A 57002-nucleotide genomic window follows, 5' to 3' on the forward strand; every position below is an offset into this window, starting at 1 on the left:
CTTATGTGTGGAATTGTGAAGAGAAGTACGGATTCAGGAAGTTCTCATGTCTCAGCAAGATGGGGTTTTGCCCGATCAGATGAATAGCCGTGTCGCTGAACGTGTGCGTGAGGAGATTGCGCGGCGCAGAATTTCCCGTCAGCATCTGGCGGATGAGGCGCGCATCAGCCTGTCGACGCTTGAAAAAGCATTGTCAGGACATAGGCCTTTCACGCTTGCCACCATCATCCGGCTTGAACAGGCCATGGGGTTTGAACTGCGCGATCAGCTGGAAACGGAGAAGCCAAAGCCAGCCGCGCCGCATGGACATGCTGCAGAAGAACTGGGTGCCTATTCGCGTGCCGGTGTCTCCTGGCTTGAAGGGACCTTTCTCACGCTTCGCCCGTCCTTTGGCAATCAATCCGATATTTTCGCTTATTGTACAGATATCAGCTGGGATGCCGAAAATACCCATCTGAAGTTTGAAGAGCGCGAGCGCACCGATACGTCTTTTTCGCAGCATGGACGTGTTTCTGTTCCGCACCTCTCAGGCCATGTTTATCTTGTAACCAACACGTCTGGCCAATATCGGATGGCGGTTCTGTCGCGCCCAAGCATCGCAGGTGAAATGTACGGCATTCTCACGACATTGCGGGCAGGGCAGGGCGCGCAACTGACACCTGTATCAGTGCCTTTGGCGCTTATACCGATGAAGGTTTTTGAAACGCCAGTCTTTGGGCGCGTGACACGAGAACATGCAGCCTATGACCACTACTCCCGCTTTATCAGCAAGACGCTGGGCGAGGGTTATGCAAGCTTCATATCATCAGAATAGCCGAAACGCGGGTAGATGAGAGATTTATAGCGGGAGGGCTATATGAGCGCATCGCAGGGCTTTGCCTCAGATCCGCGGTCCGGTTAGAGATTGCAAATGTCATTGCGTCACGCGCGCCGATCTTAACCCGTCGTTAGCTTATTATTCAGCAACAAAAGGGCGGAAATTCCGCCCTTTCTATTTAGTTTATTAATGCGTACCGACTGCTTTGCCGTAAACCCGGATGACATTTCTGACGGCTTCGACCATCAGGGCATGCGGTGTGGCTTCAACCTTGCCGGCTGCAACAGCCGGATAAAGCGTGCCAAGATACTGGCTGATCAGCGTTTCAGGAATTTTGCGACCTTCAAGGCGCTTGAGTAGGTCATTGACGGCAGCTGTGGCTTCCGGATGTGGCCAGTAATAACGAATGCGGTCGCTATAGGAGAAATGGCGCTGAAGACGCAGTTCTTCCGCATCGCCATGATAATATTTCTCCCAGTTCTTCGGCTCGTTGAGAAGCAGCTTCTCAAGCTTGCCGCGAACCGTCTCTTCTTCTGGCAGTTTGTCGAGGAAAGCTGCAATCTGATCAAGACCATAGAGTGCTTCACGCAGCGCAAACGTCAGACCCGGTCCAACTTTCAGAATGGCAAAGCCATCATGAACCAGAGCTGATAGTGCCTCAACCGGCTGATAGTCGGTCGAATGGGCTTCAAAGACAAATTGCGGCACTTCGTTGAGAACGCCGCTTAAAGCACTCGCCTTGTTGCTGTCGTAATAGACAACGTTTTCATTGCCGAATTCCACGCCCGGCTGCACGACAACGCCGATGGCGCGCGAGAACGCATCCTCTAAGCCAAGAGCTGCAAAAGCCTTGCGGTGAATGGCGATGGTTTCAAGCGCTGCATCTGGCTTGGTCAGTTCCAGATCTTCGATCTCTTCCATTGCGCCGCCCGGGATCGGAACTTCCGTGCCGACAATATAAACAGGCAGATCAAAGCCGGATTCAGCGGCTGCTTTTTCTGCAACCTTGGCAAGACGCGCTGCACGTTCAGCAGTCACAGCATCAGGCAGTGCAACAGGTTCGCCAGCGCAACCCATCGACGTGTCGAGGTGGATTTTGGTAAAGCCTGCACGCACAAATCCATCCATCATCACTTCGGATTTGGCCATGGCTTCTTCAGCCGACAAATGCTTCCACGGATTGGGGCCGAGGTGATCACCACCCAGAATAAGGTGCTTGGTATCAAAGCCGAGACGCGCTGCGATGTCTTCGACAAAACGGCGGAAATCAGCCGGTGTCATGCCGGTATAGCCACCATCCTGATTGACCTGATTGCAGGTGGCTTCGATCAGAACGTCAGTCTTGGTTGCAATGCCTTCAAGAAGGGCTGCTTCGATAACCAGAGGATGAGCCGAGCAGATCGAGGTGATGCCTCCGCGTTCGCCGCCAGTATAACGGGCGGGAAGGTGGCGTAAGCGCTGAGTGCTGCTCATGACGGGACTCCATATATAATGTAAATTTCAGAGAGAAATGCGCTGAAGATTGTTATCCAGAGCAAGAACTTCTGGCAGTGGCGTTCCGGCACCAAGGTTCGGGCTAGTTACGCCCATCACATCGGCAGGCACAACACAGGCCGCGCGAACGGCTTCTTCAAGCGACACGCCGACATGCTGAACGAGATTGGCAAGGCAGCCGACCATATCGATATGGGCGCCTGCAAGCGAACCGGCTGCATTGACCAGTGCGCCATCGCGTACTTCAATACGCTCGCCATACAGTTCGAAATGGTCTGGCCCGCCAATGGTGGACATGGCATCTGACACGAGGAACATGCGGTCGCGCTTAGGGCGTGCACGCCATGCGATGCCGACCATTTCCCATGTCACATGATGTCCATCAACAATGATGCCAACAAACGCATTGCTGCCAATCGCAGTGCCGACCACACCCGGCTCACGCGATGTCATTGGCGGCATGGCGTTGTAAAGATGGGTGAAGCAGCGGATCCCGGCTTCAAGCCCGGCGCGGGCCTGTTCCGTCGTGCCGTTGGTGTGACCGGCGGAAACTACGACACCCATATCAGCGATCTCGCGGATCGTGTCGCCCGGCACCATTTCCGGCGCCAGCGTCAGCATGACAGGCACATCCGCCTTGCGCAGAATTTTCAGCGCTTCAAGCGTGGATGCATCTATCGGGCGGATGAATTCAACGCGATGCGTGCCCTTGCGGACAGGATTGAGATGCGGGCCTTCAATGTGCAGACCGAAGAAGCCATCCATGCCCTTGCATTCAACGGCAGCATGGGCTGCCTGAATGATGCGCTCCGGCTCGCAGGTAATGAGCGTTGGCAGAACCCAGGCAGTGCCGAGTTTGCGCAATGTCGAGATGATGTGCGCGATGCCCTTTGCACTGGTTTCCGAATTGAGCATGACGCCGCCCGCACCATTGACCTGCAGGTCGATGCAGGCTGGCATCAGCACATGCGGCGTGAGGTCCGGCGTTTCATCCGACTTTCGCGGGCGAAGACGGATGATGCCATGCTGGCCGATCTCGGCCACGAGACCAGTCTGAAGTCGCCCATTTAGAAACACATAATCGGGGGCAACAAGACGGGTCATTGGCTTTCTCCAGAATGATTAAGCGCATAGAGCGCAACGCCGCGTGCACCCGAACTATCACCAAAACGTGCCGTTCTGATGGCGGGTATGCGTGTGGGTCCGAGCTTGCGCTTTTCAAATGCCTTTGAGACGCGTTCGGCAACCCCGTCCATATTGGAAAGACCGCCGCCAAGAACGAAGCAATCCGGATCGACGACAAGCTGCATGGTCAGAAGCGATTCCGCCATCAGATCAGCCCAGTCATCGAGAATCTTTTCTGCGTTCGCATCGCCATTGGACGCGCGCAATGTCAGTTCCTGATTGGAGATGGTCTCATTGAGCTTGATCTTGGAAATATCGGCAAGGCCCGTGCCGGAAACATAGCGTTCCATGCAACCTGTCTTGCCGCAGCCGCAAGGAATCAATGGCAGGTTCTGCTCGCTCAGAACGCGTGCAGGCATACCCGTGTGACCGATTTCCAGTGCAAGACCGTTATAACGTGGTGGAATTTCGCCATTGATGACCACACCAGCGCCCATGCCGGTGCCGACGATCAGGCCAATCATTGCTTCGCTGCCTTCGGCTGCACCGCCATGCGCTTCCGAATAAGCAAAAGCCATACAGTCGTTCATCAGCGGAAAGCTGCGCCCGAAACGTTTGACCAGTGCTGTGCCCACATCGCGACCGGTGATGGGAATATTGGATGCGAAGCCGTGTCCGGTGGCTGGATCAATCCATCCCGGTAGGCTGATGCCGACGGGCAGATTTGGATTGCCCGCCGTCTCGGTCAGCCATTCAATCTGTGCCGAAAGCCCATCGATAAAGGCCTCAAAGTCGCTGACGGGCGTTGGAATACGCCGTGTCAGAACTGTTTCCATATTTGCGTCGAACAGGCGGCCCTCAATTTTGGTGCCGCCCAGATCAATGGCGCCGCAGATCATGCTGACCTCGTGTTTCATGCTGCAAAGGGGTAAATCTTAACCCCGGAAACAACGCGTGTCAGGTTGCCCTGATCAATGAATGGATTGTCGATGTTGAGATCGAGTTCTGCCGACCAGCGGGCGGACCAGATTTGCGCCAAAAGCACGTAGAGTACGGCATCCCAGCGGCTGTCGCCGGTAAGATCAAGCGCAATATCACAGCCTTCGCCACCAACAGTCGTAACAGTTGCTGTCGGGAACTGCTGAGCAATTTCAACTGCGATGTCGCGATCATAACGCGCGGTATGCTGATCCGGGTGAATGAAGACCACAACGCGGGTGCTGCCGACAACCGAAGCTTTTGGACCATGACGGAAGCCGAGCGTGCTATCCCAATTTGTCATGACTTGACCTGCGGTCAGCTCCAGAACTTTGAGTGCGCTTTCGCGCGAAACGCCGGTCAGTGCGCCGGAGCCCAGAAAGATTGCGCGGTCTGGATGCGGGGCAGGCGTTGCGTCGAGCTGTGCAAGTGCCTTAGTACCCGCAGCCGAGAGCTTGTTAAGTTTGTCGGCGACATCAACATTGCTATCAATGCAGGCGAGCGCCGACAAAAGCATTGTCGTGTAGCTCGACGTCATTGCAAAAGCCTGATCGTGCGTTGCTGCTGGCAGAACGATCACGCGCTGTTCGCCAGGGCCTTTCGCTGCCCGAACGGCCAGTGTACTTTCGCCATTGCAGGTGATGTTGAGGCGGTGTGCCTTCGGAAAATGCTCATCCAGCAGGTCGAGTGTTGCGATGGTTTCCGAGCTGTTGCCGCTGCGGCCAAACTGCACGACGAGCAGTTCGCCATCATCAGACAGCGTTTCAGACGGATTGGAAACAATGTCGGTGGTCGGAATGGCGTTAAGCGAAATCGGGCCAGCCTTGACCGATGCAAGAGCCTGACCGATGAAAGCCGAGGTGCCTGCGCCGCTGAAAACGATACGCTTGATACCCTTGGCGGCGATCCATTCGCGGATTTCAGCCGACTGGGTGGCAAGAGGTGCTGCCCAAGCCTGCCAGATGCCCGGCTGTGCATGAATTTCCTGCCAGGTGTGGCTCGTTTCCAGTTTAGTCATTAACGCCGTCCTCTTGAGTACTGATGACACGCACACCGCGTTCGCGGATGCGGTTGGCTATTTCGTGATTGGGTTCAAGATCGGTTATGATCGCCGTAATCCGATCCATTGCGCAGATACGATGCAGTCGTGGTTTGCTGAATTTGGTCTTGTCGGCCAGAACGATGACACGGCCAGAAGCCTCGATCATCGCGCGGTTTTCATGGGCCTCGTCTTCCAGAAAAGTGCTGACGCCCGTCTCTGGCTCAATGCTGTCTGCCCCCATCACGAAAGTATCGAAACGCATCTGGGAAAGAGCCGTATCGACCAGTCGTCCGGAGACGGACATGGTTTCACGGCGAATGCTACCACCAGTCAGCATCACCTGATGCTGTTTATGGCGAAGCACGGTCTGGGCAACGTCGAGACTGCGGGTCATCACGATAAGCGGTGCAAGATTGCCCAGATGCGCTGCGAAGCGCTCTATGCTGGAGCCGTTATCGAACAGCACAGCTGTATCGCCTTCAAGGAGACTGACCGCCTTGCGTCCGATTGCATCCTTGGCGTCATAATTGACGGCGCGACGATCAACCGGATTGGCTTCCACGCCAGTGGGGACGAGGCCGGGACGCTGGGCAAGCGACAAAGCAAGATCGATGCGAAAATCCGCAAGACCTGCATAGCCAAAGCGCTGGCAGAAGCGGATGAGCGTTGGTTCTGAAGTACCAAGCTGGTTGCACAATTCGCGTGCTGTTGAGCGAATGAAGCCTACCGGATCGTTTTCGATCAACAGGCATATGCCACGCAGCTTCGGAGTGAGCTCCGGCACTGCTGCTTGCACAGTCTGATAGAGGTCTTCTGTCGGTTGCAACTCCGGCCCTTTCCTTGTGTTGTAATTTTCTATTGAAAAGAGAATTTTACTTCAACACAAATTTCTAATGTCAGTTGTTTATTTTAACACAAATTTTGTTTTGCTCCGTTTGCATGTCAGCCATTCCTGAGCACGGATGGCTGTTTAAATCAGGAAGGCGGCTGCCTGCCATCGGCAATTGCCTTGAGGGCTTCACGCAGTTCGGCAACTTTGGCTGCCGTAGTTCTTGTTGCACCCGGTACGGCGAAGCCGAAATTCAGCAAAATCTCATCCGCATCGATTGGCGCACTGCAGGATGCATGAATTTCAGTTAGACCAGGCAATGCCGCAGCGATCTCGGCAAGTGTTCCCATATTCACGCCCGAACCCGGCATGATGGTGATTTTGTTTTTGGCAGCACTCTGCATTTCCGCAAGGCGTTTGAGACCGGATACGGCTTTCAAGGCACCGCCTGAACTCAAAATCCGGTTGATACCAAGCTCGATAGCTATTTGTACGGCTTCTGCCGCGTCAGGGGTAAGATCGATTGAGCGATGCAGTGCGATCTCAAGACCATCGGCTGCATTGACCAGTCGCTCCAATGCAGGTCTATCAAGCCTGCCGTCGGGCAGATTGGCGCCAATCACAACGCCCGCGAGGCCGAGAGCTCGTGTGGCTGCAATTTCGGCTTCCATGATCTGCAATTCATCTTCGGTCCAGACAAAGCTGCCTGCGCGCGGCCGTATCATTACCATGATCGGAATTGGTGCTTTGGCTGAAAGCTGCATGAGACCAATGGAAGGCGTCAGCCCGCCGATTGCGAGGGCCGAGCATAGCTCGATCCGATCTGCACCGCCTTTGATTGCGGTGTCCAACCCTTCTGCATCATCGACGCAGACTTCCAGTAATATCCGGCTCAAAGCAATCCCCTCAGTTTTTGTTGTATTCTACCTTTGCCAGTATCGCGACACCGGCCAATCCTGCGATAGCTCCCATGATGGTGACAGTTCCATAGCCAGCAATGCTTGTGCCGATTGCAAAAAGCGCTGTTCCTAGGCCGCCGCCGACAAACATGTTGATTGCGATAAGCGAAGCCGACAGGCCGGGCCGATCGTGAATGATGCCAAGCAGATAGCTTATTGGCTGGCTCACGATTGCTGCTGCACCAATCCCCCCAATCGCTGATGCGGCGTAAATCTCCCATCGTGTGGTGAGGAATGCAAGCCAGATCAAATAGATTGCGTAAAGCAATGATGCGACAAAGAAGATGCCGATCTGACTTCGGCGGCGACCAATACGGGCCCAGACCAGCATAAGCACTGCTTCAAGCCCTGCCACCAAGCCCATGACCATGCCGACATCTTCGACCGATCCACCACCGCGCCCTGTAATGATGAGCGGAAGTGCAATAGCATTCACATGCAAAACCGAGGTTATGAGCGCGGTTCCAATCAACCGGATGAAAACGCCGGGTGAAATCAGGCGCTGAAGATCGGCAAGGCTTGATGGCTTTGTGCTATGCGCGTTTGTGTCCGGCTTATGATCATGGGGCATCAGCGTCATGATCGACAGAAAGCAACCCAGTGAAAGCAGCGTTGCAAAGGAATAGGCGGTCAGAGGCGAGCCGGTTCCGGCCAGCACAGCACCGACAAGTCCGGGCACAAGAATCCACGCGATTGAAATCGCCATCCGAACAATTGTGATCGAATCGCTGAGTTCAATCGGTGTCATTCCAGCCGAGTGATTGCGGATATTGGCAAAAAGCAATGTGCTGATGACGTTGAAAAGTGCAATCGGGCCGATGGTTGCCAGCGCAAAGACCCATGGCGATGGAAACAGCCAGATCAGGCCGAAACCTACAATACCAAGGGCTGTAACGATAACCATCGGCGCGCGATAACGCCCGATGCGGTCAGAAACCAGTCCGATAGCAATGCTGGCCGCGAGATTGGCGACAACGGCGCAGAAGGCCACAACCGAATAGGTGAAGTCGCTTAAGCCGATGACGCGGATGCCCACGATCGGCTGATATGGCGTTGTGGCCGCCCCTGCGAAGCCAAAAAACAGGATCGCGATCGTGCTGGCTCGCACGATCAGATATTGCCGGACAAGATCGAGGCTCGAGGTCGACATTCAGTGCGCCACTATTTTCACAATAGGCCTTGTCCTGCACGGCTATAACCGTGCAGGACATGAGGATCAAAATAGCGGATGACGGCGTGCCTGCACAGCAAAGCGCAGCCAATCCTTTTCCGATGCTGGGGTCCACGCAGCTTCCGCCACCGCCAAAAGACGCGGGAAGGTGAGGTCGTTAAAATAAGCGTGCGTGGTGAAATGTTCACACCAGATACATGCCTGAACACCCTTGAGATGCTGTGCCAGTTCCGGCGGGAAATCACCAGCAGCTTCGTAGGCATAGCTTTCTTCTGGCGTGGAAGCGCCCGCCCAGCCAGCGCCCGGTTCCCACCAGTTATGCGACTGCGCCATATCAAGATAATAGGCCTGACCCGGCGTCATGACGACGTCGTAACCCTGCTTTGCTAGCTCAATGCCGATTTCTGGTGCCTGCCATGCCATCAGCAAAGTGCCTTCCGGCTGCACGCCACCACCATGCGCGACTTCGTTCCAGCCAGCGAGAACACGGCCGCGCTGTTCCAGCATGATCTTGAGCCTGCGCATGAACCACGATTGCAGTTCAAAGGTGCCTTCAAGCCCTTCGCGTTCCATCAATTCGCGTGCAAGCGGTGAGCCAATCCACGAATTGTCGGCCACTTCGTCGCCGCCGATATGGATATAGCGCCCCGGGAAGAGAGCGACGATATTGTCAAGGATTGTCTTCACAAATTCCCATGTCGCTGGCATGGCTGGGTTGAGCGCATTATTCGTGAAGCCCTGAACGGTTTTGTAAGACTCATTGGCTTCATTGCGATCCTGAAGATACGGCAGAGCGGTCAGTACTGCCTTGCAATGGCCGGGCATGTCGACTTCCGGCACCACTTCGATGCCAAGTGATTGCGCATGTGCGACCACTAAGCGGATTTGTTCCTGGGTATAAAGGCCGTGCGACGGTTCAGTCGTATCGCCAAGCTGCGGCAGCATCGCACTGTTCGGAGCGCGGGTTGCGCCAATCCCTGTCAGTTCCGGCAGTTCCGGAATTTCAATGCGCCATGCTTCATCGTCGGTCAGATGCCAATGGAAGGTGTTGAGGCGATACCAGGCCATGATGTCGAGGAAGCGCTTAACTTCATCATGTGTCCAGAAATGACGCGAAACGTCCAGAAGGCAGCCGCGCCAATCATGGCGTGGCGCATCTTCAATGCGGCCAGAAACGGGAAATTTGAAGCGTTCTGCCTCCTGCTTTGCACCATCAAGAATTTGTGCCAGAGCGATAAGACCATGGCGCGTGCCATCGGCATCAGAGGCAGTAACCGTGATTAGCTCAGCCGTGAAATCGATGCTGAAGCCGCTTTTCTTGATGCCCGTGTCGGTTCTGATCGCAACAGCGCGGCCGCCTTCAACTGCTTTCAGCGAAAAGACCTGACGTGCCTGCGGGAACAGTCGTGCATGAAGCTCCTCAACCAGCGAAAGCGCACGCAGACCTGAAAGGTCGGTGCCTTCTGCGGGATGCAGAGCAATTGGTGTGCTGCCTGCCTCAGCCTCGAACTTCACGGGCCATGGTAGTAGGGCAAACGGAAGCGTAAGACGGCCTTCTGGCAGACGCGGGCCGGGCAGAGGGAGGTTCTGACCCGAAAGTGCAAGTTCGCCGGTCTCAATGTGGATTAAACGGCCATCGGCACATTTGAGATAAGCCGTCTTCGCTCCGTCATTAACATGAAATGGTGAGCGATTAAGTGGTGCGACGCTCACCGTCCATGTTTCGCCCGGCTTCAATGTGAAGCCTTTGGGCGCAGCTATTTCGTTGAAGCTGCCATCATGCAGGACAAAATGTCCGTTCGTGATCTGTGGCTCTCCAACAATGCGGGTGATGCTGGTGTAGCAAAGTGAGAAATTGGTCAGTGTTTCATCCGACAGGTTAAACACTTCGATTGTCATGGTTCCGGCTGGTGCGGGATTTGCGTTCCACGAATTTTCAAGTCGGAATAGGCTAGGCATGCAATTCTCCACCAGCAGATTTGTGCGCATTCCGAAAGATAAACCTGTTTTCGGTGAGCGCGTTTTAGATAAGTGAGATCCCGCTGAGTCTTTGTCGGCTTGGCCACAAATCATGCGGGATAGAGGCCTTGGCCTTGTTAGCAACTATATCATCGTCTTCAATGGATTTTGTCCATCCTAAAATTTAGCCGTTTGTAATTTAATGTTTATTAAATTCCTTTGTTGCGAATTCTGCATGACGTCATGCGCTTCGTGCAGCCAGAATTTATAACAAAAGTACATCATTTCTTGTCAGTCCGATCTGCTTATTGCGAAATCGTAAATCCATTAAATTCCTGTTTTTATTCATTAAAATTGCAATCTTAATGCGGAATGATTGCAATTTGTACATATTGAACAGATTTCGAGCAATTTGATTTCTTTTAAGGCAGATGGCCGGAATGCTATTTCTGGACCTCATCAAGTCTGTGTGAAAAGTTTTTGTTTTGCTAAATTCCTTGTGTTTTATCTTGACATTTTGTGGTGATAATTTTCATCTTACTAAAAAATCGATTGGGAGTTTATCGTGAAAGTCGGCATTGTAGGACTGGGATATCGTCTGGGTTATTTGGGTTTTGTCTTCAATGCACTTGATCCCGAGTTCGAGATTGTCGGCTATGTAGACCCTGCGCCTGCGGGCATGGCAGAGCTGGATGAGCATGGCATTTCGGCTGGCAAGCAATATGCGACGCCGGAAGAGCTGATCGCTAATGAAACGTTCGATCTTCTGATGATCGGCTCACCAAACCATATGCATCTTGATCATATTCGTGTGGGTCTTGAAGCTGGTCTTACCGTTTTCACCGAAAAGCCGATTGTATCATCAATTGAGCAGACCTATGCGCTGGCTGAGCTTCTTGCCAAACACGGTCAGGAGCGTTTGCTGGTTGGTCTCGTGTTGCGCTATGCGCCGATGTATCGCGATCTGATGCAGGCCAAGACCGATGGTTTGCTGGGCAATATCGTTTCGGTTGAAGCCGCAGAGCACATCTATCCATATCACGGCGCATTCTTCATGCGCGACTGGCGCCGCTATTCGAAGTGGTCGGGCAGCTTCCTTCTTGAGAAGTGCTGCCACGATCTCGATCTTTACAATAGCGTGATCGGATCGCGCCCTGAGCGGGTTGCAAGCTTTGGTGGCCGCAAGACCTTCATTCCGGAAAATGATCCACGCCGTGAAGGCATCAACGACATGTCACTGTTCCATCGCAAGCCGACCGGCTGGGAAGGTTCCGACAAAGTTTTCGATTCCGATGGTGACATCATCGATTATCAGGTTGCGATCATTGAATATGCCAATGGTGTCGGCATGAACTTCCACACCAATCTGAATGCGCCGGACCAGTTCCGTCGTTTTGCGATTTTCGGAACGCGCGGTCAGGCTGAGGGCGACTTCATTCGCGGTTATTTCGATGTGCATGAAGTGCTGAACGAAAAGCGCACTATTCACAAGGAATATGCGACACGCACCGAGCTTTCGCAGCATTACGGTGCGGATGAGAAAATGGCGGAAGAAGTGATCGCCCATGTCATGCATGGCGGACCACTGCCTGTTTCGCCGCTTGATGCGATGGAAGCGGGCATTCTTGCCATGGCAATGGATGAAGCGCGTGAAAAGCGCACGGTCATCGATCTGCGTCCCGTCTGGGATCGCTTCGACACAGCACTTCAGAAAGTTTGACCTGATACATGGGAATGCAACGCTCCAAAGTCATCTTTGCTTGGGTCATGCTTGCACCGGCACTTATCTATGTGCTGGCAATCGTCGCCTATCCGCTGATCGACACTTTCATCCTGTCCTTCACCGACGCATCGCTGCGTCGCACGACCAATTGGGTCGGCTGGGCTAACTACGACAAGATCGCCAATGCGCAGTTTATGGCTGTTATTGGCCGGACATTCGTCTGGACGTTCTTTTCGGTGTTGATGAAGATCACGATTGGCATGTTTGGAGCGGTGCTTCTCAATATGGCTTTGCCGGGGCGTGCATTGTTCCGCCTGATGATTATGCCACCGTGGATCGTGCCAATGGCTATCGGCATTTTCATGTGGAGCTGGATGTATAATGGCCAGTTCGGCATGATTTCGGGCATGCTTCAGCGCTTTGGGCTGGTCGATGGACCGGTTGCATTCCTCGCTTATGGCAACACGGCTTTCTGGGCAACGATTGTCACGGACGTCTGGATCGGTGTGCCGATGGTGACGCTCTATTTCTTGGCGGCCCTTCAGGCGATCCCGAAAGATCTCTATGAAGCCGCTTGGACTGATGGCGCAGGTCGCATGTATCGCTTCCGCCGGGTGACGCTGCCGCTGATGCTGCCAGCCATCATCACCATGTCGATGCTCTCGACCATTGCGACATTCAACTCGTTCGACATCATCTGGATTTTGACGCAGGGCGGCCCGAACGGTTCGACCACCACGATGATTATCGACACCTATCAGACGGCTATTGGCTCGAAGCGTTATGGCGAAGGTGCGGCGCGTGCCGTCACCATCTGCATATTCCTGTCGCTGTTCTGCCTTGCCTATTTCCGTGTCACGCGGCGCATCAGCCCCGAAAAACTTGCGTAAGGGGAAACATAATGAGCCAACCGCAAAATACACCGCTTATCGACCGCTATACGTGGATTGAAAAAATTGGTGCTTATGTAGGCATTGCGATCTTTATGATCTTCCTGCTCGCACCATTCTTTGAAGGGTTTCTGGTTTCATTGAAGCCATTAAACCAGCTGTTCTCTTCGCCCTATCGGTTCTGGCCGGAAAATGGCAGTTTTGATGCCTATTTTTCGATGTGGAAGAGCGTTCCGCAATTCGGACGCTACATCTTCAACTCGTTCTTTATCTCGTCAGTGGTCACAATCATTGTGCTCATTCTGGTGGTGCCTGCGGCTTACGCCTTCTCACGTTTTGAGTTTCGTGGGGCAGGGCTGATCCTTGGCGGTTTTCTGGCAATCAATATGTTTTCAGGCGCGGTTCTGCTGATCCCGCTGTTCCGCCTGATGCGCAGTTTTCAGCTTCTCAACACCTATGCCGCGATGATCGTGCCGGGCGTTGCCTTCCTTATTCCGGCGGCGATCTGGCTGCTGCGCACTTATATGATGCGTATTCCGCGTGAGTTGAATGAAGCTGCCTATATGGATGGCGCAAGTCACTTCTACACATTGCGCCGGGTTATCCTGCCGATCGCCATGCCGGGTATCATCGTTGTGGCGATCACCACCTTCATCGGGGCCTATGCGCAGCAGTTTATCTTCGCGCTGACGTTCAATTCCAAGGCGGAATACATGCCGCTGCCGGTAGGCCTCTTTGCCTTCTTCGGCAAGCAGGAAGTCGTCTGGAATGAGCTGATGGCGGCGTCTTTTGTGGGCATCGCACCAGCGATGATCATCATCTTCTTACTACAGCGCTATCTGGTCGGAGGACTGACCGCAGGTGCTGTGAAGCAATAACAATCCGTCTAAAGATCTATCATCATAAGGGAGTTTTCAGAGGTGACGACGATATTTAAAATGGGAGCTGCGGCGCTCGTTCTCGCAGGCAGCACGATGCTTGGCACGCTCGGTGCATCGGCAGCACAGCAGGAGATATCGTGGATCTATTGCGGCGACAAGCTCGACAAGACACACGACAAATACATCAAGGCCTGGGAAGAAAAGAACCCGGATTGGAAGATCGCTGTTGAAGTTGTCGGCTGGGCACAGTGCCAGGACAAGGCAACGACGCTTGCAGCCGCAGGCACGCCGCCAGCAATCGCTTATGTCGGCTCGCGCACGCTCAAGGAATTTGCTGACAACGACATGATCGTGTCTGTTCCGATGACGGACGAAGAAAAAAGCGCTTATTTCCCACATGTGGTTGAAACCGTTACCTATGACGGCACCCAGTGGGGCGTACCAATCGCGCTTTCGACCAAGGTTCTTTACTGGAACAAGGACCTGTTCAAGCAGGCTGGTCTTGATCCAGAACGGCCACCACGCACATGGGCTGAAGAAATCGAATTCGCCAAGGTCATCAAAGAAAAGACCGGCATTCCGGGCTATGGCCTGTCTGCTAAGACCTTCGACAACACCGTTCACCAGTTCCTGCATTGGGTTTACACCAATGACGGCAAGATCGTGAACGATAAGGGCGAAGTCGTCATCGACAACCCGCAGGTTCTTGCAGCACTCAATGCTTATAATGACATCAAGTCCTATTCGCAGGAAGGTCCAACCGCCTACGAACAGAACGAAGTGCGCGCGATCTTCCTCGACGGCAAAGTTGGTATGATTCAGGGCGGTTCGGGTGCTGCTGTTCGTTTGCAGGATTCCAAGTTCAATTGGGGCATTGCAACACTCCCCGTTGGTCCTGATTCAAAAGGTCCGGGCACGCTCGTCATCACCGACAGCCTAGCCGTGTTCAAGGATTCAGGGGTGGAAGAAAAGGCAGCCGAGTTTGCCAAATACATCACGTCACCTGCAATTCAGGAAGAGTATGAACTGGCAACCGATGAAGGTCTGACGCCAATGCGTCCGTCACCAGCGGTTGATAAGGTTATGGTTGATATTCCTTACTGGCGTCCGCTGATTGAAGGCATTCAGTATGGTGGTGCAGAGCCGCTCTTCACTGATTGGCGCGGTTTCCAGAACGTCATGATCGCTATGGTTCAGTCTGTTGTCACAGGCGATGCAAAGCCTGAAGACGCGCTGAAGAAGGCTGATCAAGAGCTGAAGAACCTTAAATAAAACTGAGACTGAACCGCCCTGCAAGATCATTTTGCAGGGCGGTACTAAAACGAGTTTTCGGCCGCAGGAGAGCAGCGTGGGAAAATTATCCCTCAAGAATATTGTCAAGAGCTTCGGCCAGTTTGACGTCGTCAAGAACGTATCCCTTGAAGTGAACGAAGGCGAGTTCATGGTCTTTGTCGGACCATCGGGCTGCGGCAAGTCCACGCTTCTGCGCATGATCGCAGGCCTTGAGGATACGACGTCTGGCGATATTGTCATCGATGAGAAGCGCGTCAACGACCTGCCTCCGGTCAAGCGCGGCATCGCGATGGTGTTCCAGAGCTATGCGCTCTATCCGCATATGAGTGTTTTTGAGAATATCGCATTTCCGTTGCGCGTCGAAGGTGCTGATAACGCGACCATCAAGCGCAAAGTAGAACATGCGGCCTCAATCCTGCATCTCGATCAGCGCCTTGAACAAAAGCCCGGCATGCTATCCGGTGGCCAGCGTCAGCGCGTAGCGATTGGCCGTGCGATTGTGCGTGAACCGAAGATTTTCCTGTTCGATGAGCCGCTTTCCAATCTTGATGCAGCGCTTCGTGCCGACATGCGTATCGAGCTGACCAAGCTGCACAAGCAGCTTGGCGCAACAATGATTTATGTGACGCATGATCAGGTTGAAGCCATGACAATGGCTGATCGCATTGTGGTGCTTGAAGGTGGCAACATCTCGCAGGTTGGTACGCCGCTCGAGCTTTACAACAAGCCGCGTAACAGCTTCGTTGCAGGCTTTATCGGTAACCCGCGTATGAATATGCTGCCGGTCACCTTTGCTGGTTTTGAGAGCAACGGCTATGCGCGTGTTAAGCTCGGAAACAACGAATTGGTTCTGCCGGTTCTTTGCGAAGAAGCCGCGCGTCCAGACGTCGGCCAGACGCTTACACTGGGCATTCGTCCTGAGCATGTCGAAATCGGTGACGGTGAAGTTGCAATCACGGTGCAGCCATCTGTTGTTGAGCGCCTTGGTCAGCAGACAATCGTTTACAGCACTCCGGAAGGCATGAGCGAGACGTTCTGCATCATTACGCCGGGCACAGCGCCGATCTCTGGTGATGCTTCGATCAAGGCAAGTTTTGATGCACAATCATGCCATTTGTTCGATCAGAATGGCATTGCCTTTACAAGACAGGGCGACTTCTCGAATTAAACTTCGAGTACCATTTGACGATAATAAAAAAGGGCGGAAATTCCGCCCTTTCTATTTAGTTTATTAATGCGTACCGACTGCTTTGCCGTAAACCCGGATGACATTTCTGACGGCTTCGACCATCAGGGCATGCGGTGTGGCTTCAACCTTGCCGGCTGCAACAGCCGGATAAAGCGTGCCAAGATACTGGCTGATCAGCGTTTCAGGAATTTTGCGACCTTCAAGGCGCTTGAGTAGGTCATTGACGGCAGCTGTGGCTTCCGGATGTGGCCAGTAATAACGAATGCGGTCGCTATAGGAGAAATGGCGCTGAAGACGCAGTTCTTCCGCATCGCCATGATAATATTTCTCCCAGTTCTTGGGTTCGTTGAGAAGCAGCTTCTCAAGCTTGCCGCGAACCGTCTCTTCTTCTGGCAGTTTGTCGAGGAAAGCTGCAATCTGATCAAGACCATAGAGTGCTTCACGCAGCGCAAACGTCAGACCCGGTCCAACTTTCAGAATGGCAAAGCCATCATGAACCAGAGCTGATAGTGCCTCAACCGGCTGATAGTCGGTCGAATGGGCTTCAAAGACAAATTGCGGCACTTCGTTGAGAACGCCGCTTAAAGCACTCGCCTTGTTGCTGTCGTAATAGACAACGTTTTCATTGCCGAATTCCACGCCCGGCTGCACGACAACGCCGATGGCGCGCGAGAACGCATCCTCTAAGCCAAGAGCTGCAAAAGCCTTGCGGTGAATGGCGATGGTTTCAAGCGCTGCATCTGGCTTGGTCAGTTCCAGATCTTCGATCTCTTCCATTGCGCCGCCCGGGATCGGAACTTCCGTGCCGACAATATAAACAGGCAGATCAAAGCCGGATTCAGCGGCTGCTTTTTCTGCAACCTTGGCAAGACGCGCTGCACGTTCAGCAGTCACAGCATCAGGCAGTGCAACAGGTTCGCCAGCGCAACCCATCGACGTGTCGAGGTGGATTTTGGTAAAGCCTGCACGCACAAATCCATCCATCATCACTTCGGATTTGGCCATGGCTTCTTCAGCCGACAAATGCTTCCACGGATTGGGGCCGAGGTGATCACCACCCAGAATAAGGTGCTTGGTATCAAAGCCGAGACGCGCTGCGATGTCTTCGACAAAACGGCGGAAATCTGCCGGTGTCATGCCGGTATAGCCGCCATCTTGGTTGACCTGATTGCAGGTGGCCTCGATCAGAACGTCGGTGTTGGTGGCAATGCCTTCAAGAAGGGCTGCTTCGATAACCAGAGGATGAGCCGAGCAGATTGAGGTGATGCCTCCCCGCGCACCGCTTGCATAACGCGTGGGAAGTTTGCTCAAGGTCTGAGTGCTGCTCATGACGGGACTCCGTTTTTGGCGATGAATGCGTTGATTTCATCCATCGTTGATGTGCCTTCCATTGGGCCTTTGACACCAACGGCGCGCGCGCCTGTCGCGTTGGCTATGGTCAATGCTTCTTTTGGTGCGAGACCGCGCAACCAGCAGGTGACGAAGGCCGCGCCAAAGCTGTCACCTGCGCCTGTTGGATCGATCTCATTGACTTTGAATGCGGGGGCTGTGACTTCGCCAGACTGGTCGAAGTAGCTTGCACCTTCAGCGCCACGCTTAATCACAATTGCCTTGATGCCACGAGCGAGCAATTCTTCAATGGCGGCTTTTTCTTCCGTCGCCTTGGTGAATAGGAAGATTTCAGGCCCACTTGGCATGAACAAATCGGTATGTTCAAGCGCATGGACGAGTGCCTCGCGCATACCCGGCAGATCAAGCATTTCCTTGCGGATATTCGGATCAAATGAGACCGTGCCGCCTTTAGCTTTGATGCGCAGCGTTGCTTCGTGGATAGCGTCAACAATGCCATCAGAAAAGAGTGCTGAACCCATAATATGCAAATGGTCGGCAGTCTCGATTAGCTTTTGCGCTTCAGGTGTCAGCCCAATTGCGCTGCATGCACTGTGCTTGATGTTGAAGATGAAATCGCGATTACCATCTGGACGATAACGCACGAACGCGCTGCCTGTGGCGGCTGTTGGATGCACACTGATTGCTGACACATCCACGCCGTCTTTTTGCAAACGTTCGATGTTGAGAGTGCCAAAGTCGTCATTGCCTACCGCACTGACCATACCGCAAGGCTGGCCCATCTTGGCTGCCTGATCAATGAAGATTGCCGGTGCGCCGGAAGCAAAAGGGCCAATCAATGGAATGGCGCTTTTGAAGCCGTTGCCGGTTTCGATAGCCATGATCTCAACGACGATTTCGCCGATTGTGATGATCTTTTTCATGCGATGCACCAGTTATGTTCTGACTGATTTCGAGCGGACATCGAGCCAAACAGCGACGAGAATGACGACGCCCTTGACGATGAGCTGATAGAAATACGGCACCGACAGCATGTTCATGCCATTGTTGATGACGCCGATAATCAATGCGCCAAGGATTGTACCGACCATCGTGCCGACACCACCGGCGAGCGATGTGCCACCCAGAACAACGGCTGCAATGGCGTCGAGTTCGTACCCCATGCCTGCATTGGTTTGTGCCGAGGACAGGCGCGATGAGAGCAAAATGCCACTGATTGCAGCCATAACGCCGGAAAGCATGAAGACGATGATCTTAATACGATCGACACGAATACCGGAATAAACGGCCGCCTCCTTGTTGCCACCTGCGAGATAAATGCGGCGGCCAAAAACTGTTTTGGACAACAGAACATAATTGACGAGAAACAGAACACCGACGATCCAGATGATGATTGGTAAGCCGAGCCAGCTTTCTGAACCGATTGCCAGCCAGGTTTCATTCTCGATAATTTCGGGCGCGCCATTGGTCGGTAGGCTGACCATGCCGCGATAAATGCCCATTGTGGCAACTGTCACAATGAAGGACGGAAGCATAAGTTTCGCTGAGAGCACACCATTCAGCCCGCCCATAATCGCACCGGCAGCCAGTGTGAAGATGACGGTCGGCGCAAAGCCGAAGCCCATGGAAAACGCTTGCGCCGCCACCATGCCAGCAACTGCAATGATTGAACCGATGGAAAGATCAATTTCACCCAGCAGGATCACATAGGTCATGCCGTAGGCCGCAACCGCAATCACGGCCACCTGCTGCATGATGTTCATGAAGTTGTTGAATGCAAGAAAGCGCGGGTTCAAAACTGCAAAAACAATGCAGAGAACGGCCAGCGAAATGACAATGCCGCCATATTGACGGATCATCGGAGAGGAGAAAAGCGAACGACGAACTTCTGCGTCTGCGGCTTTTGTCTGAATGTCTTGTGCGTTGCTCATTGATGCATTCCTGCTGCGTAGCTCATGACGGTTTCTGGGGTGAGGCCATCTGCTTCGAGTGTTGCGGCGACATGCTTGGAATGCATGACGACAACGCGATCACTCAGACCCAGAACTTCTGGCAACTCGGACGAAACCATCAGGATCGCCGCGCCATGGGCGGCAAGTTCACGGATGATGCGATAGATTTCAAATTTTGCGCCTACATCGACGCCGCGGGTTGGCTCATCGAGGATGAGCACTTTTGGCTTCATCTGAAGCCACTTTGCTAAAACGATTTTCTGCTGATTACCGCCGCTGAGAGAGCCGGCAATCGTGTCAAGCGATGCGGTCTTGATTGCCAGTCGCAGCACTTCAGCTTTTGCGCTGGCACGTTCAGCGGATGAGCGCATCATGCCAAAAGGTCCGGCAAGTTGTCCGAGAGCAACCATATTGATGTTGCGCTCGACGCTCTGCGGCAGAACGAGACCTTCTTCCTTGCGGTTCTCAGTCACAAAAGCGATGCCGTGAGCAATCGCCTGTGTTGGCGAGGCGAGAGTAATGGATTGACCGTCGAGTTTTATGTCGCCGGTTGGATGCAGCATGCCAAAGAGCGCTTTCATCACATCCGAACGACCGGAGCCGACGAGGCCAAACAAACCAAGCACTTCGCCGGGTTTTACATCGATGGATACGTCGTTGAATTTGCCCGGAACCGAAAGGTTCTTTGTTTCTAAAATAGCGGGAACCATTGCTGATGGGCGAGGGGCCTCACGCGCGGGGTAGATGTCGTTCATCTCACGGCCGACCATCAAAGCGATTAGCTCTTCAATGCTGGTCTGGCTTTTTTCAGTCGTTGTAACATATTCGCCGTCGCGCACGACCGTAATGTCGTCGGACAGGCGCATGATTTCTTCCATCCGGTGCGAAATGTAGATGACGGCCGTACCGCGCGCTTTGAGACGTTCAATAATTGAGAACAGAATCTCGGCTTCACTGTCAGACAGCGATGATGTTGGCTCGTCCAGGATCACAACATCAGCCGGTTGGCTAAGCCCCTTGGCGATCTCAACCAACTGGCGCTGCGCGATCGATAAATCGCCGACTTTGGCGCGTGCATCAACCGGCAGGCCAAGTTCTGCAATGAGCTTGTTGGCTTCAGCGATGAGCTCCCGTTCGCGGATAAAACCAAAGCGGCTCGGTTCATTGTTCGCCAGAATATTCTCGGCAACCGATAGGTTGCGAGACAGGCTTAGCTCTTGAAATACGATTGAAATGCCACAGGCGCGTGCATCGCGCGGGTTCTTGGGCGCGTAAGGCGCGCCCTTGAGCACTATCGTGCCTGATGTGGGTTTGAAGACCCCGGCAAGGATTTTCATCAAGGTGGATTTGCCAGCACCGTTTTCGCCGAGCAATGTGTGCACACGCCCACCGCGAACAGTCAGGTTCATGCGTTTGAGTGCAACAACAGACCCAAATGTTTTGGCCACATTGCTGATCTCAAGCACAATATCCTGAGTGGTATTGGTCGCAGAATTGATAGCGGTCATCGGAAGTCTCCGCTCTCCATAAGAGGTCTGTATTTAACACGCCTGAAAATGCGCTAACTACAACCTTGTATCGATAATGTGCTGCGGCGGCACTGACGCGTGGTGATCGTCGTGCCGCCGCGCACTAAAGAGAAACGACGGTTGGGAGGAGTTGCCGTCGTTTCACGCGGTTTTACTTGGTTTCGCCGTCCTTGGTGACAACACCAGGTACGATTGGCTGCTTTGCAGGAACCTCTTCGCCCTTGATCACTTTCACTGCGGTTTCAACGGCAGTTTTTCCCATTTGGTCGGGATACTGCGCAATCACGCCGACCATGATCGGGTCGTTCTTAACTGCGTTGCGGGCTTCTTCCATGCCATCAAAGCCGATAACCTTGACCTGATTTTCGAGCTTTGCAGCTTTTACAGCGGAAGCTGCGGCCAGCGCTGCATCATCACCAAATCCGAAGATGCCGACGATATCAGGATTGGCCTGAATGATGTTCTGAGCAGCAGCAAGCGCTTCTGAACGCGTGATGCCTGGCTGGATAGAAACAATCTTGATGTCAGGATGGTTTGCGATGGCCTTCTTGAAGCCTTCGACGCGATCAACAACGGATTGAACCGTCGGGTATTCGATGACCGCAACATTACCCTTGTCGCCAATGGACTTTGCCATCAGCTCGCCAGCCTTTTCGCCGCCGGCAAAGTTGTCTGTGCCAACAAAGGAAGTCACGTCGATATTGTTGGCTGGAACGTCAACGGTGATGACCTTGATGCCCGCTTTCTGAGCTTTGGTTATAGCCGAGCGAACGCCCTTGCTGTCAACAGGTGAAATGATGATGACATCAACGCCCTTGGTGATGAAATCTTCAACGTCAGCGAGCTGTTTGCTGAGATCCTGATTGGCAATGGACACTTCGAGCGGCACGTTTTCGGCCTGCGCTTCCTTTTTCATCGCTTCTGCGAGCGAGATATAGAAAGGATGCTGCTGTGTGAGAAGCGATGCACCAATGCCTTCGGCGGAAGCAACGCCTGCCATCATGGCAAGAGCTACGCCAGAAAAAAGAATACGACCAAGCGATTTACGAAACATAATTTCCTCCGAGTAGAACCGGCATCTGCCGGGTCGTCCTTCTGATAGGGACACATAAACATTTCCTGCTGGGTTAAAGGCCGTTGCTGACCTTAACCTCCCGGAAGGGCAGGTTCCTTCCTAAGCCCGCCTTAGAGCCTTTATTAGACATGATGGAGCCCGCTCGATGAGTCAATATAAAATTTATCACGTGTAAAAATTATAACGATTTAAAGTCGGGGTTTTAACGCAGTTTGAGGTCTATTTTACATTGTAAATCAAGGATACGCTGCATATCAGCGCAAATTAGAGTTGCTTCTGATAAGAAATAATTTTACGCATAGAAAATAATTGACCCGTCTAGAGATGCTCGCAACACGGGATGGGAGGAGCGGCAATGGCCGACAACAAAATCAGGACAATGGAAGAATTCGCTGTCGCAAGCGGTTTATCGCGTCCGACTGTTTCGAAATATTTCGACAATCCTGAGAGTGTTAAACCATCGACGCGTGCACGCATTGAGAAGGCGCTGAAAGACCATAATTATCAGCCCAATATTTTTGCTGTGAGCATGAACCGCAAAAAGCCCAAGAATATTGGCGTGATTGTTCCACATATTTCAGATCCATTTTACGCCGAAATCATTCGCCAGATTGAAATGCGTTGTCTGGCTGAGGGCTATTGGACGATTGTTCTGTCTTCTCATGGCGATCGCAAGCTTGAAGCGCGCGCGATGCGCACGCTCATGTCGCTCAACATATCGGGTGTGCTAATGGCGCCGCTTGGCTTTGAAACTGATGCCAAGCTCCTTTCAAGCCTGTCGGCCTCTATGCCAGTCGTTTTTTTGGATAGCCGTATTAGTGATGATCAGCCTTTTGTTGGAACAGATAATCGCCAGAGCATTGGCAATATTGTCGAATATCTCTGCCGCACGGGTGAACACCCTTGTTTCATGGAAATGCCCGCCGTTAATCAGAATGCGATAGAGCGCCGGGCTGCTTATATCTCTGCAATGGAGCGTCTGCGCATTGAGCCGATTGTCTTGCCGATGACACCGAAGAAGTGGAACTTCGAAGAGCTTGGTTATGAGGAAGCAGGGCGCATTCTTGATCGGGGCGGTTTTCCGACACGCACTGTCTTGTGTGCCAATGACCGTATTGCTTTTGGCGTGATTTCAGCGGCTTATGAGAGGCGACGTCACGTTGGGCGAGAAGAGGGATGCGATTTTCGCGTGGCAGGCCATGACGATCATCCGCTTAGTCGATTTACGTGTCCGCCACTGACAACAGTCGCGCAGGATTATCGCACAATTGCTCAGCTTGGGCTCGATATGTTGTTTTCACGTATAAACGCGCAGAAAAGCGGTACTGCGGTTGCTGCGGAAATTAGTCATCTCGCAAGCCAGCTGATTTTACGCTCATCCGCTTAAACTCTGGTTTGAGTGTTTTTCTGTTTGCGCCATTCCAGCGGGCTTAATCCCGTCACGCGGCGGAATTCTCGGTTGAAGTTTGACTTCGTTGTGAAGCCTGAATCGAGCATGATCACGGTCACGGATGTATCTGTCTCGATTAGTAACTTGCAAGCTTCAGCTATTCGATAATCATTGATGAATTGCGAAACATTTTTTGCAGTCAAATGGTTCACAGCAATTGAAATTTGACGTGCGGGTAGACCGACTTTTTTTCCAAGACGAACCAGCGTTAAGTTCTCGTCGAGATACAGCTTCTTTGCTGACAGAAATTCTTCGACATGCGCCAATACTGCTTGATGTTGTTCTCTATCTGAAATGCTTTGGTTTCTGTCTTCATGGCTAGGCACTGATGGTTGCGCTTTACCCGCTACGATTGCCGTGAGGCCAAGAAAGAACAGCCCAAGCAGATTGGCATTGCTTACCATCAGAGCCGCATTGTTTCCGTTGGTCCACTCGAAATCAAAAAGGATTGCGATATCAAAAAATGCAGACATGAAAAGAGACGCTGCAGCGATAAGAAGTGCGCGATGCGCTGAAATTGCTGTCTCAAACCGTGCATCACTTAAAGAATCCGGGCCGCGCCGACCAAGATATAGCAAGGCGATTGCATATCCCATAAAAAGCAGGATCAGAGCGCCATCAATCAGAATTGGCGCGACAAATAACAGGCCTATAATCGTGATCGGAAAAATTGCTGTAAGCCAGAGGTTGTCGGTATTTCGCCCCGTTTCAGAGCCGATCAAGGTCCGAAAGCTTGCATAAAGCAATGGCGGTAGCGCGCTGGCAATTATTGGAAGCACATAGCGAACTTCAGTAATGTCATATCCCCATCGCAAACCCACGGCCACAGATTGCGCAATGCAAAGTGCGACGAGGAGTTGAAATGGCCAATTATGATGCTCGGAAGTTCTATTCCGCCACATCGTAAAAAACAGGATTGTCAAAAGCAGAGCGACGACAAAGGGCAAGGGAACAAAGATCACGCTGAGACTCTATTTGAGGGAAGCACGCTCACTGTTGGCCTAAATCGCGATTGTGTACGACCTGAATCGCGATTTAGGACGAAAATGAGAAAGGTTCGCCGCAATTCTCCAGACATAACTAAAACTCTGGAGACTTGAATGAAACGACCTTTTTTGCTTGCCGCTTTTATCACTGTTAAGCTGATGATCATAGCGCCGAACGCTGATGCCTATGAGGTTGGGGTGCGTGAAATAAAGGTGCCTTTTGCGGAAAGGAAAACCGATCTTTCTGTTGCGATTTGGTATCCAGCACAAAAAGGAGGCGAGGCGATTTCGTTCGGTGAGAACAAAGTGTTCAAAGGCACGGAGGCTTATTTGAATGCGCCTTTGGCCGCCGGAAAGTTTCCTGTGATTTTGCTTTCTCACGGTTCAGGTGGGCGGGTGGAAACGGCTGGCTGGCTGGCGGCGAAATTGGCCGAAGCAGGCTTTGTGGTTGCTGGCCCTAATCACCCCGGAACAACGTCCGGCAATTCCTTGCCGGCGGAAACGCCAAAGCTATGGCAAAGAACGCGCGATATCTCTGATGTGGCAAGTTACTTGACGAGCGATGCGGAATGGTCGCCACATCTTAAGGCCGATCAAATGGGTATTGTGGGATTTTCATTGGGTGGTGCGACTGCACTTGAACTGATTGGTGCCCGCGCAAATCTTGAAGCTTTTGCAACTTACTGTGATCAATACGATAAATGGGACTGTGCGTGGTATCAAGGTGGTGTGGGGTATGCCGATGGCGAGGCTGTTAAGGTCGAAAGGGTCAATTTGCGCACCATCGATAAAAAGCTGTTTGAGCAATCCAACCTTGATGCGCGCATCAAATCAGCAGTGCTTATCGATCCGGGATTGGTTCATGCTTATGTTTCGCAGAGCCTGAAAGACATCAGTGTTCCAAGCTCATTTATCAATTTTGGTGCGGGTAATGAAATCCCGTTTGCCGTGATTGCCGATAAAGTGTCTAGTCAGGTTTCAGGCGCCAATTATGAAACGGTGAGCGGAGCGGATCATTTCAGCTTTTTGCCAGTCTGCCATTCAGGCGCTGCAGATTTTCTAAAATCAATTGGGGAAATTGATCCCATATGTAATGAAACATCAAAAAGCCGTTCAGATATTCACGACGAGGTTTCTGAACTGGTATTGAAGCACATGGACGAAACACTTCAAAAATAAATAGCGCTATCACGTTGGTTTGGTGACAACTTTAATGCAAGACGGCCTTGTTGATGAAAATCAGGATGCCGTCTTTTAATACCTAAAAATTATTTGCGCTCTCATCTGTTCGGCGAGGCAGGGAAAGTGTAGGCACCTGTTTTCTTTGCATATTTTGATTGCTGCGTTCGAACTCATTGAAGATGCGCAAACCGACAGCCCAAGTTAAAAATATCAGGCATAACGCTATAACAGCGTTAAAAACAGTTTCAGGCTTCATGGAGTTTATCGTCCTTTGACGTTGGACGTGTATATGCTGCCTAAGTGGCGCTTATACAATGAATAATAAAGCATATCTGTTATGTGAGAGAATGCTAAATGAACAATGTGGTTCATTTCTGCCTGCGCATGCGAATGGCTTTAATCCAGGTGTTGTTGAACATGAACGCACCTATCACGAGAGCAACCAATCCAAGCGCCATCATTCCGTAAGCAATGCCTTGGTCGCCAAACTGCTGATATAGCCAGCCAGATTTCTCGACGTCCTGAGCAGGTTGACCGATTCGCATAAGCCCTTGAAAAAATGCGCCGACGCCGACGATTAACAAAAGAACACTACGAATCATCAGTCATGCCTGAATGCAAATTTTTAAATGGAAGGAGTTATCTGAGAGCATATATTTATTTCTATCATGCTCATGAAAGCCTCGGAAAAACTGGAGCGGGCGAAGGGATTCGAACCCTCGACCCCAACCTTGGCAAGGTTGTGCTCTACCCCTGAGCTACACCCGCTCGCGCCAGTCTTCTCTGAGAGAGAAGTCGTTTCCGTTAGGCAAGCGCTATATCGCTCACAGCTTTTAATATTGCAACAGAGAAAAGAGATTTTCCTGAAAAGAAACTGATTTATACAATTAAGCAATTGATTTAATTATATAAATATTTTTTGGTTGGCTGTGGATATGGTGCTGGTTTTACGGAGTGACGCTTATAATCGTATGGAATCGATGTGAATCAGCTGATTCATTGTGATTTACATTGGCTTTTCCAGAAGGGCTCAGCGGAAAGGTTTTGCAGACGCGGAGTGACTGGTATTGCGTCTGCAGATGGGTTGAGTAAGTGTACCTCTGCGCTTCGTATAATGGTCTTGCGACAAGATCATGCATTTAGGGAACCCAATTTTATGCCTCTTACGCCAGCCGAACTTCACGACTATCTGAAAAACCTTGGCATTGAGGTTAAGACGGTGGAACATCCACCTTTGTTTACGGTAGCGGACTCGCAAAGTCTTCGTGGTGAAATCGCTGGAGGCCATACCAAGAACCTTTTCCTGAAAGACAAGAAAGACAATTTCTTTTTGGTGACAGTAGACGAGGATGCTGTTGTTGATCTCAAGACAATTCATCAGACCATTGGCGCCGCCAGTCGGGTTTCGTTTGGCAAGCCAGAAAAGCTGATGGAATATCTGGGGGTTGTTCCGGGCGGCGTGACGGTATTTGGTGCGGTCAATGATACTGAACACAATGTTCAGATTATCCTCGATGCAAATCTGATGAAAAATGACATCGTCAATGGTCATCCTCTAACCAATGAAGCAACGACATCGATCCGACGTGACGATCTGTTACGCTTTTTGGCAGCAACAGGACATGAGCCACGCATTCTTGCAGTTTCGGATGATACCAAGGCTACACAACAGGTCTAAGCATTTTGCTAGCGTGTAGAACTTGAAATTAGAGGCTGCCAATACAAATTGATCTATCGAAACCGGCCTGCCTCCGCCCTATATGCAAGCTGGAAGATATAAGGAATATCCAATGACGAGCCAGAACAATCCTTATTCAAAAGCCAGCGGACAAATGACTGGGAACGTTTCGTTTGGGGTTGCGCCAGCAACAGGTGGCAACGATCTGATCAGGGATACGACGACAGCCACTTTTCAGACTGATGTCATTGCGGAATCGCGTAAGCAGCCTGTTCTCGTTGATTTTTGGGCGCCGTGGTGCGGGCCTTGCAAACAACTCACGCCCATTATCGAAAAAGCAGTTCGTGAAGCAGGCGGTGCGGTTAAGCTTGTTAAGATGAACATTGACGATCATCCATCAATCGCTGGTCAGCTTGGTATCCAGTCGATCCCGGCTGTCATTGCCTTTGTCAATGGTCAGCCTGCCGATGGCTTTATGGGGGCTTTGCCTGAATCCAAGGTGAAGGAATTTATCGCGAAGATCAGCGGTCCAAGTGATCAGGAAGCAGCAATTGCTGAAGCCGTGACAGCAGCAAAAGAGTTGGTTGACGCGGGTGATTTTGTGCAGGCGGCACAGATTTTTTCATCAATTCTGCAAGTAGCACCTGATAATGTGGATGCAATTGTCGGCTTGGCCATGTGTTTGCTGGAATCTGGCGATGCTGACAAAGCACGGGAAATGCTGGCAAGCTTGCCTGCCGATAAGCAGGATGCCGCCCCTGTTCGTGCGCTTGAAGCGAAGCTTGCCCTTGCCGATCAGGTGAAACTTATCGGTGATCCAGTAGAGCTGGAGCGCCGCGTTCAGACGGACCCGAGTGATTATCAGGCCCGGTTTGATCTCGCGCAGGTACGCAATGCGCAGGGAAGGCGCGTGGAAGCCGCTGATGAATTGCTGGCAATCATGAAGGCGGACCGCAGTTGGAACGATGACGGTGCACGTAAGCAGCTTCTGCAATTCTTTGAAGCGTGGGGCAATGCAGACCCGGCAACTTTAGGTGCGCGCCGCAAGCTTTCGTCGCTTCTGTTTTCTTAAAGGAGATAGTTATGCAAGTGGGCAATGCCCGTTATCGGATAGCTTCGGATATACCGGAGCTTGTTCCGGTGTTTCCCCTTAAAGGCGCACTTTTGCTGCCGGGTGGTCAGCTGCCGTTAAACATATTCGAGCCTCGCTATCTTGAGATGGTCGAAGACGCACTGTCGGGTAAGCGGATCATTGCAATGATCCAGCCTCGCATTCATGATGTCGAGGAAGAAGATGATAGTGATGATTTCGACGAGACACAGAAACCTGAATTGAGCCAGGTTGGCTGTCTTGGGCGCATCACCACCTATTCAGAAACGGGCGACGGTCGCGTGTTGATCACATTGCAAGGCATTTGCCGGTTCCGAGTTCTCGAGGAGGTGCATTCTCGCAAGCCCTATCGCCAATGCAAGATAGCGCCATTTTTGACTGATCTCGAAGCTGCGAATGATGTTGGAGACATCGACCGAGAAGCTTTGTTGCGCGCTTTTAAAGACTATCTGGAAGTGCATAATTTGGAAGCTGATTGGGATAGTATTTCGCGGGCAGCCAATGATACGCTCGTCAATGCGCTCTCAATTATGTCGCCTTTTGGTCCTGCAGAAAAGCAAGCATTGTTGGAAGCAGCAGATTTGAAAACGCGTGCCGCAACTTTGATTGCGATCACGGAAGTGGTGTTGGCGAAAGCCAGGGATGATTATGGTTCGCGTTTGCAGTAGGTGCCCGGAAGAGTTTAATGATGACAAATGAAAATGACAGCCAGCTCGACGTAAAGCTACTTGAGTTGCTTGTGTGCCCGCTGACGAAAGGCCTGCTTCGTTATGATGCACAGAATAGCGAGTTGATTTCGGAAAAAGCCAAACTTGCTTATCCAATTCGAGGTGGCATTCCGATTATGCTGCCCTCGGAAGCACGTCCAACTGACTAGTTTTTCTGGCTTCTGCGGCTCACATGAGCGTAACACAGGTTGACTTGATACGACTGTTATATAATTTCTGCATATCCTCTGTTCTTTTTCATAAATTTCACGCCGCCGGTTGTTGCCTGCCGCGCGGCGGGGTTCTATAACCCTCGCGGAACTTGAAAGCGCGATAGTGGGATACAATTTTCCTGCTCCTATTGTGCGATGAAAAACAGAGGCTTGGCATTATGGCATCCAGAAAACTTCTTCTCCTGCCCGGCGACGGCATCGGTCCCGAAGCAATGGCTGAGGTCCGCAAGATTATTGATTACCTGAACACAGGCCTCAATCTCGGTTTTGAGACCGATGAAGGTCTTGTTGGTGGTTCTGCATATGATGCGTGCGGTCAGGCGATTTCCGATGCGGATATGGAAAAAGCGCTTGCAGCCGATGCCGTACTTTTCGGTGCTGTTGGCGGTCCTAAGTGGGACAGCGTACCTTACGAAGTGCGTCCAGAAGCAGGTCTTCTGCGCCTGCGTAAAGATTTGGCCCTTTATGCTAATCTGCGCCCGGCAATCTGCTATCCAGCACTCGCACATTCATCGTCGCTCAAGCCGGAAGTGATTGAAGGTCTCGACATTCTGATTCTGCGCGAACTGACCGGTGGCGTCTACTTCGGTGAACCGAAGGAAATTATCGATCTGGGTAATGGTCAGAAGCGCGGTATCGATACGCAGCTTTATGACACCTACGAAATCGAACGCATTGCTGATGTCGCTTTTGAGCTTGCACGCACCCGTCGCAACAAAGTGACGTCGATGGAAAAGCGCAATGTGATGAAGTCGGGCGTTCTGTGGAATCAAGTCGTCACAGCACGTCACAAAGAAAAGCATTCGGACGTTGAACTTGAGCATATGCTGGCTGATGCGGGTGGTATGCAGCTCGTTCGCTGGCCGAAGCAGTTCGACGTGATCGTCACTGACAATCTTTTTGGTGACATGCTTTCCGACGTTGCTGCGATGCTGACCGGTTCGCTCGGTATGCTTCCGTCTGCTTCGCTCGGTGCGGCCGATGGCGTGACTGGCAAGCGCAAGGCGCTTTATGAGCCAGTACACGGTTCGGCGCCGGATATTGCTGGTCAGGGCGTTGCCAATCCGATCGCAATGATCGCGTCGCTTGCCATGTGCTTGCGTTATTCGTTCAACCTGATCGATGAAGCTGATCGTCTGGAAGCTGCGATTGCTGGCGTTCTGGATGACGGTCTGCGCACTGCCGATATCTGGTCGGAAGGCACGAATAAGGTCGGAACGACAGAAATGGGCGATGCTATCCTTGCCAAGTTCAAGGCGCTGTCAGCTTAATCACTGATCGAATATGCGTTGAAAGTCGCTGTGTGAAGATCGCACAGCGGCTTTTTTAATTTCAGTCGAGTTGAATTGTGAAGTCTGCAAACACCGCTACTATAAGCAGTGCAATAAAGAAATACTGAAAGCCTATTTTCTTGATCTTCATAGCTAGCAGTATCACCGCTGTTTCGATTGTAAAGAAAATGAAATCACCTAGCGGAGATTCCTCGTTATTGATTGAAATACTGGGGCCAGCACTGCGCAATAGCTCAATAAGATTGAGCAATATCAAAAGCGATAACAGCCATATTTTTCGTGAAAGGAAATATTTTTCATAATCTCCATACTCTTTGATATCGTCTGGAGTTAGAGTGACGCACATGAAAAAAAGACCGAATACATAAAGTAAATCTAAAACATAGGTATAGACGTTGTAGGCCTTTGTGCTGCTTTCAAAAAGATAGTCCCACCAGAACTGGATTATCCAGAGAAAAACAACAATTACCCAGCCGATATGCATATAGGAGATTTTATGCTTGTTAGGATGCTGCACAAATCTGGATGCAAAGATAAGCAATCGTGAGAGGCAAAGACTGATGCCCATGCCGTTAATGATGCGCATGTGCGAGAAAGCATCAGCAGCACTGATCGCGGTGTCAACTCCAGAAGGCAATGTTTACCCGTATTGATGTTTGCAAAGAGTTGTTGTTGAATATTTATTCTATAGATATGTCGTGTTCTCACACGGTGTCAAAGTAATAAATTCGCATAGCAATATGTCGCGCCGAAAAATATACGCCCGATTTCCGGCTGCAATTTCGCTCTGATGCACTAACAGTTGTCGCCATGTTGAACACACTCCCAGATTTAAATACCTTGTATGATGCGCTGCTTGCTCGTGATGCGGCCTATGAAGGCAGGGCCTATGTCGGCGTGCTGTCGACGGGCATTTTCTGTCGGCTGACCTGTCCGGCAAGAAAGCCCCTCAAGGAGAACTGCCGCTTTTTTGCGTCTATCCCAGAATGTATTGCGGATGGATTTCGCGCTTGCAAACGATGCCACCCGTTACAGCCTGCAGCTGATGCGGATGCCTCGGTTGAGCGTTTGTTGAAAGCACTTGAAGCTGAGCCGCAGCGTCGTTGGAGTGAAGATGATGTTGCCGGCATGGGCTTCGATCCGTCAACGGTGAGGCGTAGCTTCAGACGACACTTTGGAATTACGTTTCTTGAAATGGCGCGGCAGGAACGCCTACGACAAGGATTTCAAACTCTTGCGCAGGGTGAGCGTGTTATCGATGCGCAAGTCGATGCAGGTTTTGAATCACCTGACGCATTTCGCACTGCTTTTGCACGTATTCTTGGAATGCCACCGGCACAATTGCGGAAGGATGGCTTGTTGCGCGCTGACTGGATCAAAACACCGCTCGGCACGATGATTGCTGTTTGTGACCGGTCGGCGCTGCATTTGCTTGAGTTTGCGGATCGCAAAGCTTTGCCACAGGAGTTGAAGAAGCTTTATAAGGCGTGTCACGGTTTGATTGGTATCGGTCGGTATCCGTCACATGATGTGCTGGAACTACAGCTTAACGCTTTCTTTGCCGGTCGCTCTGCAAGGTTTGATATACCGCTTGTGTTGCATGGAAGTGAATTTACACGCGATGTCTGGCGCGAATTGCAAAATATACGTGCAGGGCAGACGCGCAGCTATAGCGAGATAGCAAGAGCGGTCGACAAGCCGCTGGCGGTTCGCGCTGTTGCGCGTGCCAATGGAGTCAATCAGATTGCCATCCTCATTCCGTGCCATCGGGTAATTGGTGCTGACGGTTCTCTGACTGGTTATGGCGGCGGGCTTTGGCGTAAACAAAAGCTGATTGAGATTGAAGCACAATATCGCTGAGATAGGTCAACAAATGAAAACGCCGCCCAAAGAGGCGGCGTTTTTATTTCATTGGTGGTGACTATTATTCGACCTTGTTGAGATCGACGTCTTTGGTTTCCTTGACGAACAGGATGCCGATGACGAGCGTAATCGTCGCGATGATGATCGGATACCAAAGACCATAATAAATATCGCCCTTGGCAGCACTCATTGCAAACACGGTTGCTGGAAGAAGACCACCGAACCAGCCGTTACCGATGTGGTATGGTAGTGACATACCAGTATAACGGATGCGTGTTGGGAACATCTCAACGAGGATAGCGGCAATCGGGCCGTAAACCATGGTTACGTAGATGACCAGAACGGTTAGTATTGCGATTGTCATTGTCCAGTTGATCTGTGCCGGATCTGCAACCATCTTGAACGCGCCTGCGTTCGGGATGGTGTAAACAGCCTGACTTGGTTCACCTGCCGCATCTGCTTCGATCTGCGTGACGATGTTTGCTTTGACCAATTCCGCATTGGTCATTGTGGTGCTCTCACCTGCGCGCACAGCCTCTGCATTCAGAGCAAGCTCTGGGTTTGCCGCAACAAAGGCATCAAGCTTTGAATCGGCAACCTTTGCAGGGCTGCGTACCAGTGGCCAGCCAGCCTTTTGCAGAGCAAGGTTGATGTCGTGTGTCAGTGTCGCCTGTTTGGCTTTTGCATCCGCACCCGCTGCGTTTGCATCAAAGGACGTGATGGTCGCATCGCCGATTTTGACGGTTGCAGGCTGTCCGGCAGGACCTGTTACCACATCGTAAGGCACGGCGCTACGCGACAGGAAGCTCGTGGCAATATCGCAGGAACTGGTGAATTTCGACGTTCCTGTAGCGTTGAACTGGAAGTTACAGTCACCCGGCGCAGCGGTAACGGTTGCACGGATGGTCTGTTCTGCATGAGCAAGCGCCGGATTTGCAGCTTGCGTGAGCGCTTTAAACAGCGGGAAATAGGTGACTGCTGCCAAAAGCAATCCAGCCATGATAATCGGCTTGCGGCCTATCTTGTCTGATAACCAGCCAAACACAACAAAGAATCCGGTGCCTATAACCAGCGCCGATGCAACCATAATATTGGCGGACTGATTTTCGACTTTCAGTACGTTCTGCAGGAAGAACAGAGCGTAGAACTGGCCACTATACCAGACGACAGCCTGACCCATTGTGAGGCCGAACAGAGCGATCAGGGCAATCTTCGCATTTTTCCACTGGCCGAAAGCTTCGGAAAGTGGTGCCTTTGATGTCTTACCTTCTTCTTTCATCTTCTTGAAGGCAGGCGATTCACTCATCTGCAAGCGAATCCAGACGGAAATGCCCAAAAGAACAATCGAAACAAGGAAAGGAATACGCCAGCCCCACGAGGCGAAGGATTCTGTGGTCATGACGTTCTGAATGCTCAAAATGACCATCAGAGAAAGGAACAGTCCAAGCGTTGCGGTTGTCTGAATCCACGATGTGTAGAAACCGCGACGACCGTTTGGCGCGTGCTCAGCCACATAGGTTGCAGCACCACCATATTCGCCGCCCAGGGCCAGACCCTGCAACATGCGCAGGATGATCAGGATTGCAGGCGCTATGATGCCAAGTGTCGCCGATCCCGGCAGAATGCCGACCAGAAAGGTCGAGGCACCCATGATGACGATCGTGACAAGGAATGTATATTTACGCCCGACGAGATCGCCGATGCGTCCGAACACGAGCGCTCCAAACGGGCGCACAAGAAAGCCTGCCGCAAACGCGAGCAGAACGAAAATATTACGGGTTGTTTCTGGATATTCATTGAAGAACGCGGCGCCAATAAAGGCAGCAAGTGTTCCGTATAGATAAAAATCATACCATTCAAATACGGTGCCGAGTGAAGAGGCGAAAATAACCTTCTTTTCTTCACGCGTCATTTTAGGCGCGCCGGCCTTGGCGCTCGATTGCACTGACATAGGGTTCCTCCCAACAGCATTTTTGCTGATATGCGCGGATGTTCTCCTCCAACTTCCGCACACGTCTCCACCTGGTCATGATGAACTGAATCGTTTCAAACGGTTATTATCTTTTAGTATGATAAAAGCCGATAACCGGTTCGCGGACGAAAGGCAGAGATGAAACAGTTTACAGGTGGTTGCTTGTGTGGTCGCGTCAGACTGGAAGCTTCTGGAAATCCTTACAGGGTCGGTGTCTGCCATTGCCTCGATTGCCGCAAGCATCATGGTGCATTGTTTCATGCATCTGCAATTTTCCCGGAGAATGCTGTAATCATTGAAGGAGAAACGAACAGCTATGCAGGCCGGTTTTTTTGCCCTAACTGCGGATCGTCCGTATTTTCAAAGTCAGGCGATGAAGTTGAAATCAACCTCGGATCGCTGGACGCGCCCGATCAGTTCAAGCCAACTTACGAGCTCTGGACTATCCGTCGCGAAGCGTGGTTGCCAGAATTTCCGCTGAGCAGGCACTATGAGCGCGATCGCACCGAGACGACTCGCGATGATGAGTGAATTCTAAAGTTGCGTAACAGAGCGGTAATCCGGCGCCATTCATCTTTTTTGGGCGCATGAAGGCCTATGATTCATGCAATCTCAGGCGCGTATGTGGTGCCAAGTTGGAATGATTATCCAAATACGACTGTCGTTGGTCATTTTCCGTCGAATTTGGTTTTTTTCTCGGTCATGGAGTGCTAAGTCGCTCTCGCGATAAATGCCGACAAATCCTCAGAGTTCAATTCATCCGCATGCCCCAAAATATCGCAGTGACGACATTTGCAGATTGATTTATGTCGCCGAGCGAGTACCGAGCCCAGAGCCTGAAAGCCCCAAAATGACCGCACGTCTTTCATTTGCGCGTGAGCGTATCAATGTTCTTCTTCTCGAAGGCATCAATCAGTCCGCTGTCGATTATTTCAAATCGTCTGGCTATACCAATGTTGTCCATCTGCCAAAGGCATTGGACAAAGCTGAGCTGATCGAGGCGATTGCGTCTGCGCATATTATAGGCATCCGTTCGCGCACCCAGCTCACCGATGAAGTGTTTGAAGCTGCGCAGCGTCTGATCGCAGTCGGTTGTTTTTCGGTCGGCACCAATCAGGTTGATTTGAAGGCGGCCCGCAAACGCGGTATCCCTGTTTTCAACGCACCGTTCTCCAATACACGTTCAGTGGCCGAGCTGGTGATTGGCGAAATCATCATGCTGATGCGCCGCATTTTCCCGCGTTCAAACTCTGCGCATGCGGGCGGCTGGGACAAAAGCGCGACGGGTAGCCGTGAAGTGCGTGGCAAGACGCTGGGTATCGTTGGCTACGGCAACATTGGTTCGCAGGTCGGCAACCTTGCTGAAAGCCTCGGCATGACGGTTCGCTATTTCGACATGACTGACAAGTTGCAATATGGCAATGTTATCCCGACCGAGACGCTCGACGAACTGCTCGAAATTTCCGACGTAATCAGCTTGCATGTACCGTCAAACAAGTCGACGGCCAAGATGATCACCGAAGCCAAGCTGCGTAAGATGAAGAAGGGTGCCTTCCTCATCAACAATGCGCGCGGAAATGTGGTTGATTTGGAAGCGCTGGCTACAGTGCTTAAAGAAGGGCATCTCGCAGGTGCCGCAATTGACGTATTCCCGGTTGAGCCGGCTTCGAACAAAGATCCATTTACTTCGCCATTGCAGGGACTGGAAAACGTCATTCTGACCCCACATATCGGTGGTTCGACCGCAGAAGCGCAAGAGCGCATCGGCATGGAAGTCACCCGCAAGCTTGTTGAATATTCCGATGTTGGTTCGACGCTGGGTGCTGTCAACTTCCCTCAGGTGCAGTTGCCAGCACGTCCGAACGGCACGCGTTTCATGCATGTGCACGAAAACCGTCCGGGCATCCTTAACAGTCTCGTCAATATTTTCTCGTCACACAATATCAACATCATCAGCCAGTTTTTGCAGACCGATGGTGAAGTTGGCTATGTGGTGATTGAAGGCGACGCGATGGAGGAACACGCTGAGGACGTGCTTCAGGCGATGCGCGAAATTCCGGGCACCATCCGCACGCGCTTGCTGTATTAATTCGTCGCAATTTTGAGTAAGGTCCGCGCCGCATTCGCTGCGCGGGCTTTTTCATTGCGCCTGTCAGGGTAATAAGCGGCATTGTTCCTGCATATTCGAGCAGTTTTGTTGCGCTTGTCTTTGCAAACACATTGACTCTTTTCTCAAAGGGCTTAAAAGCGCAATCGGAAAAGGAGAAATCCCGTGAACGCTTCCTGCGCATCACATAGCCTGTACGGACTGAATGGCCTCAACGCCATCGGTGCCGCTATGGCGTCCGTTTCCAAAACTACCACGGCCACTTGCATTAAAACGACCACCAAAACGGTCTGACCCCTTGGCCTGCTCGCCCTCTCTCCCCGGGTCCGGCCCAGGGAAAAGGCCCGCTGGTCGCGGGTTTTTATGGAAGCGGAGAGGACAGGAGACAGGTAAATGGGTTTTAAAGTTGCAGTCGTCGGCGCTACCGGGAATGTCGGTCGCGAAATGCTCAATATCCTCGAAGAACGCGGTTTTCCGGCTGATGAAGTCGTAGCACTCGCTTCGCGTCGCAGTCAGGGTACGGAAGTATCTTATGGCGATAAGACGCTGAAGGTTAAGGCGCTCGACCAGTACGATTTTTCGGATACTGACATTTGCCTTATGTCTGCTGGTGGCAACATTTCCAAAGAATGGTCGCCAAAGATCGGTGCGCAGGGTTGTGTCGTCATCGATAATTCATCCGCATGGCGCTATGATGCCAATGTGCCGCTGATCGTTCCGGAAGTGAACCCAGACGCGATTGAAGACTTCCGCAAGCGCAATATCATTGCCAATCCGAATTGCTCGACTGCGCAGCTTGTTGTCGCTCTGAAGCCGCTTCACGACGCAGCCAAGATCAAGCGCGTTGTTGTCGCCACCTACCAGTCCGTTTCGGGCGCTGGCAAGGAAGGCATGGACGAGCTGTTTCAGCAGTCGCGTGCGGTTTTTGTTGCCGACCCTGTCACGGCGCAGAAATTTACGAAGCGTATTGCCTTCAATGTGATCCCGCACATCGATGAGTTTATGGAAGACGGCTACACCAAGGAAGAATGGAAGGTGATGGCTGAAACCAAGAAGATGCTTGATCCGAAGATCAAGCTCACCGCAACGGCTGTGCGCGTTCCTGTCTTCATTGGCCACTCTGAAGCCGTTAACATTGAGTTCGAAAACCCGATTTCGGCTGAAGAAGCACGTGAAATTCTGCGTGAAGCACCAGGCTGTCAGGTTGTCGATAAGCACGAAAATGGCGGTTATATCACGCCATATGAATCGGCAGGTGAAGACGCAACTTACATCAGCCGTATCCGTGAAGACATCACGGTTGAAAACGGCCTGTCGATGTGGGTTGTTTCCGACAATCTGCGTAAGGGCGCTGCTCTTAATACAATCCAGATCGCAGAACTGCTTGTTGCGCGTGGTCTAATTACGCCAAAGGCACTTGCTGCTTAATCGATCTTACAGATTACAAAACAAAAGCGCCGGGCAACCGGCGCTTTTTTTATTACCTTGAAATGCTGTCTTTGAGATTATTGCGGACTTTAAGCAATCTTTCACGCAAATCCTGCAAGTCATTCAGAGGCTCACCAAGCGCGCAGAAGACCTTCTCAGGAATATCGGCAGCTTTTATCCGCAAAGCACGCCCTTCATCGGTCAGCGTAATGCGGACCTGCCGCTCATCCTCTGGATCTCTGCGGCGCGCGAGATGACCGGCTGCTTCAAGCCGTTTTAAAAGCGGGGTGAGGGTGCCAGAATCGAGATTGAGTTTCGCACCAATTTCCGAAACCGTGCAATTATCCTGTTCCCATAAAATAACCATCACCAGAAACTGAGGATAAGTAAGTTCCAGTTTACTCAAAATTGGCTGGTATGCGCGCGTCAGCGCATTCGCAGTGGAATAGATCGCGAAACAAACCATATCCGACAGATTGAGATGAGATTCTTGTTTGTCGTCCTTCATAGCGCAATCTCCATGGCAGAACTTTACATGAGGTGCAATTGAATTGTGCATCACATATTTGTGTAAATAAATTTTGCAAAATTAGATTGTGTGCAATATAAAAATCTGCCAGTTTGGTTGTGGAGATAATTCAACGATACCAACGGAGACATTTAAATGGCTATTCTTTACACGACCCAATCCACCGCAACCGGCGGCCGCACAGGCAGCGCCAAGACGGCAGACGGTCGCCTTAGTGTTGTTCTTGATACGCCAAAGGAACTTGGCGGTTCGGGTGGCGAAGGCACCAATCCTGAGCAGTTGTTTGCATCCGGTTATGCGGCTTGTTTCCTCGGCGCATTGAAATTCGTTGCAGCGAAAGAAAAGGTTTCTATTTCTGCTGATAGCACGGTCACAGCCACTGTTGGTATTGGTCCGCGTGAAGATGGCACTGGTTTTGGACTGGATGTGGCTCTGGAAGTCGCTTTGCCTGGAGTTGAAAAAGCCAAAGCGCAGGAGCTGGTCAATGCTGCGCACATCGTCTGTCCTTATTCCCATGCAACACGTGGCAATATCGATGTCCGCCTAAGCGTAGCATAAATTAGACAAGCAAAAGGCGCTCGGTTGAGCGCCTTTTTTGTTTATGAGGATAGTTCTTCCAAAACCTGCAAAGCATCCTCAATCTGCTCACGGACCTCTGTCGTTAACGGCAATATGGGCCGAGGCGGTTCGATTTTTGCAAGGCCCAGTAGATCGGCGATGACATACATTACGCGGAAGCTGCCATGGGTTTTGAACAGGCCCCAGAGCGGCCCAAACGCCGAGTTGATGCGTTCCGCCTCAGTCTGGTGGCCGCTTTGCGACGCGCGTACAAGTGCTGAAAATTGTTTTGGTAGAAGACCCGCAGCGACACTGTAGAAAGTGTCGGCCCCCGCAAGAAGTGCATCTTTTGCGCCCCAATCGCCACTATAACCGATGGCGAAGTCATCGGGTGTTGAAGCACGCAACTTCCCAATTTCTGCCGCATAGTTTTCGTCGGCGGGCAGGGGCATCTTGATCGCGCAGATATTATCGATATTTGCAAGTCGAGCAATCAGTTCATCACTGAAAACAAATCGTGTGGTCCCAGGGTTGTTATAAATGCAGAGCGGCAAATCAGTGGCCCGCGCGACAGCCTTGAAATGCTGATAGACTTCTTCTTGGGTCAGCGGCGTGTAGGAAACGGGCGCAAGTAATAAAGCATCAGCGCCAGCGTCTGCGGCATCTCTTGCAAGTGCCTGCGCTTCATCAGTACGCAACGCTCCAACGCCAACAATCAGTGGTATTTTACCGCCAATGTGTTTGACGGCAGTTTTCACTGTATGCTGACGTTGTTCACGTGTGAGAAAAGCATATCCACCTGTGCTTCCTAATAGGCCAATCGAATCTGCTCCTGCGTCATGGATGCGCGTAAGAAAAGCCTCTAGCGCGTCCTCTATCAAATTGCCTTCGGTATCCATCGGCGTGAGCGGAAAGGCGGATAGACCATGGAACATCTTCATTACGACACTCATTTCTCAAATGGTTCTAGCGTGACAGAAGGAGGCGAATGCCAGCGAGGGCAAACACCGCGGACAGAACCCCTTCGATCCAGCGCCGTGCCCCACGATATAACCGCACCATGGGTGCAGTAGAGAACACAATCGCATAGCCGCAGAAGATCGTAATGCTAAGCGTAATGCAGCCACCGAGGAATGCCGCCATCTGTGGCCAAGACGAATTTGTGCCAAGGCCAAGCGTGACGAGTGCTATCCATGATAGTATCGATTTTGGATTGGAAAGGTGCAAAAGCAGGCCACGACGATATAGTTCGCCGCCTGAAAGGAATGCATCACCATTTATGTTGCGTGCTGCGATTTGCTCATCTGATGTCATAGCAGCACGTGCTGCTTTGAACGCGAGGTAGAGCAGATAAAGACCACCGAAAATCTTGAGAATAATAAGCGCTTCGGCAAACCGTGTAAGGATTGCAGATACCCCTGTTGCCGCCATCAGGCCCCAGAATATAGAGCCGGTCACAACACCTGATGCAAACATCAGTCCGGCTTTGCGGCCTTGATGCATGGAAACGCCCATGATGCGCATATTGCTTGGGCCGGGGCTTCCGGCAGCAATAACATAGGTCGTGTAAACAAGGAGAAGCTGATAGGCGGCGGGCGAAAGGCTCATGATCATCACTCAGATTGAACTGAGCAGATTTATAGCATTCTCTGCGTCCGATATCTTGATTGGATTGTATTAAAAACGGCCAAAATTGTCTCAATTTTGGTTAGAACTGATAGCCTAATAAAGCACCGCGATAATGTGTTGCTTTAGTCAGCATGTGCTTCCAGAGCTTCCATATCATCATCCGAAAGGCCAAAATGATGGCCAATTTCATGAATGAGAACATGGGTAATAATATCGCCAAGTGTCTCTTCATTCTCTGACCAATAGTCGAGAATTGCGCGGCGAAAGAGCGTGATGCGGTTGGGCGTGTCGCCGGTTTGCAGGCTGAAACGTTCGCCTATCCCCATGCCTTCAAACAGACCAAGAAGATCAAAGGGGGTCTCTAAGCCCATATCTTCAACGATCTGTTCTTCAGGGAAGTCTGCAATCTGGATGATGATGTCACCACAAAGCGCACGAAATTCCTGCGGAAGATGCGCAAGCGCTTCAATCGCAATAGATTCAATTTCGTCTAGCGAGGGCGAGAGACGTCCCGCCCAGTCACCGCTTTGATCTTCTCTGGCCATTTCAGCCAACCGTGTCCTATTCAATGATTCAGGCCACCGCACATCCGCCAAAGGCGCATAATGGAGCTGCCATTATGCCCAGGGACGCTGTTGAGCGTTTTTCGCCTCGAACGTATCAATGTTCCTTACCTTTTCCATGGTCAGACCGATGTCATCAAGACCATTGAGCAGACAATGACGCTTGAAGTCGTCAAGGTCAAAGGCAATCGAACCGCCATCAGGACCGTGGATCTCTTTGGCTTCAAGATCAACAGTCAGCGTTGCATTGGCACCGCGTGATGCATCGTCCATCAGCTTATCGAGATCTTCCTGGCTGACTCTGATTGGCAGAATGCCGTTCTTGAAGCAGTTGTTGTAGAAGATGTCGGCGAACGAAGTCGAGATCACACAGCGAATACCAAAATCAAGCAGTGCCCAAGGCGCATGCTCACGCGAAGAACCGCAACCAAAATTGTCGCCAGCAACCAGAATCTGTGCGTTGCGATAGCCGGGCTTGTTGAGCACGAAATCCGGATTTTCGGTTCCGTCTTCGTTAAAGCGCATTTCGGCAAAAAGCCCCTTGCTCAGACCCGTGCGCTTGATCGTCTTCAGATAATCCTTCGGGATGATCATGTCCGTATCGATATTGACGATCGGCAGGGGGGCTGCAACGCCCGTGAGCTTGGTGAACTTATCCATGTTCCTGACCTGTCGGTTGGGTATTTTAAATTTGCAGTCTGCTTTACATCAGCATGGCAGAGAGTCAATCTTTCTGGCCGCAAGTGCCCAATAGGTCGCAACCCTCAAGACAAAAATTGCCCTTCCGGCATATGCAAAGGTACGCTGGAAGGGACTCTTTAAGCTTTGCGCATGAATATTTCTGAGGCTTTGCTAACAAACTCAGAATCATGCGCTGGTGCTCTTATTGGCGAAATTATTGTATGTTTAATGTAATTCCGCCACTCTCACTGCCGGTCAATCGGCGTGACTTACCGTCTGCACCAACAACGAACGTGAATCGCCTGCGCAGCATCGACAGGTTGGGTGAAACTGCGACATTAATTGCGGGATCAAATTGCAGAGTGATCCGCCAGAGATCAGGCTTGATCGTTTCTTCCACGCCGATGATGCGGGCTTCAAATGCTGTTGAATGGAACATGCCCGAAACGCGCTGACTGACGCGGTAAGGTGCTTTATCTTCTTCAACCTTTGGAGTTTCAATATTCGTGCTGTTGGCTGCAAGCGTATTCCAGTCGCGTGTGCCAGATTGGCGTGCAACGAGATCAAGCGCTTTTCCGTGGCTAATGTTAATGCCTTCTTCGCCTAAAGCCTGCCTTAAACGGCGAGCCTGATGTTTGAAGTCGGTTGTCGTGTTCCCAGCAAGGATTGCTGTGGTCATAATATCGCTCCTGAATGTGAGCAGCATTTTCGTGAACGGGCACCCGCATTGCCGTTTCTGCCGTCACCGGAACAGGAACGTGAATTCAGAATGCTTTACCATGGCCTTGAGGCTGCGAGCGGCAGGTGCATTCCAACCGTGGATGCAAATTAAGCAGTCACAATGCAGATTTCAAGTGTCTTAGAATATGCGGGTTAAGTGCTTGCGAATGAACGCTGTTCGGTGCACAAATTGCGTATGAAAACAATTGCTCGTCCGCGCCGTTCCGTTTTGTTTGTACCAGCTTCCAATAGCCGTGCGGTTGAAAAATCGCTGACGCTTGGAGCCGATTGCGTCATTTATGATTTGGAAGACTCTGTTGCGCCGGAAGCAAAACTTGCAGCGCGCGATGCATTGATTTCTTATTTTTCTGAGCATCCAAACGTCGGCTTTGAGCGCGTGGTGCGCGTGAACGCCGCCGATACGCAATGGAATAAGGCTGATCTTAATGCCGCGGCAGAGATTGGCGCGGACGCGGTTTTGTTGCCGAAGGTTGAGCGTCCGCAGGACGTGATTGATGCGGCGAGCCTGCTTGATCGTCAGGATGCGGATCCTCAAATGTGCGTCTGGGCGATGATCGAAACCCCTCGCGGAATTCTCAATGCGGATGAGATTGCCGTACTGGGCCATCGCTCTGCGGCACGGCTTAGCTGTTTTGTCGTCGGGCCGAATGATATTGCGCTGGCAACCGGTGTGCGTCCGCAATCTGGGCGGCCTTATCTCGTCCCATGGCTGATGCAGATATTACTGGCCGCGCGTGCTGGTGGCATCGATGTGTTGGACGGCGTCTATAACGATTTTCGCGACACTGCAGGCTTTGAAGCGGAATGCATGCAGGGCGCTCTGATGGGCTTTGATGGCAAAACCCTCATTCATCCCTCGCAGATTGAGGTAGCCAATCGCGCCTTCTCCCCTTCAGACGAAGATGTGGCAAATGCCCGTGCGGTGGTCGCTGCATTTGCGCAGCCAGAAAATGCTGACAAAGGCGTCGTATCGCTGAACGGCCAGATGGTCGAACGCCTGCACCTGAAAATGGCCGAGCGCTTGCTGGCTAAATCAATCTCGTAAAACTTAAAGGAAGAAAAACTATGAAGCTCTATCGTTTCATCACTGGCCCAGATGATTCCGCATTCTGTCACCGTGTCACTGCAGCTTTGAACAAGGGCTGGCAGCTGCATGGTTCGCCAACCTATGCGTTCAATGCAGCAACAGGCGTGTTGCATTGCGGTCAGCCGGTTATCAAGGAAGTTGAGGGTGTCGAATATACGCCTGATATCAAGCTCGGCGAATATTAAGAAGACAACAAAAAGGCCGGGTTCCCGGCCTTTACTTTTTCTGCGCATGTCTTTGTCCCAAAACCGGTTCCCACTTTTGGGAGACATGCTGTTAATTCAATCCACGCTTTTCAATCATTGCATCCGGCGTTGGCATCTTACCACGGAAGGCTTTGTAAAGCTCTTCCGGGTCGCGGCTGCCACCAGCTGCATAGATATATTGCTTCAGCTTTGCTGCCAGTTCCGGATTGAAAGCATCGCCTGTTTCTTCAAAGGCCGAGAATGCATCGGCATCCAGCACCTCAGACCACATGTAGGAATAGTAGCCCGCCGAATAGCCGTCGCCGGAGAATACATGGGTGAAGTGCGGCGTGCGGTGACGCATGATGATTGCGTCAGGCATTGAAAGTTTTTTCAGCGTTTCTGCTTCAAAAGCCAATGGGTCAGTGATTTTTTCCGTGCCGGTATGGAATGCCATATCGACAAGTGCGGACGAGGTGAACTCGACCGTGTTGAAGCCTGCATTAAATGAACGCGCAGCAAGCACCTTGTCGAGAAGCGCCTTTGGCATGGCCTCACCGGTGCGATAGTGAACGGCATATTTTTCAAGCACTTCAGGCACCGTTAGCCAATGCTCATAAAGCTGGGACGGCAGTTCAACGAAGTCTCGCGAAACAGCAGTGCCGGAAATGGCAGGCCACGCCACATCCGAAAGAAGCCCATGCAGCGCATGGCCAAACTCGTGGAACAACGTGCGGGCATCATCAAGCGAGAGCAGGGCAGGTTCGCCAGCCTTGGGCTTCGCGAAATTCATAACATTGTAGATGAACGGCTTTTGCCCTGCATCGAGTTTATGACTTGATTGCAGTGAACTCATCCACGCGCCTGAGCGCTTTGATGTGCGGGCAAAGTAGTCGCCAAGGAATAAGCCACGCTCGCTGCCATCTGCATTGAGAACTTGAAACACGCGCACATCAGGGTGCCATGTCGGGATGCCTTTTTTCTCTTCGAAGCGAATGCCGAAAAGACGGGTGGCTACATCGAAGCTCGCTTCGATGATTTTTTCGAGCTGCAGATATGGCTTCAGCTCTGCTTCATCGAACGCAAATCGCTCGGCACGAAGCTTCTCGGCATAAAAACGCCAGTCCCACGGCGCGACTTTGTGATTATGACCATCAGCTGCGATCAGCCGTTCGAGTTCTGCTTCTTCGTCGCTCGCTTTGGCGCGTGCCTTGTCCCAGACTGGCTCTAACAGATCCATCACGGCTTTTGGTGTCTTGGCCATGGTGTCGTCGAGTTTGTATGCGGCAAAGTTGGTGTAGCCGAGCAGATGCGCTTTGCGTTCGCGCAGTTCGACCATCTCGCGCACGACGTCGCGATTGTCGGTTTCGCCACCGTTTTCACCACGTTTGCCCCATGCCTTGAACGCCTGTTCGCGCAGTTTGCGGTTTTCCGAGAATGTCAGGAACGGCTCAACGATAGAACGAGACAGAGTAATTGCCCACGCATCCGGCTGACCGCGTTCTGCAGCGGCACTTTGCATGGCATTTTTCAGAAAATCGGGCAGTCCTGCAAGGTCAGCTTCATCGGTGATCAATAGGAACCAGCTTGCTTCATCCTTGAGAACATTCTGGCCGAAGCGTGCACCCAGACCAGCGAGCTTTTCATTGATGCCAGCGAGCTCCTGTTTGCCTGCTTCATCGAGCTTTGCGCCGGAACGGACAAAGCCTTTCCATGTCTTTTCCAATACCCGCTTTGTCTCAATGTCGAGATCAAGGTGACTGCGATTTTCATAAAGCGCATCAATGCGGGCAAACAGCTTTGGGTCCATCATGATGCGCGAATAATGACGCGACATCTTGGGCGCGATTTCCCGCTCCAGCGCCTGAATGGTCTCGTTGGTGTGAGCACCAGCGCGAAGCCAGAAAATGGATGAAACGCGATCAAGCGATTGGCCGGTAAGCTGTAAGGCTTTCAACGTATTTTCAATTGTTGGTTCAGTATCATCATTGATGATCGCTTCAACTTCCGCGAGATCTTCGGCCAAAGCTGCGTCGAAAGTGGCGGCGAAATCATCGTCCTTAAATGCTGTGAAGTCCGGCAAGCCAAGCGGTCCATTCCATTGGGTCAATGCGTGATTATAGGGCTGCTTTTCGGACATCAGAGACTCCAGATAAAATGAATTTGATTTGTATCAGACTTAGGATTTTGCAACGGGCGAGACAAGGGTGCCACGGGATTATGAAAAAGCCTTCATGATTGAGAGGCGGGGGTTGACTTTCGAGGCAGCCGGGCGCAAATCAGCCACGCAGCCCCAACTCTTTGGCTGCATTTCAACCGGAGTCTTATTCTCTTATGCCAAGCGACAGTCACAGTCGATTGTTTCAGCCGTCAAGGCAGTTCGTGATCTGATCGTTTGCGGTCAGCTTGCACGGTCTGTCTTCGACGGCGGATCGACAGAAAGGCAAGCCTATGACCGACAACAACTTCTCCTCCGAAGTATTCAATGTTGCCGACCTACCTGCTGCAGCAATCGCCAGCCGCATCGCCGATATTCGCACCGGCGACGCAGTTGAGATCGTCAACGAACTCGACGCAGATGATGCAGTCGCAGTTATCGCACAACTCTCGCAAGAAGACGCCATTCGTCTGCTTGATCAGCCGGAGCTTGAACGCGCAACTGAAATCCTGACGATTCTTCCGCCCAATATTTCCAGTGAATTGCTGGACGGGATGTCCGCTGACCGTGCGACGGACGTCTTCCAGTCGATGGAAGATGCGGATCGGGCACGCTTATTCCCCATTCTTGCGCCAGAAACAAAGGCCGCGCTGAAAAAGCTTATGGGCTATCCCACAAATACTGCGGGTAGCCTCATGACAATCGAGTTCATCACTGTCCCGTCAAACTGGAATGTCGGGCAAACGCTTGAGCACATCCGAAAGGTGGAGCGCACACGCGAGACTGTTTACGCAATCTATGTGGTCGATCCGCAGACACGTGTTCTGCTGGGTGTGGTTAGTTTGCGCCGGCTGATTATCCGCGAGCTGGATGAGCCGATCCTTTCGCTCGCACGCGACGATGATCCTATTACCATTTCACCAAACGCAGATCGTGAAGACGTTGCGCGCCTTTTCCGCAAGCACGACCTTCTGGCGGTTCCCGTCGTTGATGACAGCCGTCACATCATCGGCATTGTGACTGTCGATGATGTGTTGGATGCCATGACCGAGGATGCCAGCGAAGATGCTTACCGTTTCGGTGGTATGGAAGCACTCGACAAGCCTTACATGCGCATTGGTTTCGGTGAAATGCTCAAAAAGCGCGGTGGCTGGCTGGGTATTCTGTTTCTCGGCGAAATGCTCACAGCCAGTGCGATGCAGCATTTTGAGCTGGAGCTGGAAAAGGCACTGGTTCTGACCTTGTTCATTCCGCTCATCATGTCTTCGGGTGGTAATTCGGGTTCGCAGGCCACATCGCTCATCATTCGTGCACTGGCATTGCAGGAACTCACACTTAAAGACTGGTGGCGGGTGTCAATTCGCGAATTACCGACAGGACTGGCTCTGGGCTCGTTCCTCGGCTTCATCGGCATTGTTCGCATCGCTATTTGGCAGAATCTCGGCATCTATGATTATGGTGAGCATTGGATGCTGGTTGCAGCCACGGTGGGTATGGCACTTGTCTGTATCGTAACTTTTGGTTCGGTAACGGGGTCAATGCTGCCGTTTATCCTTCGCAGACTGGGCTTCGATCCAGCGAGTGCATCGGCACCTTTTGTTGCAACGCTCGTCGATGTGACAGGTCTTGTCATTTATTTCAGTGTGGCACTGGTCATTCTTTCAGGCACTTTGCTGTAGGTTGCACGGCAAAACTGTCACAATCGGCCTGTAAACAAACACCTAAATCCGGGCTTTCCGGGTTAATTTAGGGGCAGTTTCGCGCTGCCCCTTTCTAAAACATAAAAAAACCTGTAAGAGCGGCCCATTGATTTTCCGTGCATCCATCTTGGCGCGGCTCCCAACTCATACAGAAGTGATCTCTATATGGAATTGCGTAATATCGCTATTATCGCACACGTTGACCATGGCAAAACCACGCTGGTTGACGAACTGCTGAAGCAGTCCGGTTCTTTCCGCGACAATCAGCGCGTCGCAGAACGCATGATGGATTCGAACGACATCGAAAAGGAACGTGGGATTACCATTCTCGCGAAAGCCACTTCGGTTGTTTGGAAGAACACACGCATCAACATCGTTGATACGCCAGGTCACGCCGATTTTGGCGGTGAAGTTGAGCGTATTCTTTCGATGGTGGACGGAGCGATCGTGCTCGTTGATGCCGCTGAAGGCCCAATGCCACAGACGAAGTTCGTTGTTGGTAAGGCACTCAAGGTTGGCCTTCGTCCGATCGTTGCGATCAATAAGATTGACCGTCCAGATGGTCGCCATGAAGAAGTCATCAACGAAGTTTTCGACCTCTTCGCCAATCTTGATGCGACCGACGAACAGCTCGACTTTCCAGTTCTTTACGGTTCAGGCCGTAACGGCTGGATGGCACTGAACCCGGAAGGTCCGCAGGACGAAGGTCTGGCACCACTGTTCGATCTGGTTCTCAAGCACGTTCCAGCGCCAAAGGTTGCTGAAGGTCCGTTCCGCATGATCGGTACGATTCTTGAAGCTGATCCGTTCCTTGGACGTATCATCACAGGTCGTATTCACTCCGGTTCCATCAAGGCTAACCAGGCTGTCAAGGTTCTCGGTCAGGATGGTTCGCTGCTCGAAAATGGCCGTATCTCGAAGATTCTCGCGTTCCGCGGCATTGAGCGTCAGCCAATTGAGGAAGCACAGGCAGGCGACATCGTTGCTATCGCGGGCCTTTCCAAGGGCACTGTTGCTGACACGTTCTGTGATCCTTCAGTTAGCATTCCGTTGGAAGCGCAGCCAATCGATCCGCCAACTGTGACCATGTCCTTCATCGTCAATGACAGCCCTTATGCTGGTACTGAAGGCGATAAGGTGACGAGCCGCGTTATTCGTGACCGTCTGTTCAAGGAAGCAGAAGGCAACGTTGCGCTTAAGATCGAAGAATCAAACGAAAAAGATTCGTTCTTCGTTTCGGGTCGTGGCGAATTGCAACTTGCAGTTCTGATCGAAAACATGCGCCGTGAAGGCTTCGAGCTTGGCGTTTCGCGTCCACGCGTCGTCATGAAAGACGGTGAAAACGGCGAAAAGCTTGAGCCTATCGAAGAAGTGGTCATCGACGTCGATGAAGAATATTCGGGTACTGTTGTTCAGAAAATGTCTGAACGTAAGGCCGAAATGGTCGAACTGCGTCCTTCGGGCGGCAACCGCGTTCGTATGGTGTTTTATGCACCGACCCGCGGTCTGATCGGCTATCAGTCGGAACTTCTGACCGATACACGCGGCACGGCGATCATGAACCGTCTGTTCCATGATTATCAGCCATTTAAGGGTGAAATCTCGGGTCGTAACAATGGCGTTCTGATTTCCAACGATCAGGGTGAAGCGGTTGCTTATGCGCTGTTCAACCTCGAAGATCGTGGTCCGATGATCATCGATGCTGGCGTCAAGGTCTATCAGGGCATGCTGATCGGTATTCACTCGCGCGATAACGATCTGGAAGTCAACGTATTGAAGGGCAAGAAGCTCACCAACATCCGTGCCGCCGGTAAGGATGAAGCCGTGAAGCTGACGCCTCCGATCCGTATGACGCTGGAACGCGCTCTGTCGTGGATTCAGGACGACGAACTGGTCGAAGTGACGCCAAAGTCGATCCGTCTGCGCAAGCTCTACCTCGATCCAAATGAGCGCAAGCGCTTTGAAAAGAGCAAGTCGAGCGCAGCTTAATTGCTCTGACGATATAAAAACGGCGCCTTACGGCGCCGTTTTTATTATGTTTTATTTTATCGCTCGCCGCGGCGATAAGGCTGCATCAATGCCTGTGGTACGCGTGCACGGCGCGCCATGACGACGAGTGCTGCAATTGACATGATGTAAGGGATCATCAGGAAAAGTTGATAAGGCACCAGCTTCCCATAGACCGTTTGCAACCGGAGCTGGAATGCGTCGAACAGTGCAAAGAGCAGGGCGCCCAAAAGTGCACGGGCAGGATTCCATGAGGCGAATACGACAAGCGCGATGCAGACCCAGCCGCGTCCCTGCATCATGGTCGGGAAGAACGAGTTGAACGCAGAGAGCGTGAGAAACGAACCGCCGACAGCCATCAGCGCACTGCCGAACATGATCGTGAAAATACGCACACGGATAGGATTGATGCCTTGCGCTTCCGCGGCATGCGGGTTTTCGCCGGTCATGCGGATGGCGAGGCCAAGCGGTGTGCGGAAAAGAACATAACCCAGCAGAAGTGCCAGCGGAATGGCAAGCCATGTCAATGCCGTCTGGGTGCCTAGAACTTGTCCGATAAACGGAATATCGGAAAGCCACGATGGATTAACTGGCTGGAACGGCGTAATCGATGGTGGCGTTGAGGATAGTGGCACCAGAAGGCGAAACAGGAAGTAACTGAGGCTCGAGGCAAAGAGCGTTATGCCAAGGCCGACAACATGTTGCGAGAGCCCCAGCGGCACGGTCAGTGCTGCATGCAACAGGCCAAACACGGCACCCGATGCTGCCGCTGCCAGCACGCCCACCCAGAGGTCAGCCCCGTTAAAGACAGTCAACCAGCCGATCATGGCGCCAAAGGTCATAATCCCTTCAATGCCGAGATTGAGTACGCCCGCACGTTCGCAATAAAGCGCGCCGAGCGTGCCGAAAATCAGCGGCGTTGCGATGCGCAGGACCGAGACCCAGAGGCCAGCGGAAAGCAGGATATCCATCAGCTCGTTCATCGGGCGATCCTGTATTGGGTGAAGAAGAGTGCAACCAACATGGTGAGCAGTGAGAGCGCCACAGTCACATCGGCGATGAAGCTTGGAATGCCAATAGCGCGGCTCATGCCGTCTGCACCCACGAACATGGCGGCGGCAAAGAGCGCCGAGAAAATCGCGCCGATGGGATTGAGATTGGCGAGCATGGCAACGATGATGCCGGAATAACCAAAGCCCGGCGAAAGGTCGGTCGTGACATAGCCTTTCACGCCCATGACTTGTATGGCACCGGCAAGACCAGCCAGACCACCGGAAATGCACGCAACTTTCACCAGTGTTTTGCCAAGCGGAACACCTGCGAAACGTGCGGCTTTCGGATTAAGCCCCGCAGCCTTGGTTTCAAGGCCAAACACTGTACGCTTTTGCACGTAGGCAATGATGAGGGCGAGGACTATGGCAATCACGATGCCAATATGAAGCCGCATGCCCGACATGATTTTTGGCAGCACAGCTGCATCCGGTATTGGCTCTGACTGCGGCCAGCCAAAAGCCAGCGGGTCTTTCATCGGGCCTTCTATCATCATCGAAACGAAGAGAACCGCGACGAAATTGAGCAGCAATGTGGTCACGACTTCATCAACACCAAAGCGCAAACGCAGGCCAAGCGGGATCAAAAGGAAGATCATCCCGGCAATAGCGCCGACGATCAGCAGAAGTGGAATAAGCAGGGCTGCGGGGAGGGCTAATTGCGTACCGAAGGCGACAACTGCAAGCGCGCCCATATAAAATTGGCCTTCAGCGCCAATATTCCAGAGTTTAGAACGGAAGGCGACAGCCGCAGCAAGGCCAGTTAGCATTAACGGTGTGGCACGGGTCAGCGTTTCGGTGATTGAAAGCCTGGTTCCAAAAGCACCAATTGAAATCTGTTTGAAAGATTCAAACACTGGCGCACCGGCGGCGGCGATCAGCAGTCCAGCGAGAACAAAGGCAGCAAACACTGCAATAATTGGAGCCGTTGCTACCAAAACCATGGGGCGAGTTTCGCGTCGTTCAATACGCATCAGTTCAGCCCCTTTGTGGTCTGTGTCTGCCATTCACCGGCCATCATCAGGCCCAGTCTTTGCGCATTGGCTTCGTTCGCATCAATTGGCGGTGACAGCTTACCCTTGACGATGGCCTGAACGCGATCAGCTAGACCGATAATCTCATCAAGATCTTCCGAGATGAGCAGCACTGCTGCTCCTTTGGAACGCGCTTCCAAAATGCGGGCGTGAATCGCAGCAACCGCACCTTCGTCGAGGCCGCGTGTTGGCTGCGCTGCAATCAGAATGCGGGGAGCCGTTTCAAGATTGCGGCCAAGAATTAGCTTTTGCATATTGCCGCCCGAGAGCAGGCGAATGCGGCTGTCGGGCGATCCACCGCGGACATCGAAATCTTTAATAATGCGATCCGTAAATTCACGCGCTGCCGTTCGATTGACCAGAATACCATTGGAAAACTGCGGATCACGCACGCGTTCGAGCACGGCATTTTCCCACAGAGTGAGGTCGCCAATTGCACCTTCCGCATTGCGATCTTCCGGGATGCGGCCAACACCCATGGCCACAAACTCACGCGCATCAAATTTCGTCACTGTCTGTCCGAATATCGCAAGTGAGCCGCTGGAAGGCTGACTAAGCCCTGAAACAAGACGACCCAGTGCTGCCTGACCATTGCCGGAGACACCGATGATACCCAACGTCTCGCCTGCACGCAGATGAAAATCGAGATCGGTCAGGCGTGTTGTGCCTTCCTCTATCACGGTCACGTTCTTTGCCTCAAGCAAAGTCTCACCGGGCGTCGCAGCTGCCCGTGAAGGGCGCGAAACACGACGACCGACCATGAGTTCGGCGAGCTCTTCCTTCGATGTTTCGGACGCTTTACGCTCAGCGACAAGCTTGCCACCGCGCAACACCACAACGCGGTCAGCTGCCGACATGACTTCGTGTAGTTTGTGTGAAATGAAAATGAGCGACAGGCCCTGACGCGCCATCTCTTTTAATGTCGCGAACAGATTTTCGGCTTCCTGGGTGGTCAGAACGGCAGTCGGCTCATCGAGGATGAGGATGTCCGCGTCATTATACAGCGCTTTAAGAATTTCCACGCGCTGCTGTTCGCCAACGGAAAGATCACCAAGCCGCGCATCAGGGTCCACTTGCAAGCCAAAGCGGCTGGCAATATTTGCGATTTTTGTGCGGGCCGCACGGTGCGCTGACTTCAGCTTCCACAGGCTTTCTGTCCCGGTGATGATATTTTCAAGAACTGTGAGGTTGGGAGCAAGGGTAAAATGCTGATGCACCATGCCAACGCCTGCATCGATTGCGGCGCGTGGCTTGCCCTGTGGGATTTCAGCGCCCTTGACAAAAACGCGGCCTTCATCTGGCACATAATGGCCGAAGAGGATATTCATCAGCGTGGTTTTTCCCGCGCCGTTTTCGCCCAGAAAGGCGAGGATTTCGCCGCGCTCAAGCTTCAACGAAATATCGTCATTGGCGGTCAGTGTGCCAAAGCGTTTTGTGATGTTTTGCAGTTCAAGAACTGTGGTGGTCATGCGTTCAACCCCGCAACGCCAAATTTGTGCTGCCAGCGATGGTCCTCTTCCATCAGCTCGCCAAGCTCTAAAAGCAGATTGTCCCCTCCCATCGGAGCAATCAACTGAATTGCAAGTGGCATACCATTCGTGTCCTCGCCAAAAGGCATCGAAAGTGCCGGAAAGCCGGAAATATTGGCCAATGCCGCATAAGGCGCAAAGGCATTCATCTTATGCCAGTGGGCGTCCACATCGTCATGATCCATCGGGTATGATCCGATTGGCTGCGGCCCGCACGCGAGCATCGGCGTAATCAGCACATCAAGATCGTGGAAAATCTGCCAGAGCTGATAGGCAGTCATCACACCACCATTCATAGCGTCGTAGAGTTCGACGGCGCTCATCTTGCGCCCGCGTGATGCCACGGCCTGTGTCAGTCTTTCGAGCTTTGCTTCATCAATGGAAAATGCATCAACTGCCGAGGCCAGATTTGCCGAGATAATCCGATCAAACGCAGTGGCACTCGCATCAACGAGAGGTGCAAGCGTTCCCGCGTCGATTGTATGGATTGTGTGGCCCTGCGTTTGCAGAAAGCGGGCTGCATCGTCAATCACTTGCTGACGCTCGTTCGTTACCGGATATCTTGGCAAATTTCCTGCGAGTACACCGATACGCAGTTTTGACGGCTTGATGTCTGATCGAAACGAGACGTCAGGCAGAAAGCTCTTAGTGTTGCCTGCAACGAGCGGGAACAGAGTTTTTGCATCGCGGATTGAGCGGCAAAGCGCAAATTCGCTTGCAATACCCGCGAGGTAGTTACCGAAATGCGGACCAGCGGGCATAGCACCACGGCTTGGCTTGAGGCCGATCAGCCCGCAAGTTGCAGCCGGAACGCGGATCGAGCCGCCTGCATCAGTTGCGTGCGCTATCGATACAATGCCTGCTGCAATGGCTGCAGCGGCACCACCAGATGAGCCTGCAGGTGAAAGCTTTTCATCGAAGGGGTGGCGGGCGAGGGGTCCGTTTATTGGCTCACTTGCAAGCGCCATCCCGAATTCAGGAACAGTTGTCGTGCCGAAAAAGTTAAGCCCAGCTTTGCGTAAACGTGCAGCGAGTTCTGAATCAAGGTGTCGCGGTGCATCTGCGCAAGCGCGCGATCCAAGCCGGATCGGCAGTCCAGCGCATGGGCCGCCGAGATCTTTGAAAAGCGACGGCACTCCGGCGAAAGGAGCTTTATGATCAAAAGCTTCCGCATTCTTACGCCCCAGTTCTTCGTCGAGATATGCAATGGCGCCCAAAGGGCGCCATTTTTCTGCTGCTTCAATTGCGGCATCCATAGCCTCTCGTGCGGTCAAAACGCCTTTCGCAATCGCTTGTGCGAGTGCTGTCGCATCTTGTTGCTTCATATCGAGTGCCACGTTGCTGTCCTGAAATTTCTTACTTAGGCTCTGCCGGATTTGGCTCGATCTTGAAAGTGCCAGCCTTAATCTCAGCGCGGCGCGCTTCCATCTTGGCTTCAACATCTGCCGGGGCGGCGCCCTTGACGTAAACGATGTCGTTACCACCTTCCTTCATCAGGCTGAATGGGGTGTAATCCTTGCCAGTCGGATTGCCAGCCTTGACGTCAGCAATGGCTGCATTGAGGATCGGACGGAAGTTCCATATTGCATTGGCGAAAACGGTGTCAGGGTAGCGCGGCGTGTAATCGATCAGCGAACCGATTGCCTTTACACCGCGTTCCTTGGCAGCGTCCGCGGTACCAATGCGTTCACCAAACAGAATGTCGGCACCAGCGTCGATCTGCGCGAGACCAGCTTCGCGTGCCTTTGGCGGATCGAAGAACGTACCGATAAAGGACGCATTGAACTTCGCATCAGGGCGGGTTTCTTTCACGCCTTCCTGAAATGCATTGATGAGCATATTGACTTCAGGAATTGGAATAGCTCCAACCGAACCGAAGGTGCCGGTCTTGCTCATGCCGCCTGCGAGCATGCCTGCAAGATAGGCTGCTTCAAAATTCCAGGTGCCAAACACGCCAAAATTGTCGCCCTGTTCCTTGCCGGAAGAGCCCATGATAAAGGTCGTCTGAGGATAATCGGCTGCGACCTGACGCGCTTCGCGTTCAACCGCGTAGGATTCGCCAACGATCAGCTTGATACCTTGTTCGGCATATTCGCGCATAGCGCGCGGGTAGTCACTGGCCGAAACGCCTTCCGAGAAGACATATTCAATAACGCCTTCGTCATTGGCTTGCTTGAGCGCTTCATGAAGGCGTGAGTTCCATGCATTTTCGACAGGCGATGCATGGATACCTGCAACTTTCAGCTTTTCTTCTGCTGCAAACGCGCCGCTGGACAGGGCAGTTACGCCGAGTGCTGCCGACATGACGAGAACGCTGCGGCGTGTGAATTTGGATGTTGTGGTCATAGGAACCCCTCTTGGGTGATTTAGACGTGCAATTATGCGCGACTTTTTGCTCTGCCTCTTTTGTTGAGGCTTATGAGCAATGTCACGTATTTCAGACGAATCTGCCGTTAATTCAAGCGCTTTTATCAGACGATTGAAAAACAGGCATTAGTTTTCCGTCGCATTTCTGTGGGTATTATCCGCGTGGCGCGTAATCCGCGCCATCAACGGTTGAAGGCCGCCCTGCGAGGTTCAAATTGCTGATGCGCTGCGGCGTTTCAGCAATAATTTTACCACGCTTGACGACTGTCAAACGGTTGGCCTTGAGACGCAACGCTTCCAGCGGATCGCGTGCCTGAAGCACCACAAAATCTGCATTACAGCCTTTTTCAAGGCCGTAACCTTCGAGACCAAGTGCCTTAGCGGAATTGACAGTGAGTGAGTTGAAGACCTGCTTCTTGCCTTCGATCGACGTCATTTGTGCCACATGCACAGCCATATGGCCGACTTCAAGCATGTCGCCTGAACCCATCGAGTACCATGGGTCCATCACGCAATCGTGGCCGAAGGCAACGTTAACGCCAGCAGCCATCAGTTCCGGCACACGGGTCATGCCACGGCGCTTCGGATAGGTATCGGCGCGGCCCTGCAGGGTGATGTTGATGAGCGGGTTTGGAATGGCGTTCATCTGCGCTTCCGCAATCAGCGGGATCAGCTTGGACACATAATAATTGTCCATGGAGTGCATGGATGTGAGATGCGAGCCAGACACGCAGCCTTGCAGACCAAAACGCATTGTTTGTGCTGCCAGCGTCTCAACATGGCGTGACATTGGATCGTCGGTCTCGTCGCAGTGGATATCGACCGGCAGTCCACGCTCCGCAGCAATGCGGCAGAGTGCTTCCAGCGAGGCAGCACCGTCTGACATGGTGCGCTCAAAATGCGGAATACCACCGACCACA

53 protein-coding genes and 1 tRNA gene (1 of these 54 cut by a window edge) are annotated in these 57002 nt (G+C 52.1%); 22 read left to right on the plus strand and 32 right to left on the minus strand.

Annotated features, from left to right (window positions below; genetic code table 11):
- The first annotated feature begins 46 nt into the window (after window positions 1–46).
- Window positions 47–814, plus strand: a complete 768-nt coding sequence (locus U2P60_RS03710) for a helix-turn-helix domain-containing protein (RefSeq protein ID WP_413571352.1) — start codon at window positions 47–49, stop codon at window positions 812–814.
- Between the two features lie 189 nt (window positions 815–1003).
- Here U2P60_RS03710 and U2P60_RS03715 read toward each other — a convergent pair whose 3' ends face one another.
- The 8 genes from U2P60_RS03715 to U2P60_RS03750 all read right to left on the minus strand — a co-directional run bounded on the left by U2P60_RS03715 (window position 1004) and on the right by U2P60_RS03750 (window position 10374).
- Entirely contained in the window at window positions 1004–2290 is a 1287-nt protein-coding gene (locus tag U2P60_RS03715) for a D-tagatose-bisphosphate aldolase, class II, non-catalytic subunit (RefSeq protein ID WP_413571354.1), read from the minus strand.
- Between the two features lie 27 nt (window positions 2291–2317).
- Window positions 2318–3415 carry an N-acetylglucosamine-6-phosphate deacetylase gene (gene nagA / locus U2P60_RS03720; protein WP_413571356.1) on the minus strand — a complete coding sequence of 366 codons (1098 nt, stop codon included), beginning with the start codon at window positions 3413–3415 and terminating at the stop codon, window positions 2318–2320.
- Window positions 3412–4335 (minus strand): ROK family protein, encoded by a 924-nt coding sequence (locus U2P60_RS03725; RefSeq protein WP_413571358.1) that lies wholly within the window; start codon window positions 4333–4335, stop codon window positions 3412–3414. The genes nagA and U2P60_RS03725 overlap by 4 nt, the downstream gene beginning before the upstream one ends.
- A gap of 14 nt (window positions 4336–4349) precedes the next feature.
- The gene (locus U2P60_RS03730) at window positions 4350–5432 is read right to left on the minus strand and encodes an SIS domain-containing protein (protein ID WP_413571360.1); all 1083 of its coding nucleotides are present in this window, start codon (window positions 5430–5432) and stop codon (window positions 4350–4352) included.
- Window positions 5425–6282, minus strand: a complete 858-nt coding sequence (locus U2P60_RS03735) for a transcriptional regulator (RefSeq protein WP_313829282.1) — start codon at window positions 6280–6282, stop codon at window positions 5425–5427. Before U2P60_RS03735 ends, U2P60_RS03730 begins: the two co-directional genes overlap by 8 nt.
- Window positions 6283–6431: 149 nt before the next feature.
- Complete coding sequence (locus tag U2P60_RS03740; protein WP_413571362.1) at window positions 6432–7181, minus strand: copper homeostasis protein CutC; 750 nt, start codon at window positions 7179–7181, stop codon at window positions 6432–6434.
- Between the two features lie 10 nt (window positions 7182–7191).
- Complete coding sequence (locus U2P60_RS03745; protein ID WP_413571363.1) at window positions 7192–8394, minus strand: MFS transporter; 1203 nt, start codon at window positions 8392–8394, stop codon at window positions 7192–7194.
- A gap of 66 nt (window positions 8395–8460) precedes the next feature.
- Window positions 8461–10374 carry a family 20 glycosylhydrolase gene (locus U2P60_RS03750; RefSeq protein ID WP_413571364.1) on the minus strand — a complete coding sequence of 638 codons (1914 nt, stop codon included), beginning with the start codon at window positions 10372–10374 and terminating at the stop codon, window positions 8461–8463.
- A gap of 565 nt (window positions 10375–10939) precedes the next feature.
- Here U2P60_RS03750 and U2P60_RS03755 point away from each other — a divergent pair.
- The 5 genes from U2P60_RS03755 (at window position 10940) to U2P60_RS03775 (ending at window position 16329) form a co-directional block, all read left to right on the plus strand.
- Complete coding sequence (locus U2P60_RS03755; RefSeq protein WP_413571365.1) at window positions 10940–12094, plus strand: Gfo/Idh/MocA family protein; 1155 nt, start codon at window positions 10940–10942, stop codon at window positions 12092–12094.
- 8 nt (window positions 12095–12102) lie between these two features.
- On the plus strand, window positions 12103–12987 hold the full coding sequence (locus tag U2P60_RS03760) for a sugar ABC transporter permease (RefSeq protein ID WP_310016031.1): 885 nt from the start codon (window positions 12103–12105) through the stop codon (window positions 12985–12987).
- Window positions 12988–12998: 11 nt separating this feature from the next.
- Window positions 12999–13865 (plus strand): carbohydrate ABC transporter permease, encoded by an 867-nt coding sequence (locus U2P60_RS03765; protein WP_413571367.1) that lies wholly within the window; start codon window positions 12999–13001, stop codon window positions 13863–13865.
- Window positions 13866–13925: 60 nt separating this feature from the next.
- Entirely contained in the window at window positions 13926–15140 is a 1215-nt protein-coding gene (locus U2P60_RS03770; RefSeq protein WP_413571988.1) for an ABC transporter substrate-binding protein, read from the plus strand.
- Between the two features lie 76 nt (window positions 15141–15216).
- A complete protein-coding gene (locus tag U2P60_RS03775; protein WP_413571368.1) occupies window positions 15217–16329 on the plus strand; it encodes an ABC transporter ATP-binding protein in 1113 nt (370 codons plus the stop codon).
- 63 nt (window positions 16330–16392) lie between these two features.
- Here U2P60_RS03775 and U2P60_RS03780 read toward each other — a convergent pair whose 3' ends face one another.
- From U2P60_RS03780 to U2P60_RS03800, 5 genes are all read right to left on the minus strand, one after another.
- On the minus strand, window positions 16393–17679 hold the full coding sequence (locus U2P60_RS03780; RefSeq protein ID WP_413571369.1) for a D-tagatose-bisphosphate aldolase, class II, non-catalytic subunit: 1287 nt from the start codon (window positions 17677–17679) through the stop codon (window positions 16393–16395).
- Window positions 17676–18623, minus strand: coding sequence for a sugar kinase (locus U2P60_RS03785; RefSeq protein WP_413571371.1), 948 nt, complete (start codon window positions 18621–18623; stop codon window positions 17676–17678). Before U2P60_RS03785 ends, U2P60_RS03780 begins: the two co-directional genes overlap by 4 nt.
- A 12-nt stretch (window positions 18624–18635) precedes the next feature.
- On the minus strand, window positions 18636–19559 hold the full coding sequence (locus U2P60_RS03790; RefSeq protein WP_313830057.1) for an ABC transporter permease subunit: 924 nt from the start codon (window positions 19557–19559) through the stop codon (window positions 18636–18638).
- Window positions 19560–19627: 68 nt separating this feature from the next.
- Window positions 19628–21160, minus strand: coding sequence for a sugar ABC transporter ATP-binding protein (locus tag U2P60_RS03795; RefSeq protein WP_413571373.1), 1533 nt, complete (start codon window positions 21158–21160; stop codon window positions 19628–19630).
- A gap of 172 nt (window positions 21161–21332) precedes the next feature.
- Window positions 21333–22235: a substrate-binding domain-containing protein gene (locus U2P60_RS03800; protein ID WP_413571375.1), complete on the minus strand. Its 903-nt coding sequence runs from the start codon at window positions 22233–22235 to the stop codon at window positions 21333–21335.
- Between the two features lie 376 nt (window positions 22236–22611).
- Between U2P60_RS03800 and U2P60_RS03805 the strand changes: the two genes are divergently transcribed.
- Window positions 22612–23643 (plus strand): LacI family DNA-binding transcriptional regulator, encoded by a 1032-nt coding sequence (locus tag U2P60_RS03805; RefSeq protein ID WP_413571376.1) that lies wholly within the window; start codon window positions 22612–22614, stop codon window positions 23641–23643.
- Here U2P60_RS03805 and U2P60_RS03810 read toward each other — a convergent pair.
- Window positions 23640–24428, minus strand: coding sequence for a helix-turn-helix domain-containing protein (locus tag U2P60_RS03810; protein WP_413571377.1), 789 nt, complete (start codon window positions 24426–24428; stop codon window positions 23640–23642). The genes U2P60_RS03805 and U2P60_RS03810 overlap by 4 nt on opposite strands.
- 378 nt (window positions 24429–24806) lie before the next feature.
- On the opposite strand from U2P60_RS03810, the gene U2P60_RS03815 reads away from it, so the two are divergent.
- A complete protein-coding gene (locus tag U2P60_RS03815) occupies window positions 24807–25871 on the plus strand; it encodes an alpha/beta hydrolase family protein (RefSeq protein WP_413571379.1) in 1065 nt (354 codons plus the stop codon).
- Window positions 25872–25953: 82 nt separating this feature from the next.
- On the opposite strand, the gene U2P60_RS03820 is transcribed toward U2P60_RS03815, so the two are convergent.
- The 3 genes from U2P60_RS03820 to U2P60_RS03830 all read right to left on the minus strand — a co-directional run bounded on the left by U2P60_RS03820 (window position 25954) and on the right by U2P60_RS03830 (window position 26642).
- Window positions 25954–26130, minus strand: a complete 177-nt coding sequence (locus U2P60_RS03820; RefSeq protein ID WP_413571381.1) for a hypothetical protein — start codon at window positions 26128–26130, stop codon at window positions 25954–25956.
- Window positions 26131–26242: 112 nt separating this feature from the next.
- Window positions 26243–26476, minus strand: coding sequence for a hypothetical protein (locus tag U2P60_RS03825; protein WP_313829298.1), 234 nt, complete (start codon window positions 26474–26476; stop codon window positions 26243–26245).
- A 91-nt stretch (window positions 26477–26567) separates the two neighbouring features.
- Window positions 26568–26642: transfer RNA gene (locus U2P60_RS03830), tRNA-Gly, on the minus strand.
- 388 nt (window positions 26643–27030) lie between these two features.
- On the opposite strand from U2P60_RS03830, the gene U2P60_RS03835 reads away from it, so the two are divergent.
- From U2P60_RS03835 to leuB, 5 genes are all read left to right on the plus strand, one after another.
- Window positions 27031–27552 carry a prolyl-tRNA synthetase associated domain-containing protein gene (locus tag U2P60_RS03835; RefSeq protein WP_413571382.1) on the plus strand — a complete coding sequence of 174 codons (522 nt, stop codon included), beginning with the start codon at window positions 27031–27033 and terminating at the stop codon, window positions 27550–27552.
- 112 nt (window positions 27553–27664) lie between these two features.
- Window positions 27665–28624 carry a thioredoxin gene (trxA, locus tag U2P60_RS03840; RefSeq protein WP_413571383.1) on the plus strand — a complete coding sequence of 320 codons (960 nt, stop codon included), beginning with the start codon at window positions 27665–27667 and terminating at the stop codon, window positions 28622–28624.
- Between the two features lie 11 nt (window positions 28625–28635).
- Window positions 28636–29331: an LON peptidase substrate-binding domain-containing protein gene (locus U2P60_RS03845; protein ID WP_413571384.1), complete on the plus strand. Its 696-nt coding sequence runs from the start codon at window positions 28636–28638 to the stop codon at window positions 29329–29331.
- A 17-nt stretch (window positions 29332–29348) separates the two neighbouring features.
- A complete protein-coding gene (locus U2P60_RS03850; protein ID WP_313829303.1) occupies window positions 29349–29540 on the plus strand; it encodes a Trm112 family protein in 192 nt (63 codons plus the stop codon).
- Between the two features lie 221 nt (window positions 29541–29761).
- On the plus strand, window positions 29762–30874 hold the full coding sequence (gene leuB, locus U2P60_RS03855) for a 3-isopropylmalate dehydrogenase (protein ID WP_413571386.1): 1113 nt from the start codon (window positions 29762–29764) through the stop codon (window positions 30872–30874).
- 61 nt (window positions 30875–30935) lie between these two features.
- On the opposite strand, the gene U2P60_RS03860 is transcribed toward leuB, so the two are convergent.
- Complete coding sequence (locus U2P60_RS03860) at window positions 30936–31532, minus strand: hypothetical protein (RefSeq protein ID WP_413571389.1); 597 nt, start codon at window positions 31530–31532, stop codon at window positions 30936–30938.
- Between the two features lie 173 nt (window positions 31533–31705).
- On the opposite strand from U2P60_RS03860, the gene U2P60_RS03865 reads away from it, so the two are divergent.
- The gene (locus U2P60_RS03865) at window positions 31706–32755 is read left to right on the plus strand and encodes a bifunctional transcriptional activator/DNA repair enzyme AdaA (RefSeq protein WP_413571390.1); all 1050 of its coding nucleotides are present in this window, start codon (window positions 31706–31708) and stop codon (window positions 32753–32755) included.
- Between the two features lie 64 nt (window positions 32756–32819).
- Here U2P60_RS03865 and U2P60_RS03870 read toward each other — a convergent pair whose 3' ends face one another.
- On the minus strand, window positions 32820–34709 hold the full coding sequence (locus tag U2P60_RS03870; protein ID WP_413571392.1) for an MFS transporter: 1890 nt from the start codon (window positions 34707–34709) through the stop codon (window positions 32820–32822).
- Window positions 34710–34868: 159 nt separating this feature from the next.
- Here U2P60_RS03870 and U2P60_RS03875 point away from each other — a divergent pair, with 159 nt between their 5' ends.
- From U2P60_RS03875 to U2P60_RS03885, 3 genes are all read left to right on the plus strand, one after another.
- Window positions 34869–35261: a GFA family protein gene (locus U2P60_RS03875; RefSeq protein WP_413571393.1), complete on the plus strand. Its 393-nt coding sequence runs from the start codon at window positions 34869–34871 to the stop codon at window positions 35259–35261.
- A gap of 319 nt (window positions 35262–35580) precedes the next feature.
- Entirely contained in the window at window positions 35581–36819 is a 1239-nt protein-coding gene (serA, locus tag U2P60_RS03880; protein WP_413571394.1) for a phosphoglycerate dehydrogenase, read from the plus strand.
- Between the two features lie 411 nt (window positions 36820–37230).
- Window positions 37231–38265: an aspartate-semialdehyde dehydrogenase gene (locus tag U2P60_RS03885; RefSeq protein WP_413571395.1), complete on the plus strand. Its 1035-nt coding sequence runs from the start codon at window positions 37231–37233 to the stop codon at window positions 38263–38265.
- Window positions 38266–38317: 52 nt separating this feature from the next.
- On the opposite strand, the gene U2P60_RS03890 is transcribed toward U2P60_RS03885, so the two are convergent.
- Window positions 38318–38773 carry a MarR family winged helix-turn-helix transcriptional regulator gene (locus tag U2P60_RS03890; RefSeq protein WP_413571396.1) on the minus strand — a complete coding sequence of 152 codons (456 nt, stop codon included), beginning with the start codon at window positions 38771–38773 and terminating at the stop codon, window positions 38318–38320.
- 156 nt (window positions 38774–38929) lie between these two features.
- On the opposite strand from U2P60_RS03890, the gene U2P60_RS03895 reads away from it, so the two are divergent.
- Complete coding sequence (locus U2P60_RS03895; protein WP_250043470.1) at window positions 38930–39352, plus strand: organic hydroperoxide resistance protein; 423 nt, start codon at window positions 38930–38932, stop codon at window positions 39350–39352.
- A gap of 41 nt (window positions 39353–39393) precedes the next feature.
- Here the strand turns inward: U2P60_RS03895 and U2P60_RS03900 are convergent, their stop codons facing one another.
- The 5 genes from U2P60_RS03900 to U2P60_RS03920 all read right to left on the minus strand — a co-directional run bounded on the left by U2P60_RS03900 (window position 39394) and on the right by U2P60_RS03920 (window position 42904).
- The gene (locus tag U2P60_RS03900; protein WP_413571397.1) at window positions 39394–40293 is read right to left on the minus strand and encodes a dihydrodipicolinate synthase family protein; all 900 of its coding nucleotides are present in this window, start codon (window positions 40291–40293) and stop codon (window positions 39394–39396) included.
- Between the two features lie 25 nt (window positions 40294–40318).
- Complete coding sequence (locus tag U2P60_RS03905; protein WP_413571399.1) at window positions 40319–40960, minus strand: LysE family translocator; 642 nt, start codon at window positions 40958–40960, stop codon at window positions 40319–40321.
- A 143-nt stretch (window positions 40961–41103) separates the two neighbouring features.
- Window positions 41104–41526 carry a metallopeptidase family protein gene (locus U2P60_RS03910; RefSeq protein WP_339510138.1) on the minus strand — a complete coding sequence of 141 codons (423 nt, stop codon included), beginning with the start codon at window positions 41524–41526 and terminating at the stop codon, window positions 41104–41106.
- Window positions 41527–41598: 72 nt separating this feature from the next.
- The gene (leuD, locus tag U2P60_RS03915; protein ID WP_413571400.1) at window positions 41599–42204 is read right to left on the minus strand and encodes a 3-isopropylmalate dehydratase small subunit; all 606 of its coding nucleotides are present in this window, start codon (window positions 42202–42204) and stop codon (window positions 41599–41601) included.
- 235 nt (window positions 42205–42439) lie between these two features.
- A complete protein-coding gene (locus U2P60_RS03920; RefSeq protein ID WP_313829319.1) occupies window positions 42440–42904 on the minus strand; it encodes a glyoxalase superfamily protein in 465 nt (154 codons plus the stop codon).
- A gap of 237 nt (window positions 42905–43141) precedes the next feature.
- Here U2P60_RS03920 and U2P60_RS03925 point away from each other — a divergent pair, with 237 nt between their 5' ends.
- Window positions 43142–44011, plus strand: coding sequence for a CoA ester lyase (locus U2P60_RS03925; protein WP_313829320.1), 870 nt, complete (start codon window positions 43142–43144; stop codon window positions 44009–44011).
- Between the two features lie 20 nt (window positions 44012–44031).
- Entirely contained in the window at window positions 44032–44238 is a 207-nt protein-coding gene (locus tag U2P60_RS03930; protein WP_250043456.1) for a DUF1737 domain-containing protein, read from the plus strand.
- 91 nt (window positions 44239–44329) lie between these two features.
- Here the strand turns inward: U2P60_RS03930 and U2P60_RS03935 are convergent, their stop codons facing one another.
- Window positions 44330–46378 carry a M3 family metallopeptidase gene (locus tag U2P60_RS03935; protein ID WP_413571401.1) on the minus strand — a complete coding sequence of 683 codons (2049 nt, stop codon included), beginning with the start codon at window positions 46376–46378 and terminating at the stop codon, window positions 44330–44332.
- Between the two features lie 311 nt (window positions 46379–46689).
- Between U2P60_RS03935 and mgtE the strand changes: the two genes are divergently transcribed.
- Both mgtE and typA read left to right on the plus strand, forming a co-directional pair.
- A complete protein-coding gene (gene mgtE / locus U2P60_RS03940; RefSeq protein WP_413571402.1) occupies window positions 46690–48075 on the plus strand; it encodes a magnesium transporter in 1386 nt (461 codons plus the stop codon).
- Window positions 48076–48261: 186 nt separating this feature from the next.
- Complete coding sequence (gene typA, locus U2P60_RS03945; protein WP_313829324.1) at window positions 48262–50085, plus strand: translational GTPase TypA; 1824 nt, start codon at window positions 48262–48264, stop codon at window positions 50083–50085.
- A 56-nt stretch (window positions 50086–50141) separates the two neighbouring features.
- On the opposite strand, the gene U2P60_RS03950 is transcribed toward typA, so the two are convergent.
- The 6 genes from U2P60_RS03950 to U2P60_RS03975 all read right to left on the minus strand — a co-directional run.
- Window positions 50142–51086 (minus strand): ABC transporter permease, encoded by a 945-nt coding sequence (locus tag U2P60_RS03950; RefSeq protein ID WP_413571403.1) that lies wholly within the window; start codon window positions 51084–51086, stop codon window positions 50142–50144.
- On the minus strand, window positions 51083–52126 hold the full coding sequence (locus tag U2P60_RS03955) for an ABC transporter permease (protein WP_413571990.1): 1044 nt from the start codon (window positions 52124–52126) through the stop codon (window positions 51083–51085). The genes U2P60_RS03950 and U2P60_RS03955 overlap by 4 nt, the downstream gene beginning before the upstream one ends.
- A complete protein-coding gene (locus U2P60_RS03960; protein ID WP_413571404.1) occupies window positions 52126–53655 on the minus strand; it encodes an ABC transporter ATP-binding protein in 1530 nt (509 codons plus the stop codon). Before U2P60_RS03960 ends, U2P60_RS03955 begins: the two co-directional genes overlap by 1 nt.
- The gene (locus U2P60_RS03965; RefSeq protein WP_413571991.1) at window positions 53652–55040 is read right to left on the minus strand and encodes an amidase; all 1389 of its coding nucleotides are present in this window, start codon (window positions 55038–55040) and stop codon (window positions 53652–53654) included. Before U2P60_RS03965 ends, U2P60_RS03960 begins: the two co-directional genes overlap by 4 nt.
- A 31-nt stretch (window positions 55041–55071) precedes the next feature.
- A complete protein-coding gene (locus U2P60_RS03970; protein WP_413571406.1) occupies window positions 55072–56061 on the minus strand; it encodes a BMP family protein in 990 nt (329 codons plus the stop codon).
- A 175-nt stretch (window positions 56062–56236) separates the two neighbouring features.
- Window positions 56237–57002: the 3' portion of an amidohydrolase family protein gene (locus tag U2P60_RS03975; RefSeq protein ID WP_413571992.1), read on the minus strand. 524 nt of this gene lie beyond the right edge of the window; 766 of the gene's 1290 nt are visible here — the last part of the coding sequence; the start codon falls outside the window, past its right edge — the gene reads right to left on this strand; it ends in the stop codon at window positions 56237–56239.

The organism is Brucella sp. H1_1004, from assembly GCF_047308065.1.
GTDB lineage: Bacteria > Pseudomonadota > Alphaproteobacteria > Rhizobiales > Rhizobiaceae > Brucella > Brucella pseudogrignonensis_B.

What these genes read in the sequence shown, in the direction of transcription:
- U2P60_RS03710 (WP_413571352.1), top strand. Translation starts at nt 47, where the DNA reads ATGTCTCAGCAAGATGGGGTTTTGCCCGATCAGATGAATAGCCGTGTC.
- U2P60_RS03715 (WP_413571354.1), bottom strand. Translation starts at nt 2,290, where the DNA reads ATGAGCAGCACTCAGCGCTTACGCCACCTTCCCGCCCGTTATACTGGC.
- nagA (WP_413571356.1), bottom strand. Translation starts at nt 3,415, where the DNA reads ATGACCCGTCTTGTTGCCCCCGATTATGTGTTTCTAAATGGGCGACTT.
- U2P60_RS03725 (WP_413571358.1), bottom strand. Translation starts at nt 4,335, where the DNA reads ATGATCTGCGGCGCCATTGATCTGGGCGGCACCAAAATTGAGGGCCGC.
- U2P60_RS03730 (WP_413571360.1), bottom strand. Translation starts at nt 5,432, where the DNA reads ATGACTAAACTGGAAACGAGCCACACCTGGCAGGAAATTCATGCACAG.
- U2P60_RS03745 (WP_413571363.1), bottom strand. Translation starts at nt 8,394, where the DNA reads ATGTCGACCTCGAGCCTCGATCTTGTCCGGCAATATCTGATCGTGCGA.
- U2P60_RS03750 (WP_413571364.1), bottom strand. Translation starts at nt 10,374, where the DNA reads ATGCCTAGCCTATTCCGACTTGAAAATTCGTGGAACGCAAATCCCGCA.
- U2P60_RS03760 (WP_310016031.1), top strand. Translation starts at nt 12,103, where the DNA reads ATGGGAATGCAACGCTCCAAAGTCATCTTTGCTTGGGTCATGCTTGCA.
- U2P60_RS03765 (WP_413571367.1), top strand. Translation starts at nt 12,999, where the DNA reads ATGAGCCAACCGCAAAATACACCGCTTATCGACCGCTATACGTGGATT.
- U2P60_RS03770 (WP_413571988.1), top strand. Translation starts at nt 13,926, where the DNA reads ATGGGAGCTGCGGCGCTCGTTCTCGCAGGCAGCACGATGCTTGGCACG.
- U2P60_RS03780 (WP_413571369.1), bottom strand. Translation starts at nt 17,679, where the DNA reads ATGAGCAGCACTCAGACCTTGAGCAAACTTCCCACGCGTTATGCAAGC.
- U2P60_RS03785 (WP_413571371.1), bottom strand. Translation starts at nt 18,623, where the DNA reads ATGAAAAAGATCATCACAATCGGCGAAATCGTCGTTGAGATCATGGCT.
- U2P60_RS03790 (WP_313830057.1), bottom strand. Translation starts at nt 19,559, where the DNA reads ATGATCCGTCAATATGGCGGCATTGTCATTTCGCTGGCCGTTCTCTGC.
- U2P60_RS03795 (WP_413571373.1), bottom strand. Translation starts at nt 21,160, where the DNA reads ATGACCGCTATCAATTCTGCGACCAATACCACTCAGGATATTGTGCTT.
- U2P60_RS03800 (WP_413571375.1), bottom strand. Translation starts at nt 22,235, where the DNA reads ATGTTTCGTAAATCGCTTGGTCGTATTCTTTTTTCTGGCGTAGCTCTT.
- U2P60_RS03805 (WP_413571376.1), top strand. Translation starts at nt 22,612, where the DNA reads ATGGCCGACAACAAAATCAGGACAATGGAAGAATTCGCTGTCGCAAGC.
- U2P60_RS03815 (WP_413571379.1), top strand. Translation starts at nt 24,807, where the DNA reads ATGAAACGACCTTTTTTGCTTGCCGCTTTTATCACTGTTAAGCTGATG.
- U2P60_RS03820 (WP_413571381.1), bottom strand. Translation starts at nt 26,130, where the DNA reads ATGAAGCCTGAAACTGTTTTTAACGCTGTTATAGCGTTATGCCTGATA.
- U2P60_RS03825 (WP_313829298.1), bottom strand. Translation starts at nt 26,476, where the DNA reads ATGATTCGTAGTGTTCTTTTGTTAATCGTCGGCGTCGGCGCATTTTTT.
- U2P60_RS03835 (WP_413571382.1), top strand. Translation starts at nt 27,031, where the DNA reads ATGCCTCTTACGCCAGCCGAACTTCACGACTATCTGAAAAACCTTGGC.
- trxA (WP_413571383.1), top strand. Translation starts at nt 27,665, where the DNA reads ATGACGAGCCAGAACAATCCTTATTCAAAAGCCAGCGGACAAATGACT.
- U2P60_RS03845 (WP_413571384.1), top strand. Translation starts at nt 28,636, where the DNA reads ATGCAAGTGGGCAATGCCCGTTATCGGATAGCTTCGGATATACCGGAG.
- U2P60_RS03850 (WP_313829303.1), top strand. Translation starts at nt 29,349, where the DNA reads ATGATGACAAATGAAAATGACAGCCAGCTCGACGTAAAGCTACTTGAG.
- leuB (WP_413571386.1), top strand. Translation starts at nt 29,762, where the DNA reads ATGGCATCCAGAAAACTTCTTCTCCTGCCCGGCGACGGCATCGGTCCC.
- U2P60_RS03865 (WP_413571390.1), top strand. Translation starts at nt 31,706, where the DNA reads ATGTTGAACACACTCCCAGATTTAAATACCTTGTATGATGCGCTGCTT.
- U2P60_RS03870 (WP_413571392.1), bottom strand. Translation starts at nt 34,709, where the DNA reads ATGTCAGTGCAATCGAGCGCCAAGGCCGGCGCGCCTAAAATGACGCGT.
- U2P60_RS03875 (WP_413571393.1), top strand. Translation starts at nt 34,869, where the DNA reads ATGAAACAGTTTACAGGTGGTTGCTTGTGTGGTCGCGTCAGACTGGAA.
- serA (WP_413571394.1), top strand. Translation starts at nt 35,581, where the DNA reads ATGACCGCACGTCTTTCATTTGCGCGTGAGCGTATCAATGTTCTTCTT.
- U2P60_RS03885 (WP_413571395.1), top strand. Translation starts at nt 37,231, where the DNA reads ATGGGTTTTAAAGTTGCAGTCGTCGGCGCTACCGGGAATGTCGGTCGC.
- U2P60_RS03890 (WP_413571396.1), bottom strand. Translation starts at nt 38,773, where the DNA reads ATGAAGGACGACAAACAAGAATCTCATCTCAATCTGTCGGATATGGTT.
- U2P60_RS03895 (WP_250043470.1), top strand. Translation starts at nt 38,930, where the DNA reads ATGGCTATTCTTTACACGACCCAATCCACCGCAACCGGCGGCCGCACA.
- U2P60_RS03900 (WP_413571397.1), bottom strand. Translation starts at nt 40,293, where the DNA reads ATGAAGATGTTCCATGGTCTATCCGCCTTTCCGCTCACGCCGATGGAT.
- U2P60_RS03905 (WP_413571399.1), bottom strand. Translation starts at nt 40,960, where the DNA reads ATGAGCCTTTCGCCCGCCGCCTATCAGCTTCTCCTTGTTTACACGACC.
- U2P60_RS03910 (WP_339510138.1), bottom strand. Translation starts at nt 41,526, where the DNA reads ATGGCCAGAGAAGATCAAAGCGGTGACTGGGCGGGACGTCTCTCGCCC.
- leuD (WP_413571400.1), bottom strand. Translation starts at nt 42,204, where the DNA reads ATGGATAAGTTCACCAAGCTCACGGGCGTTGCAGCCCCCCTGCCGATC.
- U2P60_RS03920 (WP_313829319.1), bottom strand. Translation starts at nt 42,904, where the DNA reads ATGACCACAGCAATCCTTGCTGGGAACACGACAACCGACTTCAAACAT.
- U2P60_RS03925 (WP_313829320.1), top strand. Translation starts at nt 43,142, where the DNA reads ATGAAAACAATTGCTCGTCCGCGCCGTTCCGTTTTGTTTGTACCAGCT.
- U2P60_RS03930 (WP_250043456.1), top strand. Translation starts at nt 44,032, where the DNA reads ATGAAGCTCTATCGTTTCATCACTGGCCCAGATGATTCCGCATTCTGT.
- U2P60_RS03935 (WP_413571401.1), bottom strand. Translation starts at nt 46,378, where the DNA reads ATGTCCGAAAAGCAGCCCTATAATCACGCATTGACCCAATGGAATGGA.
- mgtE (WP_413571402.1), top strand. Translation starts at nt 46,690, where the DNA reads ATGACCGACAACAACTTCTCCTCCGAAGTATTCAATGTTGCCGACCTA.
- typA (WP_313829324.1), top strand. Translation starts at nt 48,262, where the DNA reads ATGGAATTGCGTAATATCGCTATTATCGCACACGTTGACCATGGCAAA.
- U2P60_RS03950 (WP_413571403.1), bottom strand. Translation starts at nt 51,086, where the DNA reads ATGAACGAGCTGATGGATATCCTGCTTTCCGCTGGCCTCTGGGTCTCG.
- U2P60_RS03955 (WP_413571990.1), bottom strand. Translation starts at nt 52,126, where the DNA reads ATGCGTATTGAACGACGCGAAACTCGCCCCATGGTTTTGGTAGCAACG.
- U2P60_RS03960 (WP_413571404.1), bottom strand. Translation starts at nt 53,655, where the DNA reads ATGACCACCACAGTTCTTGAACTGCAAAACATCACAAAACGCTTTGGC.
- U2P60_RS03965 (WP_413571991.1), bottom strand. Translation starts at nt 55,040, where the DNA reads ATGAAGCAACAAGATGCGACAGCACTCGCACAAGCGATTGCGAAAGGC.
- U2P60_RS03970 (WP_413571406.1), bottom strand. Translation starts at nt 56,061, where the DNA reads ATGACCACAACATCCAAATTCACACGCCGCAGCGTTCTCGTCATGTCG.